Here is a 56781-nt window from a genome sequence, read left to right as displayed (position 1 = left end):
CTGCAGCGACTGCGCCGAACCCTTGCCGACACCGCCGTAACCCGCGACCACGGCGACCTTGCCCGCCATCATGACGTCGGTGGCGCGGCGAATGCCGTCGGTGAGGCTCTCGCGGCAGCCGTAAACATTGTCGAACTTCGACTTCGTCACGGAATCGTTGACGTTGAAGGCGGGAACCAGAAGTTCGCCCTTCTTGGCCATCTGGTAAAGACGTGCCACGCCGGTGGTAGTCTCCTCGCTGACGCCGTGCACGTCCTTGAGAAGCTCGGGGTACCTGTCGTGCATGATCGCGGTGAGGTCACCGCCGTCGTCCAGCAGCATGTTCGGCACCCAGCCGTCGGGGCCGTGGATCGTCTGCTCAATGCACCAGACGTACTCTTCTTCGGTCTCGCTCTTCCAGGCAAAGACCGGGATTCCGGCCGCAGCAATTGCTGCGGCCGCCTGATCCTGGGTCGAGAAGATGTTGCACGACGACCAGCGGATTTCGGCGCCGAGATGGGCCAGAGTCTCAATCAGCACGGCGGTCTGTATGGTCATATGCAGGCAGCCGGTGATGCGCGCGCCGGCCAGCGGCTTGTCCTTGCCGTAACCCTCGCGGATCGCCATCAGGCCGGGCATTTCGACCTCGGCAATCTCGATCTCTTTGCGGCCCCACTCGGCCAAGCCTATGTCGGCAACCTTGTAGTCTGTGAATTCGCTCATCTCAGCGTCCGTTTCTGCAATCTGTCGGGTAATTTCGGGTAATCAATGGCCCTGCCGGGCGGGACGCACCGCTTAACAAATACGTGCTGGGGCGTCCAGCGGATGCGGGGTTCAGGCCAACGCGTTGAAGTCGTCGAGCAGGGCCGCGACCATCCCGGAATCGGTCTGTTCCATGATCGTCTGAGCCCGTCGCATCGCCTCGTTGGTGTCGAGCGTCCTGACGCGCTGTTTGACCCGCGGCACGGCGGCCGAGGCCATCGAAAGATCGCGGATGCCCAGACCCAGCAGGATCGCGGTCATGCGCTCGTCACCCGCCATCTCGCCGCAGACGTTGATCGGAATGCGTGCGCGCAGGGCGGCTGCTGTCGTGAACTGGATCAGCCGCAGCACGGCGGGGTGCAGCGGGCTGTAGAGATGCGCCACCTGCTCGTCGCCGCGGTCGATGGCGAGCGTATACATTGTCAGATCGTTGGTCCCGATCGAGAAGAACTCGCAGTCCCGCGCCAGGCCGTCAGCGGCGAGCGCCGCGCCCGGAATCTCGATCATCGCGCCGATTGGCGGCAGGGGATCGGCGAACTTCTGCCGGCGGCGGCGCAGCCGGATCGCGACCTTCTTGAGCGCCTGGCGGACCTGTCGGACCTCGGACGGCGTCGAGATCATCGGCAGCAGGATGCGCACGGGGCCGTGGGCGCCGGCCCGCAGGATGGCCGAAAGCTGGTTCTCCAGCAGTTCCTCGACCTTGAGCGACAGACGGATTGCACGCAGGCCCATCGCCGGGTTAGCGCTCACCGTCAGGTGCTCACCCAAGGAATAGGGCAGCTTGTCGTTGCCGACATCGAGCGTGCGTACGGTGACCGGGCGGCCTTCCATGGCTTCAACGATGTTGCGCAAATGGGCGTACTGCTCGTCCTCGGTCGGCACATCATCGCGGTTCAGGAAGAGGTATTCAGTGCGGTAAAGCCCGATGCCCTCTGCGCCGTGCTCCAGGGCAGGGCCGATCTCGCTGGCAAGGTCGATGTTGGCCTGCAGGCCGATACGGATGTCGTCGCGTGTATTGGCGGGCACATTGCGCAGCCGCTCGAGCTTGCGCGCCTGACGCTTCAACTCTGTCTGGAGATCCTGATAACGCTTCAGAACGTCATCTGTCGGATTGACGATGACCGTGCCGACCTGACCATCAAGAATGACCATATCGCCGGTGCGGACGTTCTGGAGAAGATCGGACGTGCCGACGACGGCGGGCAGACCGAGCGAGCGGGCCAGGATGCCGGTGTGGTCCTGAGCGCCGCCGATCGCCGTGACGAAGCCCGCGATGCGCGCCGGGTCAAGCAGTGCCGTATCGGCCGGCGTCAGCTCGTCGGCGACCACGACGGTTCCGGCCGCCAGTTCGGTCAGGGCGCGATAGGGCTTGGCCATGAGGTTGCGAATCAGCCGCTGGCCCACGTCATGGACGTCCTTGCTGCGCTCCGCGAGATAACTGTCTTCCATCTGCGCGAAGGCCTGGGCGATTTCACCCACCTCCTGCCAGACTGCGGCCTCGGCGTTGATCGTCTGTTCGCGGATACGGGTCTCGACACCGCGCACGAGGCGGGAACCGTCGAGCATCTGGCCGTGTGCCGTGAGCAGGTACTCGAGCTCCTCAGCGGCGCTCGCCGGCAGGGACTGCGCCTTGGCGGTCAGCTTCGTGATCTGGGATTTTGACTTCTCGATTGCCTTGCCGAAGCGGACGATCTCGTCATCGACCGCATCGGCCTTGATGGCAAAGCTCGGCACATCGAGCGAGCCGTGTTCTGTCACGAACGCCGGACCGATGGCGATGCCCTGCGAAACACCGAGACCTGCCAGAGTGTTGTCGGTCATGGTGCCCGGCCTACTCGTCGAACCGATTCTCGACCAGGGTCGTGATCGCGTTGACCGCGGCCTCGGCGTCGGCGCCCCTGGCATCGACCGCGATGGTGGTTCCCGGCGCGGCCGCGAGCATCATCAGCCCCATGATAGAGCGTCCCGACACCCGCACACCGTCCTTCTCGACGTCAACCTCGGCCTCGAAGTCGGTGAGGGTCGCGACGAATCTGGCGGCCGCGCGTGCGTGCAGGCCACGCTCGTTGACAATCACGAGGCGCCGACTCACGACTTCCGCCGATCCGTCCGGGTTCGCCATGTCCGTTTTAGCCCTTGGACTTGAGCAGGCTGCTTGCCACGTTGATGTACTTGCGCCCCGATTCCTGGGCAGCGTGAACCGCATTGTCGATCGAGGCGGTCTCCCGCACGGAAGCAAGCTTGATCAGCATCGGAAGGTTGATGCCGGCGATGACCTCGATGTTGCCCGCTTCCATCACCGAGATGGCGAGATTCGACGGTGTGCCGCCGAACATGTCGGTCAGCACGATCACCCCGGCACCCGAGTCGACCTGCTTGACGGCCTCGACAATGTCGTCGCGGCGCTTCTCCATGTCGTCGTCGGGGCCGATGCAGATGGCCCGCACGGCCGTTTGCTCGCCCACGACGTGCTCGGTGGCGGCAACAAACTCCTCGGCCAGGCGGCCGTGGGTGACCAATACCAATCCGATCATGGCTCGCTGCGTCTGCTGGTGCGATCAGGCAGGCCCTTGGCGGCCTGTTATGACGTTAGTTCACGATGCTGCAATGCAACACGACGTCCGCCCTCGCTTAACAGAGGGGCGAGCCGTTCGGCAACAAAAACCGACCGATGGCGCCCGCCGGTGCAGCCGATGGCAATGGTCAGATAGCGCTTCCCCTCGGCTGTGTAGGCGGGCAGCAAATCGCTGATCAGGCCGCCGAATCGGTCGAAAAAGTCCGCGAATCGGTCGTCGGATTCGATGAAACGGGCGACCTCGGCGTCCTTGCCGGTCTTGTGCCTGAGTTCGTCGACGTAGTGCGGGTTCGACAGAAAGCGCACGTCGAAGACGAGGTCGGCGTTGCCGGGAATGCCCATGCGATAGGAAAACGACATCACAAAGACAGAAAGCCTCGGTGTCGGATCGAAACGAAGGTGTTCGCCGACATGGCGCCGCAGCGCAGCGCTGTTCATCGCGCTGGTATCGACCACCAGATCGGCGAGCGCCATGACGGGTTTCATCAGAGCCTGCTCGGTTTCGATGCCGTCGGCCACGGTGCCGTTGCCGGCCAGCGGGTGAGGGCGCCGGGTCTCGGTGAAACGGCGCTGCAGGCCGTCGCTGTCGCAGGTGAGAAACACGACGGTTACGCTGAGCCGCGGACGCGTGCGCAAACGATCGCTCATGGCGAGAAACGCATCGACATCGAAGCTGCGCTGCCGCACGTCGACCACAATCGCGAGCCGGACGTTGTCGGTCTCATCGAGCAGCATCTCCACCAGGTGCAGGGGAAGGTTGTCAATCGCGTCGTAGCCTTCGTCCTCCAACGCTTTCAACGCGGTGCTGCGCCCTGCTCCCGAGAGCCCGGTCAGAAGGACCAGATGCCGGTCGTTCGTTTCCTCAGTCATCGCCTGTCCGCCTGTGGCCGGTGAAGGGCCAGCGCCGCGCGAACCTTGGCCGTTGCAGAGGGTTCGTGAGCGCAGAGGTGAAGGGCGGGGAGTTCGACCCCGGCAAGCATCTCCCGGCGCGGTTCGGGCAGACGCTCGATCTCTTCAGGCGCACAGAGATCGGCGATCAGGGCAAGTCTTGCCGAAGCGGCGTGGTCGACCGGGACGATTCCCACGCCGCGCACTTCCATGAGGCCTGCGAGCCGCTCCAGGGCGCGTGCTATCAATCGCTGGTCATGGCTTTCGAGGTCGACCTGGTCGTCGGCCACCAACTGCGCGCCGCAGCTGTCAATCAACCGCAGGGCAAGGTCGCTCTTTCCGCTACCCGATGGACCTCGGAACAGGATGCCGACACCGTCGAGTTCGATACAGGTGCCGTGGACCAGCATGACTGCCTCAGTCCGCTTTACTGGCTTCGGTCAGAAGGGCGTAGATTGCTTCCGCCCCGTTGGCACCGCGCAGCTTCTCGCAGACGTCCTGATTGCGCAGAAGGCGCGAGACCTTGGCGAGCGCCTTGAGGTGGTCGGCACCGGCGCTTTCCGGGGCCAGCAACAGAAACATGAGGTCGACGGGCTGTTCGTCGATCGCGTCGAAATCAATCGCGGCATCGGCGCGCGCAAACAGGCCATGCAGCCTCTCAAGACCCGTCAGCTTGGCATGTGGAATGGCGATGCCGAGGCCGACTCCGGTCGAACCCAGGCGCTCCCGTTCCAGCAAGGCATCGAAAACGAGCCGTTCGTTGATGCCCGAGATCGTCTCCGCCTGGCACGCGAGTTCCTGCAAGGCCTGTTTCTTGCTGGCGGCGCGCAGCCGGGGCACGATGCTTTGGAGCGTCAACAGCTCAGAAATCTCCATATCCTCACTCCGATCCGGCACCACACGCGCGGGCCGATCGATCCGTTCAATGGTGTTCGCGCAGCTTCCTCTTGCTGCGGCGGAGCTGCTTTTCGACATGCTCCTCTGCCAGACGGAAGCTGGCATAGGCGTCGTCGCTGCTGCCCCGGCCTTCGGCATGGATGTCATGGCCGACATGAACCGAGATGTGAGCGTGGAAGTCGTTGCCTTCTCGCGAGAAGGTCACGTGCGCTTCCATGGAATCGGCGAAGTACTTGCTCACGCCGTTTTCCAGCGTTTCGGTCACAAAACTGCGCAACGCGTCGCCAACGTCAACCTGATGCCCTGTCACGGCAATCTTCATGGTCTTCCCATCGATCATCTGCATGGTTCAACGGCCGGCGCCCAAGGATCCGGCGGCAGATCGCCCGTCTCGATGGGGGCGTGGCCCTCTCAGAGGCACGCACATATATCGCCAGACTGCCGCCGAGACAAGCAGTCCTCGCGCACCATCCAAAAGCTTCGAATCAGGGTTTGGGAGCTCTGTCGAGACGCAGTTCGCGGCGGCGCTGAACCGATGACGGAATGCGCATGGCTTCGCGATACTTGGCCACCGTGCGGCGCGCGATGCTGATCCCCTCGTCGGCGAGTGCGGAGACAATACCGTCGTCGGACATCACTTTCGCTGCGGTCTCGGCCTCCACAAGCGCTTTGATGCGGTGCCGCACGGCCTCTGCCGAATGGGCGGGGCCGCCGTCGGTATTGCCGAGCGAGGCGGTGAAGAAATACTTCAGTTCGAAAATGCCCCGCGGCGTCAGCATGAACTTGTTGCTGGTCACCCGGCTGACCGTGCTTTCGTGCAGTTCCAGGGCATCGGCAATGTCCCGAAGAACCAGAGGTTTCAGATGTTCCACACCCTTGACGAGGAACATGTCCTGCTGGCGCACGATCTCCTGTGCGACACGCAGAATGGTCCGCGCCCGCTGATCGAGCGCCTTCAGCAGCCAGTTGGCCGATGTCCATTGCTCGGTGACGAAAGCCTTGTCCTCGTCGGTCCTGGCATTGCGTTGAACCTCGGCGAAGTAACACTCGTTCGCCAGGATGCGCGGAAGGCTGTCGGTGTTGAGCTGGACATGCCAGCCGCCGGCCTGGCTGGCGCGCACGATCACGTCGGGGGCGATAGCCTGGATCGGACCGGCGTCGAAACGCAGACCAGGCTTGGGATCGAGCGCCTTGAGTTCGTTGAGGACATCGAGAATGTCCTGGTTCGAGCAGTTGCCGATCTTTCTCAGGGTGTTGAAGTCGCGCTTGGCGACAAGGTCGAGATTGTCGAGCATGGCGCCGCTCACCGGATCCAGCCGGTTCCGGTCCTCGAGCTGGATGCGCAGGCATTCCCTGAGGTCGCGGGCGAAGACGCCGGGCGGATCGAGTCGCTGGAGCTTTTGCAACACCGCTTCGAACGCCTCCTGTGTGTATCCGAGTTGCGCCAGGGTCTGTTCGCGATCGGCCGTGAGATATCCGGCCTGATCGAGGGTGCCGAGGAGGTGGAGCGCGATCAGCCGTTCGGTTCCGTCGAGCTCCATATGGATCTGCTGCGCCATGTACTCCTGCAGCGAGAAATCGCGTGCGACCGTGCTCTCAACGCCGTTGAGACCACCGCCCGCGTTGCTGCCTCGTCCCACCGGGCCCCCGGTACTCCAGGGCATCGATCCCGCCGCATCGAGATTGACGTTCTCCGCATCGTCGCGCCGGTCGCTTGCCTCGCTTTCTGTCTCCAACGCCTGACGGTTGCGATCCTCGGCCTCGGGCTGGGTCGTTTCGGCGGCAGAGTCGCGCTCGAGCAGCGGATTCCGCTCGAGTTCTTCTGCGACGTAGGAGGTCAGCTCGATGTTGGAGAGCTGCAGCAGCTTGACCGCCTGTTGCAGCTGCGGCGTCATCACCATGGACTGGGTCTGCCGCAGGTCGAGACATGGAGCCAGGCTCATTGTCCTGAAACCACGCTAGAGGCGGAAGCGCTCACCGAGATAGACTCGGCGCACGCCCTCGTGCGCCACGATCTCGTCAGGCGTGCCCTCCATCAGAACCCGGCCCTCGTGCAGGATGTAGGCCCGGTCGATGATGTCGAGTGTCTCGCGCACGTTGTGATCGGTGATCAGCACGCCCAGGCCGCGGTCCTTGAGATGGGTGACGAGATCACGAATGTCGCCGACCGCGATCGGATCGATGCCTGCCAGCGGCTCGTCGAGCAACATGAAGCTCGGGCGCGAGGCCAGCGCACGGGCGATCTCGACCCTGCGGCGCTCACCGCCGGACAGTGCCAGAGCCGGCGTGCGGCGCAGATGCGAGATCGAAAACTCTGCGAGCAGCTCGTCGAGCATGGCCTCGCGCACGTCGCGGTCCTTCTCCACCACTTCCAGAACGGCGCGGATGTTCGCTTCGACCGTAAGGCCGCGGAAGATCGACGCTTCCTGCGGCAGATAACCGATGCCGATCCGGGCCCGCCGGTACATCGGCAGTTCGGTGACGTCATTGCCGTCGAGCGTGATGGTGCCGGAATCGGCGGTGATCAGGCCGGTGATGAGATAGAAGCAGGTCGTCTTGCCCGCGCCGTTGGGGCCCAGAAGCCCGACCGCTTCGCCGCGCTGCACACCGACATTGACGTCGCGCAGAACCGGGCGACGCCTGTAGGTCTTGCTCAGGTTCTGCGCTGCCAGTCCCGCATTGTCGGCGACAAGCGTGGGGCGGTCTGATGCCGTTACCGTGGTCAACTCAAGGATCTTCTTGTGAGCCTGCGTTATCGAAGATCACCTTAACCCGATCACTGCTGCCGGTCATCTGACTCTGGCCAGTTTCAAGGTTCATGGTTGCTTCATCGCCGCGCAGCACGTAGTTGTCGTTGGTCAGCACGACATTGCCCAACAGCGTGATCACCCCGGTGTCCACATCATAGGTGCCGCTGTCCCCCTGAGCGGTCTCCTGCGGCGTCGAGAAGAACACGTTGCCGATCACCTCGATCAGACTGATCTGGCTGTCGCTGCCCTCGCCCTCGCGGTAGTGCACGATCAGCGTGTCGGCATTGAGCGTCAGAGCACCCTGCTTGACGTCGACCGCGCCGGTGAATGTGGCGCGCTGGCTGTTCTGCTCGACCTCCATCGTGTCCGCCTCGATCTCCAGCGGCAGACTGCTGTCGTGACGGGATGAGTCGATGACCTGCGCGAGCGCCGGCACGGTCACGACAAGCGCCAGAAAAAGGCCAGGAATCAGACGATGCGCCGTCACGGTGTGGCTCCCGGGAAGATGGTGAGATGAACCCGGCCGTCGAAGAACAGCCGGTCCCCGTTGTCGGTGATACGAAAACCCTGCGCGTCGATCAGGCCGGCCGGTCCCTGGCCTCGGACCGGCAGGTGCCCTTCGGCTGTGCCGTTGTCGAGGTCTATCAGGGCATAGTCGCTGTGAAGCTCGTAACCTTCGTCGGTGAAGACGCTGACGTTCGATTCGACGACCAGAAACTGGCCGACCCGGTCGTAGACGCCGCGGTCTGACAAGATCGTCGCCCACATGCCGCTATCGAGCGTCATGTCGCCCTGAAGATCCTCAAGGTAGATCAACTCGTCGTAGCCCTGTTCCTGCCATGCGCTTGTGGCGGTCACGGTATAGGAGTCGCCATCTTTGTCCGTACCCAGGAAACGCGCATTGGTCATGGTCGGCTGGGCGCCGAGGATACCAACGTCGCGAGCGAGCATGTTGATGTCGATAGTCGTTCGCGTGCCGGTGACATTAAAGTAGGGCCACACGATGACCGACGTCGCCAGCAAAAGTGCGCTGACGGGAAGGAGCCAGCGCATCAGGCCGACGAAGCGGGTGTAGCGCCAGTCGATCTTGACGCGTCCGCGTCCGGCCGTCGCGCGACCTTGCGACGCTGCCGCGACCGGGTTCGCTGTCGGGGAGTGGTCTTGCAACACGCCGTATGCGTCTCCGATTGCCGACTCAGTGCTGGAAGATGTCGGGATCGTCCCAGCCTGAGAGATCAAGCACCGCCCGGTGGGGAAGGAAATCGAACAGCGCGCGCGCGAGGTCGCTGCGACCTTCCCGTTCGAGCCTGCGGTCGAGCTCTTCCCTTAAACGATGCAGGTGCAGGACGTCCGACGCGGCATACTTCAGCTGATCATTGGAGAGTTCCGGCGCGCCCCAGTCGCTGCTCTGCTGCTGCTTCGAGATGTCGACGTTGATCAGGTCCTTGCAGAGATCCTTCAGGCCGTGCCTGTCGGTAAATGTCCGCACCAGTTTCGAAGCGATCTTGGTGCAGTAGGCTGGCACCACGACGGCGTCGAGACAGCGTCGCAGCACAGCGACGTCGAACCGGGCGAAATGGAAGATCTTCAGAATGTCCGGGTTCTCGAGAAGCGCCTTCAGAACGGGCGCTTCGGTCTGCCCCTTTGCGATCTGCACAAGATGGGCGTTGCCGTCCCCCGACGACAGCTGCACCAGGCACAACCGATCACGGGCCGGATTGAGCCCCATGGTTTCCGTGTCAACGGCGACCACGGTCCCGAGATCGAGATCGTCGGGGAGATCGCCCTGATAGAGAATGTTGGCCATGCTGCCAGCCAGGCCCGCTACGAACGCTCGGCAACCTAGGCGCAGCATGCCTGCGGCGCAAGCTGCGGTGCCTTCGGCGCATCAATGCGAAACATCTTATCTGATGATGGTGCCCAAGAGAAGACTCGAACTTCCACGGGATTTCTCCCACAGGTACCTGAAACCTGCGCGTCTACCAATTCCGCCACCTGGGCTCGGCGCTTCAAGTATTGTCGCGCCGATGCGGTGTCAAGGCCGTGCACGCTTGTCCGGCCGCAGACGGTGACTAAGATGTGCCGCGCCACAGCGGAGGATTGATGATGGCGCAGCGCGATATCGTGGTGTTTGGCGGTTCGGGCTTCCTCGGGCGCTACCTCGTCCGGCGGCTGGCCGACGACGGCTGGCGCGTGATCGTGGCCGTGCGCGACACCGAGCGCGCCAAGTTTCTGCAGCCGTTGGGGGATGTCGGACAGATCGTTTCGGTGCGCGCCGATATCGCCGATCCCGAGCAGGTCTCTGCTCTGGTCGACGGCACCGATTCCGTCGTCAACCTGGTCGGCATTCTCTACGAGCGTGGCAAGAGAACGTTCCGTCGCATCCATGTCGAGGGTGCCCGCAACATCGCCGAGGCGGCGGCTCGGTCGGGATGCCGCCACATGGTGCAGGTCTCCTCCATCGGGGCGATGCTCCAGTCGCCCTCGGCCTACGCACGCTCCAAGGCCGCGGCTGAGCAGGCGGTTCTGGAGACAATGCCCCAGGCCGCGATCGTGCGGCCCAGCATCGTCTTCGGCGCGGAGGACGGTTTCTTCAATCTCTTCGGTCAGATGGCGACATGGTCACCGGTCATCCCGCTGTTCGGTGGCGGTACGACGCGATTCCAGCCCGTCTATGTCGACGATGTCGCCGCTGCGATCGTCGCCTGCCTCAACGATCGTTCGACGGCCGGCCGGACCTTCGAACTTGGCGGTCCGTCGACCTATTCGTTCCGCCAGCTCATGGAGGTCGTCCGGCGCGAAACGCAACGTGGCGTCCTGCTTGTGCCGATGCCCTTCCTGGTCGCCCAGATCCAGGCGCTGTTCCTGCAGCTGCCGCCGAAGCCGATTCTGACACCCGACCAGGTCCGACTCCTGAAGATCGACAACGTGGCCGCCCGGTCCATGCCCGGGCTGGGCGATCTCGGCATCACGCCGACCACCGTCGAGGTCGTCGTGCCGAGTTATCTCGCGCTCTATCGGCGGGGCGGATTGCGGGGCCCGGCCCGGTTCGGCTAGAGCGTCTTCCCCTCGCGGTCGCGCTGCCCTTTGCGCTCGCCGGACTCGCTGCCGGGCAACAGCGTCTGCTTGGCGTAGAGCCGCGTTTCCCCTTCATAACCGGTGCTCGCCATGGGCAGGCCGCCCATGTAGCCGCGCCGCACATCCTCGGGGCCCCAGGGGGCGATCAGCTGGTCTGGCAGCAGCGAGACGTTGCCGTCGAGCAGCTTGGCGGCATGGCGTTCGGCGGCACACTCGGCCACGGTTGACACCACGCGGGCAAGAGTTAAGGCTTGTTTTAATCGTTTGTTAAGGAATGCTCCCCATCTTCACCATCGACCGGGGATGCCTTGATTGGCACGGCGGGCATACCGGGCTTGACCCCGGAACAGGTTTGACGCAGAAAACCCTGAGGAGGGATTGGTCATGATAGGTATTGCGAACTACGCGGCGAGCAAGCTGTCCCGTTTCCGTAAGGACGAGGAAGGCGTGACTGCCATTGAATACGGCCTCATCGCCGGCGCCATCGCCGTTGCGATCATCGCCGTCCTGCTGATCCTGGGCGAAGACATCAACTCTCTCTTCGAGTCGACCTCGGAGGCCATGCAGCAGGATTCGGGCAACTAAGACAAGTTCGGAGCCGGTTTCGGCCGGCTCGCCTGTCGCGAGGGTGCGTGGCTTTCACGTGCCCTCGCTTTCGTTTGAGGACCGCGCAAGATCGCGCAAGATAAGGAGACCGCGTGACCGACTTCGAACCGGCCAGGGTCGCGACGGCGCTCCTCCTGCTCGGTTTCCCGATCCTGCTCGCGGTCGCCGCTGCCAGCGATGTCGCGCGTTACAGGATCGGCAACCGGCTGAACCTTGCCCTTGTGTGTCTCTATCTGCCTGCGGCGTTGGTGACGGGCGCCGGGCTTGAGGAGATCGCCTAGCATCTTGGCGCTGGCCTGGCCGTTCTGGCTGTCGGTCTGGTGCTCTTTGTTCTGAACCGGCTGGGCGGCGGCGACGTCAAGCTGCTTGCGGCAGCGGCGTGCTGGACCGGCTTTGCGATACTGCCCGACTTCCTGATCGTTGTCGGACTCGCCGGCGGCGTGCTGGCGCTCGGGCTTCTCGTTATCCGTCGGCTGCTGCGCGGACGGATCGCCGAAGACTCGCCCCTGGCTCGACTTCTCGGTCAGACACGTGACGTGCCCTACGGAATCGCCATCGCCGCAGGCGGCATCGTCGTCTGGCCCAAAATGGACCTTGTGACACGATTCCTGATTAACTGAACAATATTGGGTGATGTAAAGAGTTATCCGATTTGGTTAATGAAATTTTTCAATAGGAAAAGTAAGACCTTGAGAGATTACGATAAATCTCTTTACTTGCGGGATCAGGAGGTCAAACTGGAACTTAACCATGCGTGTGGTCATCATCATCCCTGATTGTGGTCGCACTGGCAACCGCCGGTGCCACTGCGTTTTTCGTCAGCCGGTTGCTGTCGAGCGTCGAAGAGGCCTCCGAAGCAACCGGTCGAGGTGCTGTTCGCCACGGCCGATCTGCCCGGAAAAACCCGGTTCTGCCCGCTCACATCATTTCATTCACGATGCCGGCGGCGAGGACGGGGATCGCGTGATCATCAATGCGATCCGCGGTTCGCGTCGCGACGATCCGCGTCAGCCCGGACACGAGCGGCGGCGGCTTCGTCCTGACGGGCGATCGTGTCGACCTGGTCGTCATCTTCGGCGTGCTCGACGTTGACGACATCTCGGGCGGAGCGACCCAGTGCGTGGTCGGCGAGACCGTGCCGCAGGGCATCCGTGTCCTGGCCGACGACCGGGAGGTCGCGACCGAGAGAAGCCGGCGTGGCGAAAAACGGTGGGTTGATGCGGGCCTATCCGGGATGTTGGCTGTTTCAACACGGTGTCGGTGCCGGATGACCAGGCGCGGCATCGGTTGTGGAAATGCGGCGCCTTCGGCATGAAGCCGTGCCGCGGGATGAAAACACCCAACGACGACTTCCCGGGAAGAGGCACGCGGTGCGATGTTCCCCGGCCTTGTCAACGGCGCTTTGGTGCCTCGTCCGCGTGGCGTTGTCGGACGATTGTGGCACGCCGGTCGGCCGCGCTCTGGTAGGCCACGGAGATCTCGGTGACGGCACGCTGCCACGACGCCGGATCGTCGTTCCCGGAAACCTCGAAGGCATCGAAGCCGCAGCGGTGCATGAACAGGAACTGGTCGCGCAGGACATTGCCCACCGCGCGCAGCTCGCCGCCATAGCCCAGCCGTTCCCGCAGCTTGCGCGCGCAAGAGTAGGCGCGTCCGTCGGTGAACCTCGGGAATTCCAGACAGATCAGGTCGAAGCGCGCGATATCGTCGGCCAGCGCGTCGGGTGCCTCGTCGCTGGCCAACACGAGACCCAGCGGCGCGTTGCGCGCCTCGAGCGCGCCGCGCTCGGCGAGCCAGCGCCTGAGCGTGATGACGACCGGCCCATCGGGCAGGGCCTGTCGGTCGTCGACGCGGACCCAGGGGTCGCTGCTGAAAGCGCCATCCTTAATGAGCGGCATAGAGCACCTCCTTGAACGGCTTCAGGCCGATCCGGCGACAGGTGTCGAGGAAACGCTCGCCCGCTTCGCGCCGGTCGAGATAGACGCCGACGATGGTTTCGACCGCATCGGTCACCGTCTCGGCCGGGAAGGCCGGGCCGACGATGTCGCCGATGGCCGCGGTCTCGGTATCGTCGCCGCCGAGCGTGATCTGGTAGTGCTCCACGCCCTTCTTGTCGACGCCGAGGATGCCGATGTGGCCGACGTGATGATGGCCGCAGGCGTTGATGCAGCCCGAGATCCTGAGCTTCAGCTCGCCGATGTCATGCTGGCGGTCGAGAGCGGCGAACCGCTTGCCGATCTCCCGGGCGACGGGGATGGAACGCGCATTGGCGAGATTGCAGTAGTCGAGGCCCGGGCAGGCGACGATATCGGTGATCAGGCCCGCGTTGGGCGTGTCGAGAGCGGCCGAGACCAGGCCCTGCCAGAGCGCAAACAGCTCCTCCTGCGCCACATCGGGCAGAACCAGGTTCTGCTCGTGGCTCACGCGGATTTCGCCGAAGCCGAACCTGTCGGCGAGATCGGCGACCGCGTCCATCCGGGCGGCGGTGGCGTCGCCGGGCACGCCGCCGATCGGCTTGAGCGCGATGGTGACGATGGCGTAGCCCGGCTGCTTGTGGGCCGAGACCGCCGTGCTGTGCCAGCGGGCGAAGGCCGGATCGGCCGCCAGCGCCTCGGTCAGCGTTGCGGGATGGTCCTCCAGCGTCCGGTAGGCCGGGGGCCGGAAGCAGGCGCGGATGCGCGCGAGTTCGCCACCGGGCAGGACCTGGGGCGTCTCCTCAGCCATCGCCTGAAACTCGTCCTCGACCAGCCGCGTGAACGCTTCGACACCGGTCTGGTGCACCAGGACCTTGATCCGCGCCTTGTAGAGATTGTCGCGCCGGCCGAGCTGGTTGTAGACCCGCAGGACGGCCTCCAGATAGGTCAGCAGCCGGGGCACCGGCAGGAAGGCGCGGACGACGTGGCCTACCATGGGCGTGCGACCCTGGCCGCCACCGACGATCACCTCGAAACCCGCCTCGCCCGCGTCGTTGCGCACCATGCGCAGGCCGATGTCGTGCACCTTCACGGCCGCCCGGTCGTTGGGCGCGCCGGTGATGGCAATCTTGAACTTGCGCGGCAGGAAGCTGAACTCCGGGTGCAGCGTGGACCACTGGCGGATGATCTCGGCGTAGATCCGGGGGTCGTCGATCTCGTCGGCCGCGACACCGGCGAACTGGTCGGCGGTGACATTGCGGATGCAGTTGCCGCTGGTCTGGATGGCGTGCATCTCGACCTCGGCCAGCTCCTCCAGGATATCCGGCACCTCTTCCAGGCGCGGCCAGTTGTACTGGATGTTCTGGCGCGTGGTGAAATGGCCGTAGCCCTTGTCGTAGACCCGCGCGATCCGCGCCAGCCGGCGCATCTGGCGCGAGGACAGCACGCCATAGGGAATGGCGACCCGCAGCATGTAGGCGTGGAGCTGCAGGTAGAGCCCGTTCATCAGGCGCAGCGGCTTGAACTCGTCCTCGGTGAGCTCGCCGGCAACGCGGCGGCGCACCTGGTCGCGGAACTGCGCGACCCGTTCGTTGACGATGGTGCGGTCGAACTCGTCGTAGCGGTACATCGGCGGGCTCCCGCGTTACCGGGCGACGGGGGAAAGCCGGGCCTGGTAGCCCAGGTCAGGCCGCACCGTAGGGCCCGCCGCACGAATGACCTCCTTGATGTGCACCGGCCGAACACCGGCGGCACCGGGCGCGACATCGATCAGATAGGGGGACACCACGAGCCGGTCGGTGACCGCACGCCCGGCCATCGCCAGCATGGCCGCACCGTCATCGGACTCGAACACGAGTGCGGCATCCAGGCACTCCGTCCAGCGCTCCTCGGGCGCCATCCACACCACCGCTCCGTCCAGCAGACGGTTCGCGGTCACGACCTTGAAAGCCATGGCACGACCCTCCAGACGACACGGCATCGCGCGAACCCATCAGGGGATCGCGGACGGTATCGTCCTTGATTGGCGGCGGTGGCGGGGATGTAGGGCTGGCGGTGGAGACGGTCAAGGAGTTTCTCGCGCAATGCCGCACGAGAACCGAAGCCTGAATGGGAACCCCGGCACGTCGAAGCCGGGATCAAGGTCATCTTTCGCATCGGGCACACTGGCGAACGCCAGCGGTAACGCCGGCGTCATGGATGTCATCGGCGGCGCCCAGCGTGCCGCGTCGAACGGCGGGCTCGATGTCTGACGGTTCATTCGGGCAGCCGATTGTGCATCATGTCCCGGTGCCAGAGCGGATCGCACCCGCCCTGCATCCAAAGACTCGGAGCCACGCCATGACCGTTCCCTTCGTCCATGAAGACAGCGTCACCTATGGTACCGCCACCGAGGTCTCGCCGCTGGTGCGGCGGGTGGTGGCGGACAACCCGTCGGGGTTCACCTATCACGGCACGGGCACCTACATCATCGGCCGGGGCGAGGTGGCGGTGGTCGATGCGGGGCCGGCGATCCCGCGCCATGTCGATGCGATCCTGGCGGCGACCGCGGGCGAGACGATCACGCACCAGCTGGTGACCCACACCCACAGCGACCATTCACCTGCCGCGGCGCTCATCAGGCAGGCGACCGGAGCCGAGACCTGGGCCTTCGGGCCGCACGGCTCGGGCCGGGCGGAAGGCGAGGTGGCGGTGGAGGAAGGCGGGGACCGCGATTTCCGGCCCGACCACAAGGTGCGCCACGGCGACGTGATCGAAGGGGCCGGCTGGACGGTGGAATGTGTCTTCACGCCGGGCCACACCTCAAACCACATGTGTTTCTGCCTTCGCGACGAGACGACCCTGTTCTCGGGCGATCATGTCATGGGCTGGTCGACCACGGTGGTCTCGCCGCCGGACGGCGATATGGCGGCTTACATGCGGAGCCTCCGGGTTCTGCTGGAGCGCGACGATACGATCTATCTGCCGACCCACGGACCCGCCATCACCGACCCCAAAACGCATGTGACGGCGCTGATCGCGCACAGGGAGGCACGCGAAGAGCAGATCGTGGCCTGTCTGGAGGACGGGATCACGACGATCCCGGAGATGGTGGAACGCATGTATGCAGCGGTCGACCGCAGTCTCCATCCCGCCGCGCGCCAGTCGGTGCTGGCGCACATCATCCACATGGTCGAGACAGAACGGCTCACGACCGAGGGTCCGCCAAGCGTGCACGGCATCTGCCGGCTCGCCCGGAGCGGAGCGCACCCAGTTGGAACCGCCCTGCATCTCAAGACCCGGAGCATCGTCACCCGTTCGGATTGATTCAATCTGAACGGGACATGCTCTGGTAACGTGTTACGTCAGCCCGAGGATCCCGAGCTGGCGGGCGATCACCTTCGTCTCGTCGTAGAGCTCAAGCGCCCGGCGGCGCCCGGCAGCACCGAAGGCGGTACGCTTGAGGGGATCGCGGATCAGGTCGTCAAGGGCGGCAGCCAGCGCCGGGATGTCGCCGACCGGGACAAGATGTCCGGTCTCGCCGGGCACCACCTCCTCACGGCTGCCGCGGATGTCGGTCGCCACGACGGGCAGACCGGTCATCATGGCCTCGATGATCGAACGCGGCATGCCCTCCCGACGGCTCGGCAGGGTGAAGAGATCGGCCGCAGCGAGGAGGTCGGGCACGTCCTCGCGTTCGCCCAGCAGATGAACCCGCCGCTTCAGCGCCGGATCGGCGTCGAGTTCGGCAAGCGCCAGGTCGATGGGATCGGCGTGATCGCTGGCAAGGCGCGCGCCCGCGACCCAAAGATGGGCATCGACCGAACCCATGGCACCGAACAGCTCGGGGTAGCCCTTTTCGGCGACCAGCCGGCCGACCATCATTACCACCGGTGCGTCCTGCGGCGTCTGGAGCGTATCGCGCACGGACGCACGCCGCTCGGCCGGGCCGGGCGTGAACCGTGCGGCATCCACGCCGTTGCCGATCGCCTCGATGACGGGGCCGGCGATCAGGCCGTGCTTGCGGGCGAAGGCGGCGTCCTCGCGCGACTGGGTCATCAGGACATCGGTCACGCGGCCCGCGATCCACTCGGCCACGACGAAGGCGTTGCGCCGGAACCGGGGCATGTGTTCGTGGAAATAGAAGCCGTGCGCGGTGTAGGCCAGCGTCGGCACAGCGGTTCGCCAGGCGGCCAGGCGGCCAACCAGGCTCGCGACCGGCGTATGGACATGGACGAGGTCGAAGCGTTCCTCGCGCAGGACCCGGGAGACGGCCTCCGAGGAGCGCAACGCCTTCAGCGGGTTCATGCTGCGGGCAATGGGGACGGGACGACAACGAACGCCTGCCTGACGCACATGCTCCAGAAGGGGCCCGTCCGAGCAGATCGCCACGACCTCATGGCCGGCGTCCTGTATCGCGGTACAGAGCGGCAGGAGCAGACGGGCCATGGTGAAATCGACGGCACAGAGCTGGCAGACCTTCACGGCAGCGCCCGCGCGCGCCGGTCGGCCCAGGCCTGAAAGGCAATCAGCGTCCAGAGCTGCCAGGATGTGTCGCGTCGTCCGGCCAGCAGATCGTCGCGCCAGCGTCCGGGCAGGTCCGGATCAATCAGGCCCTGCCGCCGCAGGCGTTCCGCATCGCAGGACGCCTTGACGAGATCGCTGAGCGGACCGGCCAGCCAGCGGTCGATGGGCAGTTCGAAGCCCTTCTTCGGACGGCGGAAGACAGCGGCGGGGACGCGTCCCGCAAACGCGCGCCGAAGGATCGCCTTGCCCGCGCCGCGCCGGATCTTGAAGGCGCCGGGCATGGCATTGGCGCAATCCACCACGCTCGCGTCGAGAAAGGGCGATCGCACCTCGAGCGAATTGGCCATCGAGGTGCGGTCGACCTTCGCCAGCATGTCGCCGGGCAGAATCGTTCGCTGGTCGCCCATCAGCATCGCGGTCAGGGGATCGGCACCGGTTTTCGGCCGCGCGGCCGCGAAGAGAACCTCGACTGTGGGCGTGTGGCCGGACGGGTGCACCAGGAGCCGGTCGAGTTCATCCTCCTCCAGCAGCCGGGCCAGACCGGCACGGCGCGCAATGGCCTGTTTGCCGGCGTGATCCAGAAACCGCCGCGCGCGGCGCGAGAGCTCAGCCAACCGGCCACCCTTGGCGTCGGGCAGATGCCGCGCGGCGGGTTCGATGGCCGACGAACGCAGCCAGCCGGGCAGGCGCCGGTAGGCCTCGGCGTAGAGCTCGGCCCGATAGAGCCGGTAGCCGCCGAACACCTCATCGCCGCCGTCGCCCGAGAGTGCCACGGTGACATGCCGCCGGGTCTCACGCGCGAGCACGAAGCTCGGCAGGGCGGAGGAATCGGCGAAGGGTTCGTCGAGCCCGTCGAACAGCGGCCCGACGGCGGCCAGCGCATCGTCGGCGCCAAGTTCGATCTCGGTGTGCTCGGTGCCCAGATGGTCGGCGACCGCACGCGCCTGGGGCCGCTCCTCGTAATAGGCCGGCACATCGGCAAAGCCGACGGTGCAGGTGCGAACCGTCGAGGCGTTGCGCACCATGGCGGCGACCACCAGCGCCGAATCGATTCCGCCCGAGAGATAGGCGCCGACCGGCACGTCGGCGACCATGCGTCTTGCCACGGCCGCATCGAAGCGTCCGACGAGATCGGCCGCGGCGGTCTCCTCATCGGTGTAGGTCTCCAGCGTTTCGGGCTCGACGAAGGAGCGCATGGCCATGCCGTCGCGATCGAACCGCGCGACATGGCCGGGTGCCAGGTGCCGGACGCCGGCGGCGATCGACCAGGGCTCCGGCAGCCAGCGCAGGGCAAAGAGCAGGCGCAGGGCGGCGGGGTCGACGTCGCGCCGGGTGCCCTCGACCGCCTCGAGCGCGACGAGGTCCGAAGCGAAGGCAAGCCGGGTGCCGGTCCGGGCGAACAGCAGCGGCTTCTTGCCGAAACGGTCACGGGCCAGGAAAAGCGCCTTCCGGGCGGTATCCCAGAGTGCGAAGGCGAACATGCCGTTGAGCCGGTTGAGCACGCCCTCACCCCAGCGTTCCCAGGCGCGGATCAGGACCTCGGTGTCGGAGTGTCCTTCGAAGACGGTGCCGGCCTCCTCCAACTCGGCGCGGAGTTCGGCGTGGTTGTAGATCTCACCGTTGTAGGCAAGCGCCAGGCTGCCACGCACCATGGGCTGGCGGCCGGCTGCCGAGAGATCGACGATGGCGAGGCGGGTATGGCCCAGAGCGGCATGACCGTCAAACCACATACCGTTGTCGTCGGGGCCGCGCGGGTGCAGCCGTCGCACGGCCCGCTCCAGGCCCGGCACCGCAGCGTCACGATCAAGGCCGTTGCGGTCGACAAGGCCCGCGAGCCCGCACATCTCAGGCCCCGGCCGCCGCACGCCGCAGGTGACTGCGCTGCAGTACGGCGCGGAACAGACGCGAGAACAGCGCGTCGGGCAGCACCCGGTGGGCGGCGTAGAATGCCAGAAGCTGCCATGTCGCATGCGCCCTGGGCCGGCCCGACCAGGCGCGCATATGGCCCAGGAGGCCGCTGAGGCTGTAACTTTCCGGGTGCTTCTGCTGGATGATGCGCCAGAGCTGGCCGTGCCTCTGATGCGACATCGCCTGCAGCATACCGCTGGCGGCAACGCGGTAGTGAAAGACCGCCTCGGGCAGGCAGAGGGCCTCGGCACCCACGAGACCGAGGCGAATGTTGAAGTCCCAGTCTTCGTAGCCCAGACGCATGGATTCGTCGTAGCCGCCCACGCGCTGCCACAGCGTCTTGGGGATCAGCATGCAATAGGGCATCTGATTGCTGACCAGCTGCTCGAACAGGTTCCAATGCTTTTCCAGCACGGCCTCATGCTGGCCGAAGGCGTCGATCCAGGGATGGACGAAGGCGTCGTCGCGCCCTGCGATCAGCGCCAGCGCCTTTTCGGCATAGCCGGGCTCGATCCAGTCGTCGCAGTCGAGCGGCAGGACGTAACGACCTCTTGCCTCCTCGAACCCGCGATTGCGCGCACCTCCGAGGCCCCGGTTCTCCTGATGAACGAGCCTGACATCGGCCGGCAGGGCCGCGAGCGCGGCCGCGGTTTCGGGCGCGGTCGAACCGTCGTCGATGACGATGATCTCCCTGGCGGCCAGCGTCTGCGCACGCGCACTGGCGACCGCCTCGTCCAGGAAGACATGGGCGTTGTAGCAGGGCAGGACGATCGAGACGTCAACCATCGGCCGGCTTGCAGGCAGCCCAGATCTCGCCCCACACGGTGCGCAGCTCGACAATCATGAGGCCCGAGGCCTCCACCTCGCTGCGAAACGCCTCGATCGTGTGTTCGATGACGTGCGTACGGTCCGAGAAGTAACCCATGCCCAGTTCCCTGCGCATGGGAATGTGCCAGTGGCGTTCGAAGGCCGGCACGCGGATCAGAACATCGGCGGGCTGCTGCGCGGCGAGAAGATCGCGCAGGAAACCGACGCGATCCTCCAGATGTTCGAGGATGTTCGACAGCACCACCGTCGTCCATGGTCCGTCGGGCAGGCTGCGGGTGGCATCGGCACAGACGAACGAGAGGTTGGCAGGATTGTCGCCCGCTTCGGCCTGGCGGATCAGACTCTCCTCGATCTCGACCCCCATCACGGTCACGCCCGGCCGTGCACGGGCGATCCCACGCGCCACCTCGCCATAGCCGCAGCCGATGTCCAGCACCCGCGCCGAATCGCCGATGCGGTCGATGAAGTAGTCGTGATAGCGGGTCAGGCGGTGCTTGGGATGGATACCCTTGCCATAGGCGGTCGCGCGCTCGGCCAGCAGCAGTTCGAGATCGTCCTGGGTCCGGTAGAGCTGGCGCAGGGCGTCGGCCGGGCTGCCGATGCGCGATTCGAGAACCAGCAGGGCAAAGACAAGGCGGGACCGGAGCCCACGCGGCACCAGGCCGGCGACAAATCCGGTGGCGCGGACCACACCCAGGGCAAGCGCTTTCATGCTCATGGGCGATCCGCCAGCAGGGCTTCGAACACGGCACGATGGCGACCGATCCAATGGCCGATGTCGTAACGCGCAACAGCACGGTCGCGGGCCGCCTCAACCTTGTCCCCAAAGGCATCCGCCGCCTCGGCCATCGCCGAGGCCAGATCGTCGATCGACGGCCAGACCATGCGTTCGAACGACTCCTCGCAGGCCAGTGGCCAACCGGCGTCCTCACCCACCAGTTCCGGCACGCCGCCGGTGGCCGAGTAGACCACCGGCAGGCCGCAGGCGAGCGCCTCCAGCACCGTGTTCGGGCAGGGATCGCTGGGCTTTGTCAAGAGGTAGACATCCGCGCTGCGGTACATGTCCGGAGCATCCTGCTGGCTGTAGGGCCCGGTCCATGTTGCGGCATCCTCCAGGGAGAGCCGGGCGACATCGCCGCGAAACGCAGACTCGGACCGGGCGTCGAGAGAGCCGGCGATACGCAGCACAATGTTCCGCCCGTCATGACGCAGGCGAGCGACGGCCTCAAGCGCATCGCCGATCCGGGGGTAGAGATGATGTTCGATCTTGCCGGCGACAAGGAACGTGACCGGCCGCTCCGGCCGCCTGGCCGCCGGTGCGAAACGCCCGGTGTCGACGGCGTTGAACAGCACCTCGCCCGCGCCATCGCGTTCGCCGAGAAAGCGCTGGGCGCAGCGCCGGCAGAAGTCGCTCTGCCAGAAGACGTGGTCGGCCAGATGATAGGCGGCGGCCATCTCCCGGTTCTTCGCCCGCCAGTCGCCGTCGAACCATGCCTCGTGGAACACGCCGTTCTGGTTCAGCACCACAGGCACCTTGCGACGCCGGAGCGTGGTCAGCGAACCTCGGTCGAGATAAGGTGCATTGCTCAGCAGATAGACCAGATTGTAGGAGCCGCGTGCCTCGGGAAAGTGCTCGCGCAATCGGGCAACCTTGACCAGCGGTCCGCCGCCCGAGCCCGAACGCGCACCGGCATACCAGACACGCGGCGCACCGCGCCGTCGGCGTGCGGTCAGGGCCGTCTCGGCGGCCAGCGCCGTGCGGTAGCCGGTGCGCAGCGCGCGCTTGAGCAGGGGGTCGCGCTTGCCCGCCATCAGAGGCCCAGCTCGTCCATCAGTGGCCGATAGACCTGCTTCCAGTGGCTGTCGGCCACCACCTTCCAGTCGCAGCCGAGAACCCGTTCGCGCGCCGCCGCCAGCACCCGCTGCGGCTCGGGACGATCGAGCGCGCCAAGCGCCACCGCGGCGATCGCTGTGGCATCGATCGGGGTGAGCCAGCCGGTTTCGCCGTCATCGATCAGGTCCGGAGCCATGCCGACCGGGGTCGAGACGACCGGCACGTGACTGGCCATGCTCTCCATCAGGGCCATCGGCCCGCCCTCCTCGCGGGATGTCATGAGATAGATATCGAGCGCATGGTAGGCGCTGGTCAGTTCGGCGTAGTCGGCGAGATAGTCATGGGTGAACGGAATGTCGCGCCGGGCGAGTCCGGCCTTCACGTAGCCGCGCGCGGGGCCGGTCAGGATGACGTGGACCTTGCACTGTTTCGCCATGGCGGCCACCGCCTCAACCAGGATGTCGGGCCCCTTGATCAGCTTGGGCTCCATACCGGCACCCCAGCCGATGCCGTCCTTCTGAAAACTGCCGATGGCGACAGCATCGGCGGGCACACCCCATCTCTGCCGGGCAGCGCGGCGCCGGTCGGGCGTCGGCGGCTGGAACAGGGCGGTGTCCGTGCCGATGGGAATCCGGACCAGCTTGTCGGCCGGCACACCCCATCCCGAAAGACGGTCCATCAGCAGGCTGTTCGAGGCCACGACGCGACTGAGACGCGGCACGCTCGCAAGGAAGCGGTCGATGTGGCGCGCAATGTCTGGCCCGTCCTCCGGCTTGCCGTGGAAGAACGACGTGACATAGCGGTTCGACGACGGCAGGAAGCGCTGCCAAGCCTCCCACATGTATTGCGAACCGTAGTGGACCACCTTGCGTTCGGCGCCCACCGCGTTGAGCACCAGGGCGACCTTGCCGGGATGATGCCGTTCGACACCGTCGCGCACGCCGGTGCCGACCCGACGGGTCGCCCAGTCCTGCTTCTCGATGACGAAGTGGACCGGTGCGGGATCCCTGCGCCGCATACCGGTGCGCGTTGCCGCGAGACCGGCACAGGCCATCCCGCCGCGCACGACGGGCCGCAAAACCTGCTTGAGACGACCCATCATGCTGGCTGCACGGACTCATGTTCGGCGGCGACACCGCCGATATTGCCGAAGCAATCGGAGCAGCAGGCGTTGCAGAAGCGGATCGAGCCGCCGACGATGCGCATGGTCTCCAGCATGTTGAGTGTCCCGAGTGCGATGCTCCGGAGCGTCCCGGCGGGTTTGTCGATGCGATGAATGACAACCGCCTCGGGCCGTCTGCGCAGGTAACGCAGGCAGGCCGCGGCAGCGAACGAGATGTTGGGACTGCGGCTGCGCGGGTCGGTCAGGACCAGAACGTCGATATCGTCGTCACGGAGGTCGTAGACGACCCGGTCGCCACGCGCTTCGAGCCCGGCAGCCAGGGACTTGGCGAAGCGGTTGCCGCCACCCCAGGCACCGTCCTGCACGTGGTAACCGATCGCGACCTTCATGCCCCGCCCATCCGTACCGGGGATTCAAGCCCGTCATCCATACGCTTCAGCGGGAAGCCTTCGAGCGTCACCTGGCGCGCGGCCTCGCCCGGGGAAGCGGCAAGCCCTGCATCGCCCTGGATGTGTGCGACCGCTGCGGCAGTCGCCTGCGGGTCCGTGGGCGGAACCGGCAGGCAGTGCTCACCGTCCTTGCAGAGGCCGGGCGACCACAGGTCCCTGATGCCGGTCAGCACGACGGGGCCGCCGCAGACCATGGCGACATCGTTCATTGTGCAAGCCTCGTGGTGGCTTCGGCCACGGTGTCATCGACGCGCCGGCCGTACTCCAGGGTCACGACGCTGTCGCAGAGAACCATCGGCGCTTCGCGATGGGAGACGATCACCATCGTGATCGCACCGCGCAGATCCCGGAGCGTCTCGACAAGAGCCGCTTCGGTTTCCGCGTCAAGCGCCGCGGTCGCCTCGTCCAGGACCAGGAGGGTCGGCTCGCGATAGAGCGCCCGGGCGATGGCGATGCGCTGGCGCTGGCCGCCCGACGCCCGCTGGCCGCGATCACCGAGCGGCGTGTCGAAGCCCTGGGGCAGCACGGCGGCGAACTCGGAAAGACCGGCATGGTCCGCAATACGCGCCATTTTCTCCGGATCGAGCGGAAGACCGAAAGCAATGTTGGTGCCGAGCGTATCGTCGGTGAAGAACGGCTGCTGGGGCACGTAGCCGACGTGATGCAGCCAGTCCTGACCGATCTCCGACACCGCGACATTCCCGACCAGAACCTTCCCGCTGTCGGGCGTGAGCAGGCCAAGCAGGACGTCGATGAACGTGCTCTTGCCCGCGCCCGAGGCGCCTTTGATGCCGATGCATGCGCCGCGCGGAATCTCGATATTGATGTCGTGGAGCGCTGCCCGCTCCGCCCCTTCGTAGGCGAAACTGACATCTTCGAAGCGCAGCATCTCCCAGACCGGAACGGGCACCAGGGTCTTCGGTGCAGTCTCGACCGCCCTGGCGGCGCGGGCATCGGCGAGAATACCGATCAGGCCCGCAACCCAGGTCTCGGTTTTGATCAGACTGGTGACCGAGGTCTGGAGCCGGATGACGGCCGGCGTGATACGTGCCGCAGCCAGAACGATCAGCGCCATCTGGGCCGCCATGGCACCGCCCTGCACACCCGACCACCACATGCCCATCATCACGAGCAGCATGCCTGCCTGCACGATGAGGATGATCAGCGGAGCCGGGATCATGCCGAGAATGGTGGCCCGGGCCGAGGCGCTGCGGGTGTGCCGGGTCGCCTCGGTGAAGAGATCGGTGAAGTGTTCCTGGGTGCAGTTGGCCTTGACGTCCTTGATGCCCGAGAGGATCTGGGTCGTCATCACCATCGACCGTTCCGAGGCCTCGCGAGCGATCCGGTTCCAGCGCACCATCGGCACCTTGATGATGCGCGTGGCGACCGCGGCCAGCGCACCGGCGACTGCCAGCATGGCGAGCCCGCCCAGCGGCGTGATGAAGACAACCATGATGGTGGTGCTGACCACTGTGGTCAGCAGCGAAAGGATGCGCAGGCCATTGCCGATCATGTCGCGGCTCCAGAAGGTCACGTCGTCGTGCGCCATGCGGGTCAGCGCCGCCGCGCTCTGGTGCAGGAACCAGGAGAACGGCGCATTGACCAGTTCGGTCACGAGGTCGTGCGACAGACGGACGTTCAGGCGCGCGACAAAACGCTCCAGCACGATGTTGACCGCGAGGGCACCGAGATGGCCGACCAGCAGGGCGACGAATGCACTGCCGGCCAGCATGAAGAGAAAGGCCTGACGCGAATCCGCACCGCTCATCTCATAGAGCCAGACCGTCCCGGTGCTCTTCTCCATCATGTCGGGCTGCACGATGATGCCGACGATGGGCAGCACGGCGATGATGGAGAAGAGCTGCACGAGATCGGCCACGGCGATCGCAATGGCGAGCAGAATCGCCTTGCGCCGTTCGCGCGGTGTCAGCATACCGATGCCGGCCAGCATGGTAGGCCAGAACCGGGTCTTGCCGAGACCGAGGCGCGCGTCCGACGTGCCGGGATCCTTGAGGGAAGCGTCAGACCTGCTCACAGGCCGAGTCCGTCGTGGCGGAAGGCATCGTGGTCGGATTTGGCGACACCGAAGCGGGTGCCGAGGCCGCCCGTGACAAGGACCGAGACGCTGTCGAGATCTGGCAACGGCGTGTCGAATGCGCGGGAAGACATGATGATGAGCCGACCGTGTGCGGGGTGGAGCCTGAAGCTTCCGGATACGGTGGCGGGCGGCGTCTGCCTCCAGGCTACCGCAGGGCCGGTGAATCGCCTTCACCAGCCGGGCGCATAATGTTCACCCCATGAACCCAAGGGTCAAGTTCATTTTCTGAACGCATGCCTGCCCTGCGCCGATTTGACATCGTAGAACCGGGCTCGACGAGCGGGTGGCGCATGACCCTCGGGTCGGCTGCCAGGGCAGGGACATGCCTGTAGGGCCACGGCTCATCTCCGGTCGGAATCGACGAACGGGAAGAGCAGCACCGGCTGCGTTCAGGCGGAGAGACCTCTCAAGGCATCGAGACCGATCGCCCGACCGTCGAACTCGGCCATGGCATCGGTCAGGCACTCCCACATGTAAACGATCGATGCGCTGTCGATCACCATGTCGAGGGCATAGGTCTCACCGCGATCGTTGCGGATCAGGATGGCGTTCATGCGCGCCACGCTGGTCTGGGCAATCCGGTGGTTGGCGAAGCGGTGGGGCCTCAGATCAATGCCGCACATCTTGGCCATCATCCCGGGTGCCTTCGCACCGGTGATGCCGATCCGGGCGTTGGTGTCCGAACGCGGAACCGGGTAACAGACCGCGCCCTCCATCGACCAGGCGGCCGCGAGCGTGTCCATCGTGCCCCCGTCTCCGGCGTCGTCGGCAAGCAGCAGCAGTTCGCCGCCTGAGAGGCGGCAGGCCAGCGTGCCGTCGGCCTGGACCCTTGCCGTGTTGGGCTCGCCCAGATCGACTCCCTGGCCGCCGACCCATGTCGCCATGTCCCAGCCCTTGTAACCGGCACGCGGCAGGGCGGTCAGGTCGGCGATGCCGAGCGTCGTCGCGGCGGCAGCCTCTCCGGCGGCCTCGCCGTAGTTCGCGGCGCAGGCGAAGCCGTTGACGTCGGCCCACCGGGCACCGAGGGCAGCCGAGACCCGGTAGAGATTGGAGCGGCGGATGCGGTCCGCGGGCTGAAGCGAATCAGGCATGGATCACAGCTCCTGACGGGCGTTTTCCGGATCGAAGAAGGGCAAGGGCACAACCTTGCAGTCGACGAACGAGTTGGGGTCGATCTTCACCGTTCGGCCGACCACCTGACCGGAGTCGACACGCACCTGGAAGATCGTGCCTTCCCCGGCCTGATCGGCCCCGACATAGGCGAGCCCGATGACCTTGTCGAGGGTGGGCGAGTAACTGCAGGACGTGACGCGCCCCTTGATCTCGCCGTCCTTGATGACGAGATGGCATTCCTTCGGGATCGTGCCGTTGGTCCCGCCCTGGAGCTCGAAGCCGACCAGCTTGCGCTCGACCATGTCGCGCTGGATGTCGATCGAGCGTTTGCCGATGAAGAACGGGCGCTTCCTGGCGAGCGCCCAGTCCATGTCGGCTTCCAGCGGGTTGGTCAGACCGTCCGTGTCCTGGCTGACGATGATGTGACCCTTCTCCAGGCGCAGCAGACGTTGGCACTCGACACCGAAGGGCTTGATGCCGTGCTCGGCGCCGGCCTCCACGATGGCGTCCCACAGCGCCTCGCCCGAATGCGCGGGGCAATGGATCTCGAAGCCGAGCTCGCCGACGAAGCCGACACGCAGCAGGCGGCAGGGGATGCCCGCGACCGTCGCCATGCGCACACCCATGTAGGGGAAGCCTTCGCCCGAGAGGTCCGCGTCGGTCAGCCTGGCAAGCACCTCGCGCGATTTCGGGCCTGCGATGTTCACGCCGCTGAAGGCGCCGGTCACGTTGGTGACGTCGACCTTGAGGCGCCACTGGGCGTTCCAGAACAGCATCTCCCTGTAGACGCCGTCGACGCCCGAGGTGGTCGCGGTGACGTAGTAGTGTTCGTCATGGAAGCGGCAAGCCACGCCGTCGTCGGTGATGACGCCGGTCATGTCGGTCATGAGCGTGTAGCGGGCCCGGCCGATCTGCTGCTTCCTGTAGGCCCAGGTGTACATCCGCTCCATCATCTCGGCCGCATCGGGACCGCGGATCTCAAGACCGCCGAGCGTCGAGACATCGATCAGACCGACATTCTCGCGCACGTTCCTCGCCTCGGCACGGATCGCCGCCTCGCGGTCGCTGCCGGGGTTGTAGACCTCAGGGCGGTACCACAGACCCGCCAGCATCAGCCTGGCGCCTGCTTCGGCGTGGCGGTGATGCATGGAGGTCAGACGCTTCGGCTCGAAACTGCGGCCGGCCAGCACGCCGATCTTCTCGGCGGTGTAGGGCGGGCGCTGGGTCGTCATGCCGGCCTCGTTGACGCTGAGCCCGTTGGCTCTGGCGTTGAGACGGATCGCATTGAGCCAGCTGTGGCGGCCCTGGCTGGGGCCCATGCCGCAGGTCGAGAAGCGCTTCATCAGCTCGACGTGGGCGTAGCCTTCCCTGACCGCGTTGTTGAGGTCGTGGATCTGCAGGTCCTCGTCGAAGTCGATGAAATCCTTGCCCTTGGCATGTTCGAACATCGGCCAGGGATGGTTCTGGCCCTGCTCGCCCTTGTCGTTGCGCACCGAGGGCATCGCACCTTTGGTGAAGCCGACGTCCTTGGCGGCCTGCCAGCCCGCAGCGCGGCCTTCCTCAATCACGGTGTCGATCAGGAAGCAGCCCGCGACGGAACCCGCGGCATACATGCCCTCAGGCAGCGCGCCGATTTCGAACATCGCGGTCGCGTCGTTGTAGGGCGTCTTGCCGCCAGCGTGCCAGATCAGATTGGCCGAGGGCTGCCAGCCGATCGACGAGATGACGGTGTCGCAGTCGAAGGTATCGTGGCGCTCGGCCACGGTGCCCTGGCCCGTGATCCTGGCGACCCGCGCGCCCTCGACACCGTTGAGGTGTGGCTTGGCGATGGCCTCGCAGACCGTGGTGCCGAGCGACACCGGAATGCCGTGGTCGGCCACGGCATCGGCCAGCTCGTGGCGCGGGCGCTCGTCGGAGAGATCGGCGATGCAGGCGACATCGACACCTGCGGCGATCAGGTCGAGGGCCGTGGCATAACCGTCCGGATTGGCCGTGGCGATGACCGCGCGGTTGCCGGGCTTCACGCCATAGCGGTTGACCAGACGCTGGGCGGCCGAACCGTACATCACGCCCGGAAGGTCGTTGTTGCGGAAGACCAGCGGCTGTTCGTAGCTGCCGGTCGCGACAACGACGGCCTTGGCGCGCAGCTTGAACATGCGGTTGCCCTGGATCACCGGCAGGAAGTGATCGGCGAACCAGCCGTTGCAGCATGCACCGGCAAGCACGCGGATGTTCTCCCTGGCCTCGACCGCCTCGATCAGGCTCTCACGCTCCCTGGCCGCGCGCTGACCCCCGGCATCGAAGCGGGCATAGGTGAGCGCGCCGCCGAGCGAGGGGTTTTCCTCGATCAGCACGACCTCGATCTCGTCGGAGGCCTCAGCCGCCTCAAGGGCTGCCGCCATACCGGCGGGGCCGCCGCCGACAACGGCGACATCGGCCCAGAGGTACTGCTTGTCGAAGTAGCCGTGGGGCGCCTCGGTGTTGACCTTGCCCAGGCCCGCCATGCGGCGGATCACCGGCTCCCAGCGCTTCCAGGCACCCTTCGGCTTGTAGAACGCCTTGTAGTAGAAGCCGACGGGGAGGAAGCGGGCCATCCTGTCGAGATACCGGGCGCGATCGTGTTCCAGGCTGCCGACGACGTTCTGCGCCTCGACGATCATGCCGTCCTCGACCAGGCGCGTGTCGGCCGAGACACTGGCCTCATCGCCGATCTGCACCAGGCCGTTGGCATCGTGACCCGCCGCCGAGATCGTGGCGCGGGGGCGGTGGTACTTGAACGAGCGCGAGATGATCTTCACGTCGTTGGCCCACAGCGCGCTGGTGATCGTGTCGCCCGCAAAGCCGGTGCGCGTCCTGCCGTCGAAGGTGAAGGTGACCGGCCGGTCGCGATCGATCAGCAGGCCGTGGGGCGCATCGAGACGGTTGGCTGCCATCGCTCTTACTCCTTCGCCTTGCTGGCGCCCCGGGGCGGTGTGAAGTCAACCCGGTCCCTGTAGACGTCGGAGGCCGGATAGGTCTTGAGGATCTCGTCGCTCCGGGTGTCGCGCTCGGCGATGAACCAGAAAGCGGTCGGCGTGTGGTACCACCACTCGCGCACGATGCCCGCCAGGTTGTTCTCAAGATAGACGTAGTCGATCCAGGTCTCGTTGTCGCAATCGGGCGCGGGCAGGTCGCTGACCTCGCCGCCATAGGCGAACTCGGAGATGTTGCGCGGTCCGTTCAGCGGACAGGGCATGATCTTCATCGGATCGTTCCTCTAGTGGCCGACGCTGGCGGCACCCTTTTCGCCGACCAGCTTGAAGTCGTGATAACGCTGCAGCGCGAAGGGCGCGATGATGTCGGGCACGCGGCCGGTCGCCAGCAACTCGGCGTTGCGCTTGCCACAGACCGGCGTCGCCTTGAAGCCCCACGTTCCCCAACCCGCGTCGATGTAATAGTCGTCGACCGGCGTCTCACCCATGATCGGCGCGAAGTCGGGCGTCATGTCGGTCATGCCGGCCCACTGGCGCAGCAGCTTGACCTCGCCGATATAGGGCAGGAGCTCCATCATGTGCATCATGAGCCCCTCCTTGAAGTCCAGCGTCGAGCGCGTCTGGTAGACGCCGTAGGGATCGGTCGCGCCGCCCATCACCAGTTCGCCGCGCGAGGACTGGCTGACATAGACGTGGAGACTGCCCGAGACGACGATGGCGTCGAGGAAGGGCTTGAGCGGCTGGCTCACGCAGGCCTGCAACGGGATGGTCTTGAGCGGCAGCTTGAAGCCCGCCATGCGCGCGACCTCGCCCGACATGCCGGCGACCGCCTGCAGCACCTTGCCCGCCGCGATCGTACCCCGGGTCGTCCTGACCCCGGTCACGCGCGGCGGCGCGCCGTTGGCGGGCGTGATCTCGAAGCCGGTGACCTCGGTCTTCTGGTGGATGTGGACACCGCGCCTGGCGGCACCCGCGGCATAACCCCAGGCCACCGCGTCGTGGCGCGCGATGGCACCGGGCGCATGATAGAGCGCACCCATGATCGGATAGCGCACGTCATCGGAGTAGTTGAGCTGCGGCACCATCTTCTGCAGGTCGTCGCGCAGAACGAGCTCGGACTCGATGCCGAAGTGTTTGTTGACCTCCGCCCGCCAGCGCATCGTGCGCACCGCACTGTCGGTATGCGCCAGAGTGTAGTGACCACGCTCCGAATACATGAGGTTCATGTCGAAGTCGTTGGAGAGGTCCCTGTAGAGGTTGATCGACTCGTCGTAGAACTGCACGCCTTCGGGCGTCAGGTAGTTGGAGCGGATGATCGTGGTGTTGCGGCCCGTGTTGCCGCTGCCGATGTAACCCTTGTCGAGCACGGCCACATCGGTGATGCCGTGGTCCCTGGCCAGATAGTAGGCCGTGGCCAGACCATGGCCGCCACCGCCCACGATGACGATATCGTAGGAGTCCTTGAGGTCGGTCTCGCCCGGCAGCGCCCGGGGAACCGGGTGCCCCCTGTTGAAACCGAATTTGAGCAATCCGAACGGCATGGAAGGACCTCCCGGCTCAGAGCACGGGTTGGTCGACAATGGGACCGTCCAACCCTGCGAGTGCCTACGGCAGACGGTAGGGTTTAGACCAGACCCGCACGGCTGTCCATGCGGAACCGAACCTTTCTGGGCCAGAATCAGACCAAAGCGACCCAATTCAGACCGATTTGGGATCGCCATACCGGCGCCATCCTCGCCTGTGATCACGCCGTGTGGCACCGTGCTTGCGCGGACGGGGCAGAGCCGTCACAACAGGACCGACATGATGCGCGCGATCCCGCTTCTTTGCCTCATTCTTCTCGCCGCGGTGCCGCCCGCGGCGGCCGATGTCGAGGACGACGTTCTCGCTGCCGCGATCGCCGCGGAGGCCGGCGACTTCGAGGGTTCGATGGTCATCCTCGACCGCATCGTCAAGGAGGGCCAACTGCCGCCGGAGCGGCATGCGGTGATCCTTCAGAACCGGGGCGTCCTTCATCAGATCCTGGGCGACTCCTATGCGGCGATCGACGATTTCAACCGCGCCATCGCGCTCTCGCCGACCTATGCCGACGCGCTTTACAACAGGGGCGTCGCCTTCATGACGCTGGGCCGGCCGGCCGATGCGGCCAACGATTTTGCCGCCGTGATCCGGGAGCAGCCCACCACAGTCGATGCCCATGGCAATCTGGCCGAGGCACAGATCGCCATGGGTCTGCTGCACAAGGCCGTGGCGAGCTACGACCGTGCCCTCGCGCTGGAGCCGGCCCAGGTCCACCTCCACATCGGCCGGGCACACGCCCGTCGCCTGATCGGCGACCTGACCGGCGCGATCATCGACTACGACACCGCGCTCAGCCTCTGGGGCACCGACCCCGTGCTCTATTTCGAGCGCGGACGCACCAGGGCCGAGGTTGGCGACGACTTCGGTGCGGAGGACGACTTCAACCGCGCCCTTCAGATCGAGCCGCTGTGGATCGGGCCGATGATCGAGCGCGGCTTTCTCCACTACCGGCGCGGGTCCTACGAACTCGCTATTGCTGACTTCAGCGATGTCATCGCGCGCAGCCCGGATGCGGGCGACGCCTACTTCGGCCGTGGCCTGTCCCATGACGCCCTGGGCCGCTACGAGCTCGCCGACGAGGACTTCATGCTCGCTTATGCCCTTGGCGTCCGGAACCCGATGCTCGACGATCACCTGCGCAATCTCGGCGTGATCGAGTAGGTCGCCGGCCCGGCGCCAGCGCGGCAGGCGACCTTCGAGCGCCATCACACTGATCACGACAAGCGCAGCGCCGCCGAGCTGTGCCCAGGTCATGCGTTCGCCGAGAACCCATGCGGCAAGGACCAGCGTGGCCGCCGGTCCGACGGTCGAAATCAGTGCCGAACGTGCGGCGCCGACGCGACGGATGCCCTCGGTGACCAGCAGAAACGGCACCACCGAGCAGAACACGGCGATCGCAAAGATCATCGAGAATACCGGCCAGCCGGTCGCCAGGGCATCGAGCGGCGTGGTCAACACGAAGTGGACGTCGATCCCGAGAGTCGCGCCCGCACGGCGGCCAGCGCCATGCGCGCACTGCCCAGCCGCGGCCCCGGCGACTGGTTCAGCATGAAGTAGATCGAGAACGCGAAGGCCGAGGCGATGGCGTAGAGACCGCCCTCCAGATTGGCGAGGAACGCGGACGGGTCCGTCACACCCATGACCATGACGATTCCGGTCTCGGCCAGGCTCAGCGCAATGATCTGGCGTCGCGGCGGCAGCCGCTTTCTGCGCAGGCTGTCGAGCAGCAGGACAAAGACGGGAAAGCTGAAGAGCAGCACGCGCTCGACCGTGACGTCGATCATCGCGAGCGCCGTGAAATCGAGCAGGCCTGCGAGGTAGTAGCCGATCAGCCCGCCCGGCATGCCGAGGCTGACGTCGCGCCATGACATCCGCAGCGCCCTGACCCCGCCCTTGAGCCACAGTGCGACCACTACCGGCATCGGCAGTGTCAGGCTGTAGCGGATCGCGAGCAGGGTCGGCACATCGACCCCTTGGGCGAAGATGAACTTCGCGAGAACACCCTTGAGCGACAATGCCAGGGCAGACACGACAACGCAGGCGACGCCGATCAGTTCGGCGCGCCGGGCTGACCCTGCATCGCCGGTCCCGACGCTCACGGTCAGCCGGCGATCAGCGGCCCCAGATTCCTGCCCGCCAGAATGTGAACGTGGAAGTGCGGCACGAGCTGGCCGCTGTCGGCCCCCCGGTTGGCGATCAGGCGATGGCCGCCCCCGGCGACATCGAGGTCGCCGCAGATCGTCGCCACCGCGCGCCAGAAGGCGACGATCTCGGCATCACTCGCCTCGCGATGAAAGTCGTCATGGGCGATGTAGCGACCCTTGGGGATCACCAGGACATGGACCGGAGCCTGCGGTGCGATGTCGTGGAAGGCGAGCACGTGATCGTCCTCGTGAACGGTCGTGTTCGGCAACTCACCACGCAGAATCCTGGCGAAGATGTTGTCGTCGTCATAGGTCGTGAAGTCGATCGTCATGGCGTTGTCCGGGGGGTTGCGATGGGTGGCCGCATCATCCACGGCCACCGGTCGCGACGCAATGCGGCGACCGGGCGGGATCAGAGGATCGCCGGCCTCTGCTTGCTCTGGGGCGGTGGGAAGGCCTGGTCGATCATTTCGAGAGCCTCATCGTCGAGGGCGATCTCGATGGCATCGCGGTTGACTTCGATACGGTCGGGGTTCGATGCCCTGGGAATGGCAATCACCCCGCGTCGAGCGCGTAACCTGCCGAGCGCACTGTGCGGATCAGATCGCCGCCGTCGCGGATGTTGAGCGCCTTGCGCAGGCGGCCGATGTGAACATCGACGGTACGGGGCTCAATGAAGATGTCGTTGCCCCAAACGCGGTCCAGAAGCTGCTCGCGGCTGAACACGCGGCCCGGATTCTCCATCAGGAAGCGGAGAATCCGGAACTCGCGCGGCCCGAGCTGGATCGGCTGTCCGTCGCGCGAGACCTTGTGGTCGGCGAGGTCCATGTGGAGACCGGCGTACGACAGCGCCTCCCGGGCGAGCGCCGGACGGATGCGCCGCATGACCGCCCGGATCCGGGCCAGCAGCTCGGCCGGCGAGAACGGCTTGGGCATGTAGTCGTCGGCGCCGACCTCGAGCCCGCGCACACGGTCCTGCTCCTCGCCACGGGCGGTCAGCATGATGATCGGCGTGTTGGCGAGTTCGCCGTCGCGGCGAATCTGGCGGCAGATCTCGATGCCGCTGAGCGACGGCAGCATCCAGTCGAGGATCATGATGTCGGGATGCTCCTCGCGCGCCACCGTCAGGGCTTCCTGCCCGTCGGTCGCCTCGAGAACCCGGTAACCTGCCTTTTCGAGATTGTATCGAACCAGCGCCAGCATCGGCGCCTCATCATCGACAACCAGAACGGTCGCGTCACTGCTGCTCACGGCTCACCCGACTCCTCGTTTTCCTGGTCCACACCGACCACAGAGTTGGACTTCGGACGCTCACGGTCCGGCAGGGAGCCCAGGATCATGTAGGTCACCATCTCTGCGATGTTGGTGGCATGGTCGCCGACGCGCTCGATGTTCTTGGCGACAAAGTGAATGTGGGTGCCCGGCGCGATCAGCCTGGGATCGGCAATCATGTCGGCCAGAATCGCGAGGAAGATGCTGTTGTACATCTCGTCGGTCGACTCGTCCTGACGCCAGACGCGCTGGGCCAGATCGGCATCGCCATCGCGGAAGGCATCCATGACATCGGTCGTCATGGCGTGAACGGCGTTTCCGAGACGCTTCAAAGCCTCGCGCTGGGGCACGTGCTCCGCGTCCTTGATGACCAGACCGCGCTTGGCGATGTTGGCCGCGAGATCGCCCATGCGCTCCAGATTCGATCCGACCTTGAGTGCCGTCTTGATCCGGCGGAGGTCCTCGGCCATCGGCTGGCGCAACGCGATCATGCGCGTCACCAGTTCATCGACATCCCGCTCGTGCTGATCGATCTTCGGATCGATGTCGATGATGCGGCGCGCCAGGTCGCGATCGCCCTCGACGAGCGAGCGAATGGCATTGCGGAGCTGGTCTTCGACCAGACCGCCCATTGCCAGAATGTGGCGATCGAGCTCCTCGAGCTCGGAGTCGTATGAGCGGACCGTGTGCTGCGTGGTGGACATGGGGGAGAGCCTCCGGGTGCGGATCAGCCGAAGCGGCCGGTGATGTAATCCTCGGTCATGGAATGCCGAGGGCTCTGGAAGACCTCGGCGGTATCGTTGACCTCGATCAGGCGGCCCAGATGGAAGAACGCCGTGTACTGGGAGACACGGGCGGCCTGCTGCAGGTTATGGGTGACGATGACGATCGTGTAGTTCCGGCGGAGCTCGTCGATGAGTTCCTCCACGCGCGCCGTCGAGATCGGATCGAGCGCCGAGCAGGGTTCGTCCATCAGAATGACCTCGGGGCTGACGGCGATGGTGCGTGCGATACAGAGACGCTGCTGCTGACCGCCGGACATGCCGGTCGCCACCTCGTCGAGACGGTTCGAGACCTCGTCCCACAGACCGGCGCGGCGCAGGCTCTGTTCGACGATGGCATCGAGATCGGCCTTGTTGTTCGTGAGGCCGTGGATGCGGGGGCCGTAGGCAACGTTGTCGTAGATCGACTTCGGGAACGGGTTCGGCTTCTGGAAGACCATGCCGACGCGGGCACGCAGCTGCACGACATCGACCGACTTGTCGTAGATGTCGGCACCTTCGAGACCGACACTGCCCTCGATCCGCACGATATCGATCGTGTCGTTCATGCGGTTCAGGCACTTCAGGAGGGTTGTCTTGCCGCAACCCGACGGGCCGACGAACGCCGTCACCTGATTGACCGGAACATCGAGATTGATGCCGGTCAGCGCCTGCTTCTCGCCGTACCACAGCTTGAGATTGCGGGCCTGCATCTTGATCTTGTGGTCCATCTTCGGGAGGTCTTCCACCGCGATCGTGACCGCATCCTCGTGCGCGGCAGCCCGTTCGATGTCGTTCGGGTTCGCTTGCGTTGTCGCTACCATCGGATTTCAAACCTCTGCCTGAGATAGACCGCGATGCCGTTCATCACGACCAGGAATGCCAGCAGCACCATGATGGCGGCCGACGTCTTTTCGACAAATCCGCGCTCCGGGCTGTCGGCCCAGAGGTAGATCTGCACGGGGAGTACGGTGGCCGCATCCAGCGGACCTGAGGGCAGATCCACGATGAATGCGATCATGCCGATCATCAGAAGCGGTGCCGACTCGCCCAGCGCCTGGGCCATGCCGATGATTGCGCCGGTCAGAAGGCGCGGCAGGGCCAGCGGCAGGACATGATGGGACACCACCTGGACCGGCGAAGCACCGATACCGAGGGCCGCCTCGCGGATCGAGGGCGGCACACCCTTCAGCGCGGCGCGCGTGGTGATGATGATGGTCGGCAGCGTCATGAGTGCCAGCGTCAGGCCACCGACAACGGGTGCCGAACGCGGCAGATGCATGACGTTGAGGAAGACGGCGAGGCCCAGAAGACCGAACACGATCGACGGCACCGCTGCCAGGTTGTTGATGTTCACCTCGATGATGTCGATCCACTTCTTCCCGGGCGCAAACTCTTCAAGGAACACCGCCGCGGCAACGCCGGTGGGAAACGACACCAGGAAGGTCACCAGCAGCATCCAGAACGAGCCCAGCACCGCACCGCCGATGCCGGCGAGCTCGGGCTCGCGCGAGTCACCTGTGGTGAAGAAATCCCGGTTGAAGACGGTCCGCATGTCGCCGGCTTCCCGGAGCAGGTCGACATATCCGATCGTCCGGTCGTCCACGCGGCGCTGATCCTCGGGCAGGTCGCGATCGACATACCCCTTGTTCAGCATGTCGATATCCGATCCGACAGGGACCCAGACCTCCACGGTCTGGCCGATCAGCGAGGGATCGTCCCTCACCATGTTCCGGATTTCGATGAAGGCGCCGTTCGACATGAGGCCAAGCAGAGCGCGCATGTCGCTTCGCTCGGTCGCATTCGGGATCACTCTCTGGAGCGCCTCGATGACGATCAGGCGAACGTTGCCGCTGCCCGGGTCCTCGACGCTCACGTGCTCTTCGGAGAAGTGCACGTCGAGCCTGACCTCGTTGGTGATGAAGCCCGACCAGCCCCTGGAGACGATGCTTCCCAGCAGGCCGACCAGAAACAGCGCCGTGAGCACGAGTGCACCGATCGCGATGACCTTGAAGCGGAACTCACGGGCGTAGCGCCTGCGCAGACGGGCGTCGGCCGCCGCACCCATATGGAGCGATCGGGTCGGGGATTCGGCCATGTCAGTCATACTTCTCCCGATACTTCCGCACGACCCGCAGTGCGATGACGTTGAGGCCGAGGGTGATGACGAAGAGCACAAGGCCGAGCGCGAAGGCCGCCAGCGTCTTGGCGCTGTCGAACTCCTGGTCGCCGACCAGAAGTGTGACGATCTGAACGGTCACGGTGGTGACTGCTTCCAGCGGATTCGCAGTCAGGTTCGCCGCAAGGCCGGCGGCCATCACCACGATCATCGTCTCGCCGATGGCGCGGCTCACAGCCAGAAGCAGACCCGCAACGATGCCCGGCAGGGCGGCGGGAAGAACGATCCTGGTCACCGTCTCCTGCCTCGTCGCGCCGAGGCCGAGCGAGGCGTCGCGCAGCGATTTCGGCACCGCGGCGAGGGCATCGTCGGTCAGCGACGAGACGAAGGGGATAATCATGATGCCCATGACCACACCGGCCGCGAGCGCGCTTTCGGACGCCACCGGGAGACCGATGCCGGCACCGGCCTCACGCAGAAGCGGCGCCACGGTCAGGGCGGCGAAGAAGCCGTAGACCACGGTGGGGATACCCGCGAGAACCTCCAGCATCGGCTTGGCCGCGGCACGGAACCCGGGGTGCGCATAGTCAGCCAGATAGATCGCCGAGAGCAGCCCGATGGGACCTGCGACAAACATGGCGATGACGCTGACCATCAAGGTACCGGCAAAGAGCGGGACCGCACCGAAGGCGCCCGACGAGCCGACCTGGTCGGCGCGCAGCGCGATCTGCGGGCTCCATCGGAGGCCGAACAGGAACTCGAACAGCGGCACCTTGCCGAAGAAGCGGATCGACTCGAACAGCACCGAGAAGACGATGCCGACGGTGGTCAGGATGGAGATCGCCGCGGCGATCAGCAGAACGATCAGAAGCGTGCGCTCGACCGGCTGGCGGGCATGATGATCGGGCGTGATTTTCCTGTAGGCGAGGCCCAGACCGAAGAGGCCGAGCGCGAAGGCGCCACCGAAGCCGACCCGTTGCTCGATGGAGCGCAAGTGGCCGTATTGCGCGGCAGCGGCCTCAAGTTCGGGCGTGATGTCGATCACCGGCGTGCCGCCCCTGGCGAGCGTCCGGGCATCGGCCAGGAAGCGGGTCAGAACCGGGCTGGACTCGTCCTGCAGACTCTGGGGCAGCGATGCGACGACCGATGAGGCGATGAGCTGGTCGCCGACAGCGAGGGCCACGATCCACAGCGCGATGGCCGGAAGACCGCAGGCGAGCGCAACGTACCAACCATGATAGACCGGGCGGGAATGGAGCGCTGGCGGCTGATGGCCGGCCAGAGCCGCAGCGCGGTTTCGTCCCATGAAGAAACCGGTTACCGCCAGGCCGAGCAGGATAACGGTGAAGACGGTCAGGCTCACGGGGACACCGGGATGTTGTTGGCCGGGGCGGGACGGCGACGCCGGCCCGCAAAGCTGTCGGGGCCCGGCCGCTTTCGGCCGGGCCCCGACGGGGTAACGATCACAGGCCTGCGAGAGGCATGGCGCTCCGGGCCGATTCGGCCATCGCGGCACGATCCGCATCAGGCAGCGGGATCAGGCCCTTGTCGGCGAGGTAGCCGAACGGACCCCAGGCGTCCTCGCTGGTGAACGCGGTCACGTACTCCCGGATGCCCGGAACGGCACCGATGTGAGCGTTCTTGACATAGAAGTAGAGCGAGCGCGAAACCGGATAGTCACCGGCAGCGATGTTGTCGAAGGTCGGCGCAACACCGGCTATCATCGAACCCTGGATCCTGTCCCTGTTCTGGTCGAGGAACGAGAAGCCGAAGATGCCGAAGGCATCCGGGTCGGCTTCGAGCTTCTGAACGATCAGGTTGTCGTTCTCACCGGCCTCGACGAAGGCACCGTCTTCACGGATCGAAGCACAGATCGCCTCGTAGCGGTCCTCATCGGACTCCTCGATGGCGGTCACGGCATCGAAGTGCTTGCAGCCCTCCTCCATGACCAGCTCGACGAAGGCGTCGCGCGTACCGGAGGTCGGCGGCGGGCCCATGACGCGGATCGCGGCGGCGGGCAGCTGCGGATCGATCTCGTTCCACATGATGTAGGGGTTCCCGACGATGTTGCCGTTCTCATCGGGAACCCCGGCGGCGAGCGCCAGCCACAGGCTCGGAATGTCGATGTTCATCCGGTCCGACCGGCGCGAGTTGCCCAGCACGATGCCGTCGAAGCCGACCTTCACCTCGGTGATCCCGGTGACGCCGTTCCCGGCGCAGCGGTCGATCTCGCTCTGCTTGATGCGGCGCGAGGCGTTCGTCATGTCGGGATGCTCGACGCCGACGCCGGCGCAGAACAGCTTCAGGCCACCGCCCGAACCGGTCGACTCAACGACAGGCGTCGGGAAGTCGCTGGTCTGGCCGAACTGCTCGGCCACGGCGGTCGAAAACGGAAACACGGTCGACGAGCCGACGATGCGGATCGTGTCGCGCGTGTCCTGGGCGGCGGCGGTGCCGGTCAGAGCGACCGCGGCGACACCGGCAAGCGCCAGGCTCCTGAGTTCAAACTTCATGTCCCCTCCAGGCAAGATTGGGATCCGAATGCGCGCCGGACTGTCCGACACGATTGCGCACGCAACCTGCGAACGCCATTTCAACGCATTACTGCGCGAATGTGACAGTTGGATGACTGCCTTGTGGATGACTGGCCTTGAAACCGCTGGGGATGATCAAAAGGCGGGGAAATCTGCGGAGTCCGGATGTCCAGACGAATCCGGGCGCTCTCGATCAGTCCGCCCGGCCCGGCAGCCAGACGGTAAAGGTCGATCCCTCGCTGACCCGGCTTTCGATATGGAGCGCGCCGCGGTGGCGATTGAGCACATGCTTGACGATCGCAAGACCGAGACCCGTGCCGCCCATCTCGCGGCTGCGTGCCGTATCGATACGATAGAACCGTTCGGTCAGGCGCGGGATGTGGTGGGTCTCGATGCCATCGCCGCGATCGCGCACGGCGACCCGCACCAGGGGGCCGCGCGCGATGCGCAGGTCATCGGGCAGACGCGTCGGCCGGCCGGCCGTGACCTCGACATCGGTTCCCCGGCGCCCGTATTTGATCGCGTTCGAGACCAGATTGTAGATCACCTGCTCGAGTTCCCCCTCGTCGCCCCGGATGTCGGGCAGACCGGTCTCGACGTTCAGAATCACTGCCATGTCCTTCTCGTCGGCATCGAACTGGAGCGAGGTCTGCAGGCGTTCGAGCAGGCCGGCGAGATCGACATGACCGGTCGGCCGGGTGTGCTCCTTGAGCTCGATGCGCGACAGCGTGAGCAGGTCGCCGACCAGCCGCGCCATGCGCCGGCCCTGGTCGTCCATCATCTCGAGAAACCGCTCGGTCGCCTCCGCGTCCTCGCGGGCCGGCCCGCGCAGGGTCTCGATGCAGCCGATCAGCGTGGCGAGCGGCGAACGGATCTCGTGGCTGGCATTGGCCACGAAGTCGACGCGCATCTGCTCGGTGCGTCGGATCGCGGTGATGTCGTGGAACATGGCCATGACCGCCGGGCCGCCGTTGGCGCCGACGGGAAGCGGCGCGACATCGACGGCGAAGAGACGCTCGACCCGGCCGGCCTGCAACGTGACCTCGATGCTCGACCCGGCATCGCCCCCGAGCACCCGATCGACCGCGCCATCGAGCGCCGGATCGCGCAACACCCGGGAGAGATCCCGTCCGATCGCACGTTCGCCGAACAGGCTCCGCGCCGCGCGGTTGAGACGCACGATCCGCCGGTCGCGCGCCATCAGCAGCAGCGGATCGGGCAAGGTATCGAGCATCCGGCCGGTCTCGGCCGTCAGATGATCGATCCGCTCGTCGCGAACCCGCATGATGTCGTGGGTGCCCGACGCCAGGACACCGAGCGCGTGGCTCGCCGGACCGGGCATGAAGGACGGCGGTTCCGGCGTGTTGCTGGCCTCGTGATCCATCAGCCAGCGCCCGAGATCCTGCAGGTTCCGGGCGAGGGGATAGAGGAGCACCGATGTCGAGGCCGCCATCACTGCGATCCCGCCCAGCGCGACCGCAGGCGCGATCCAGCCGAGCGCAGTCATGATGACAAAGACGCCGGCCTCCGCGCCGACCAGAGGAAGCGCAAGCCGCAGGCCGATCCGATTGACCGCCCTGCGCGCGGTAACGCCCCCGCCGAGACCGTCGGCCTGCGCCACGGTCAGTCCGGAAGGTCGATGGCGGCGAGCGCAGCCATGTTGAGGAGATCGTTCACGGTGGCACCGAGCCGGACGATCTGGACCGGCTTCTCAAGCCCCAGCAGGATCGGCCCGATGACGTGCGCGCCCTCCATCGCCTCGACCAGCTTGTAGGAGATGTTGGCGGCATGGAGGTTGGGCATGATCAGGACATTCGCCGTGCCGCTCAGTCGGGTGAACGGATAGTATTGCAGGAACTCGGGGTCGAGCGCCGTGTCAGGTGCCATCTCGCCGTCGACCTCGAAGTCGACACCGCGTGTCCAAAGGATGTCGAGCGCGCCGCGAAGATGCGCCGTCTGCCGGGCGCCGCGGCCGCCGAAGTTCGAGAACGACATCAGGGCGACGCGCGGTTCCAGTCCGAAGGAGCGCACCTTGTGGGCGGCCTGCACGGCGATGTCGGCAATCTCCCCGGCGTCCGGTGCCTCGTTGATCGTCGAATCGGCCACGAACAGCGTGTGGCTCCCGGTCACCAGCATCGTCATGCCGAAGACGATGTGGCCGTCACGAGGGTTCAGCACGCGCCGGACGTTCGACAGCGCACCGGCATAGGAGCGCGTGACGCCTGTGACCATGGCATCGGCATCGCCGGCTGCCAGCATGGCGGCAGCGAAGATGTTGCGGTCCAGGCTGATCCAGCGCTGGCAATCGCGCACCAGCGCGCCGCGACGCTGCATCTTGGCGTAGACAAGCTCGACATAGCGGTTGCGGTCGTCGACCTCGGCGGCGTTGGCAATCCCGATTCCGTCCCGGCTCACGCCGAGCGCCTCCATGCGCTCGAGGATCGGCGCTTCGCGGCCGACCAGAACGGGATGACCGAGACCCTGGTCGCGCCACAGGGCCGCGGCGCGGATGGTCTTCTCTTCCTCGCCCTCGGCGAAGACGATACGGGCCTGCCTGGCGCGGGCGCTCTCGAACACGTCGTACATGCGGCCGGCGACCGGCGACAGCCGGCCTGAGAGCTGGGCGCGGTAGTCCTCCATGTCGCCGATCGGCCGGCGGGCGACGCCCGTGTCCATGGCAGCCCTGGCAACTGCCGGGGGCACCCGGCTGATCAGCCGGGGATCGAACGGCTTGGGGATGATGTAGTCGGGACCGAAGCGCAGAAAACCGGCTGTGTAGGCCGAGGCGACCTCGTCGGGCACGTCCTCGCGGGCGAGCGCGGCGATGGCTTCGGCCGCGGCAATTTTCATGGCGTCGTTGATCGTCGTCGCCCGGACGTCGAGCGCGCCACGGAAGATGTAGGGGAAGCCCAGGACGTTGTTGACCTGGTTCGGATAGTCGGACCGGCCGGTGGCGACAATCGCATCGTCGCGCACCGCTATCGCATCCTCGGGCGTGATCTCCGGGTCCGGGTTCGCCATGGCGAAGATGATCGGATTATCGGCCATCGAGGCGACCATCTCCCGGGTCACCGCATCCTTGACCGAGACGCCGAGAAAGATGTCGCAATCGACCATGGCATCTTCCAGCGTCCGGGCGTCGGTCTCGATCGCATGGGCCGACTTCCACTGGTTCATGCCGGTCTCGCGGCCCTGATAGACGACGCCCCTGGAGTCGCAGAGCACCGCGTTGTCGTGCGGCAGACCGCGCGCCTTGATGAGCTCCAGGCAGGCGATGCCCGCAGCGCCGGCACCGTTGCAGACCACCTTGCAGTCGCGGAGATCCTTGCCGGCGATCCCGAGTGCGTTGATCACGCCGGCAAGGCAGATGATGGCCGTGCCGTGCTGATCGTCATGGAAGATCGGGATGTCGACCAGCTCGCGCAGGCGCTGCTCGATGATGAAACACTCCGGTGCCTTGATGTCCTCGAGGTTCACGCCGCCGAATGTCGGGCTGATCAGGCGAACGGTCTGGACGATCTCGTCGACGTCCTCGCTGTCGATCTCGATGTCGATGCCGTCGATGTCGGCGAAGCGCTTGAAGAGCACCGCCTTGCCTTCCATGACCGGCTTGGCGCCGAGCGCACCCAGGTTGCCCAGGCCCAGCACCGCCGTGCCATTGGAGACGATGGCAACGATGTTGCCGCGCGAGGTGTAGTTGAAGACAAGGCCGGGATCGCGATGGATCTCCAGGCATGGAGCCGCAACGCCCGGCGAATAGGCGAGCGAAAGATCGCGTGCCGTGTCGAGCGGCTTGGTGGGCGCGATGGCGAGCTTGCCGGGCCGCCCCTCCGCATGGAAACGCAAGGCTTCGGCGTCGCTCACCCTGACCTGATCGGACATTCTCTTGTTCTCGCGGTGTGTCTGACGCGCAGGGTAGACCCGCCGTGCGCGCCGTCAAAGGCAAACGCACGCCCTTGCGATCACGCCGCGCCCCGCAGCGAGACCGGCGCCCTGACTAGAGCGGATCGTACTTGGTTGGAACTGCCTGCGGTTCCAACCAAGTGCGTGAATCCGCTCTGCATCTAAAGACTCAAAGCATCTTCACCCGTTGAGATTGATTCAATCTGAACCGGTGAAGATGCTCTGGAAGGGCGTGGAGAGGCAGAGCAGCAGGCGCGAAATCCCCATCCCGGTGATCGGCGGCGAGCGATGGACCACGCCGACGTCCCCGGCCGCCGATCCTCGAAACAGGGCGACGGTTCCATGCTCCACGACGTGCAGCGGGCCATCGTAGTCGGCCTGCCGGTTCAGAGCGTCCGCCGCATGGTCCTGTGGCACCAGTTCTGTGCCGGGCCCACGATAGGTCGCGATCAGCCGAAGGGGCATGCGGTCGCGATGGAAACGCTTGCAGGCGTCATGATGAATGGCTGCGAGCCGCAGATCGACCTCTGCGAGGCCGGCCACGCGGCAGAACCGACCCGCCAGACCGGCGATATCCTGCGCCAGCATTCGGACCGGATCGTCACCATCATGGCCGGCCTCCCGGCAGGCGGCTCGGACGCGTGCGGCGACCTCGTTCGGTGCCACCACCTCATGGGTTACCGGAAGCTGTCCGGCCGGCAGAGCCCGGATCCACGCGTCGAGTTCGGGCGGCACTGGACGGTGCCAGAGCGCGAGGTCGATCGTGTCGTCGACGATGTCGTTGAGTACGTCGGGCGAGTCCGCGGGAACGAACGCCCCAGCGTCATCCGTCGTGGTGCTCGACAGCTCGATTCTGTTATGCAGCAACATTGGCGCTCCTGAATGGGATCAACGGACACGTCGTCATGTTATAATGTTCCAGATCACGTCAAGGAGCCCAGTCCCATGTCCCTGGTTCCCGTCACTGTCCTCACAGGCTTCCTCGGAGCCGGCAAGTCGACACTGCTCCAGCACATCCTCAAGCAGCCCGGCTTCGTCCGTACGGCGGTGATCGTCAACGAGTTCGGCGAGATCGGGATCGACGGCGCACTTCTCATGAAGGAGGAGGAGCAGCTCGTCGCCATGACCTCGGGTTGCCTGTGCTGCACCATCCGCGGCGACATCCGCGCCACCCTCGCCGACCTGCTGCGGCGACGCGCCAACGGTGACGTACCACCCTTCGAACGGATCGTCGTGGAGACCACCGGGCTGGCCGATCCGGCGCCGGTCATTCACACGTTGATGTCCGACCCGATGCTGGCCGGCGACTGCGCACTGGGTGGCGTGGTGACCGTTGTCGATACCGTCCACGGTGCCGATACGCTGAACCGCCATACAGAAAGCGTGAAGCAGGTTGCTGTGGCCGACCGGCTCGTGCTGAGCAAGACGGAACTGGCCAGGAACCCCGCTTCCCGCCGTCAGCTGGACGCGCTGCGGACGACCCTGCGCCGGCTCAACCCGGCAGCGCCCATCCTGGAGCGTCATGCAGCGGACTTCTCATGCGAGCGCCTGTTCGACACGGCGCTCTACGACCCGCTGACGAAGTCGACCGACGTGCGCCGCTGGCTCCAGGCCGAAGCCTACGAACAGGATGACCACGATCACGGCCATCGCCACCACGACATCAACAGGCATGGTGCGGACATCGAAGCGTTCTGCCTGACGCTCGATGAGCCGATGGACCCGGTCCACTTCACGACTGCGTTCGAGCTGCTCGCCGGACACCAGGGTGACGACCTGTTGCGCGTGAAGGGCATCGTCCACCTGTCCGACACGCCCGGGCAGCCCATGGTCTTTCACGGCGTGCAGCACATCTTCAACACGCCCGTGCGCCTGCCCGCATGGCCCGACGACGACCGCCGTTCCCGTCTGGTCTTCATCACCCGCGGCATCAGGCGCCAGACGATCGCGGACTATCTGGCGGCCTGGGGCGGACGCATCGCTGAGGCCTGAAGCGGCGGAGGACCGCAACGCCGGCAATCGATCCACCGTTCCGGGTGTCGCAGCAGTCGCCACGTCTTGCGGCGGGGCCAAAACCTCGGCACCGTGAGCCGGTTTCGATGGTTCCGGAGATACCCATGGACACGGCCCCCGCCACCGATCCCGATGCCCTTTCGATCCGCACCCGGATGGCTTCGCCGCCCGGGACGGAGTCGGTCGCCGGCTTCGTGCCCGGCCCCGGCATCGAGCGGCTCGACCTGCGTTTCCACATTGCCGCGCTGAGGACCGCGCTGGAGGAGGCGCTGGCCATCGAAACCTGGCACGGCGAGAGCTTTCGCGCGCTACCCCTGACACGCCGACCTGGCGACGACAGCGTCAGCGCCAACGATCTTTCGGGTCGCTACTGGATGCGCGCCGACGACCGCTATGTCGAGGAGCCGTTCGAGGACATCGTGGACGAAGCCGGGTTCAGCGAGTTCGTGCCGGCCTTCCGCGGCACCTACTTCGAGCATGTGCACGCCGAGCTCGCCAAACGCTTCACGATCGGGCGCATGCGTGTGCTGGCCAAAGATATCCACACCTGCAATTCCTGGCACCGGGACCCCGAACCCAGGCTCCACATACCCATCGTCACCAATCCCGGATCGCTGTTCATCGTGAACCACCACGTCACCCATCTGCCGGCCGACGGGTCGGTCTATTTCACCGACACGCGCGGCTACCATACAGCGCTGAACGGCGGTGGCGACGTGAGGGTTCACATCGTGGCCGCCCTGGTCGGCTGACCGAGACTGCCATGACAGACGCCTATCCCGCCCCCGGCACCGAACCGGTCCGCAACACAGCCGGCACGATCGACCTGCGCAGCGACACGGTCACCAGGCCCGACGCCGCAATGCGCCAGGCGATGGCCGAGGCCGAGGTCGGCGACGACGTCTACGGCGACGATCCCGGCGTCAATGCGCTGGAAGCGCACGTCGCCGGCATGATGGGCAAGGAGGCCGCGGTCTTCTGCACCTCGGGCACCCAGAGCAACCTCGCGGCCATGCTGTCGCACTGTCGGCGCGGCGACGAACTGATCGCCGGGACGGGCTATCACGTGCTCGCGGCCGAGGCCGGCGGCAGCGCGGCGCTGGGTGGCATCGTGCACTGCGCCCTGCCGCCGGGTGCGGACGGCGGGCTTGAACCCGACGACATCGAGGCCGCGATCAAACCCGACGACATGCACTATCCCATCTCGCGCCTGCTCTGCCTTGAGAACACCATGGGCGGCAAGGTGCAGGCCGGGCATCGGCTGGCGGACGCCGCAGCGGTCGCGCGCCGCCATGGCCTTGCGGTCCATCTCGACGGCGCCCGCATGATGAACGCGGTCACGGTGCTCGGCGGCACCCCGTCCGATCTGGCGCAGTACGCCGACACGGTCTCGCTCTGCCTCTCGAAGGGTCTTGGCGCACCCTGCGGCACCGTTCTTTCTGGGCCGGCCGACGTGATCGCACGGGCGCGCCGCCAGCGGAAACTGCTCGGCGGCGCGATGCGCCAGGCCGGCGTGCTGGCCGCTGCCGGCCTGCATGCGCTCAACAACAACGTGGCGCGGCTGGCCGACGACCACGCCAACGCACGGCGCCTTGCCGAGGGGCTGGCGACGCTGCCCGGCTTCACGGTCGATCCCGATGCCTGCCAGACGAACATGGTCTTCGTCACGCTGCCCGAAGAGAGCTGGGGGAGCATTCTGGCGCGGGTTGCCGACGCCGGTGTCACGACGGCCCGGCACAGCCGGCACCTGCGTCTGGTGTGCCACAAGGACGTCGACGCCGGCGACATCGACCGCACGCTGGAGGCTTTTCAACAGGCCGCGCAGTCGTAAGCCGAACCATGCGGACAGATATGGTAGGTTCCGACTCAGGAACGTGACCCCGGCAGGAACCGCAAACGTGTCAGACGACACCGGCACAGCCATGCGCGACAGTCCACCGCAGGATGACGCGGCGCAGAAGGGCGCACGCGCGGAGTCCGGTCAGGTGACGCCGATGATGGCGCAGTACTGGCAGATCAAGCGGGAGAACCCGCAGACGCTGCTGTTTTTCCGCATGGGCGATTTCTACGAGCTCTTCTTCGACGACGCCATGCACGCCGCGGGCGCGCTCGACATCGCGCTGACCGAGCGCGGCAAACATCTGGGCGAGAACGTGCCGATGTGCGGCGTTCCCGTGCACGCCGCCGAGACCTATCTGGAGCGCCTGATCCGGGCCGGCTTCAAGGTCGCCATCTGCGAGCAGATGGAGGACCCGGCCGAGGCCAGGAAGCGCGGTGCCAGGTCGGTCGTGAAACGGGACGTCACCCGCATCGTGACGCCCGGCACGATCACCGAGGACACGCTGCTCGATGCCCGCCGGTCGAACCATCTGGCGGCCCTGGCCCGGGCGCAGGACGAGATGGCGCTCAGCTGGATCGAGATGTCGACCGGCGCCTTCGCCGTCGAGCCCGTGACGGCGGCCGGTCTTCCGACCCTGCTGGAACGGGTCGCGCCGGCCGAACTGGTGCTCTCGGAGACCCTGTTCGACGACCCCGATCTTCACGAGACGCTGACGCCCTGGCGCGAACGGCTCTCACCCGAAGCCGCGGCACGCTTCGACAGCCGGGCCGGCGAACGCCGCCTGAAGGCGCTCTTCGGCGTTGCCTCGCTCGATGCCTTCGGATCGTTCGGGCGCGTCGAACTGGCCGCCATGGGCGGGCTGGTTGCCTATGTCGAGCTGACCCAGAAGGGCAAGGTGCCGCGCCTGGCACCGCCCCACCGCCAGGCCGCGGGCGAGACCATGGCGATCGACGCCGCGACCCGGCGCAACCTGGAGCTGACGCAGGCGCTCGACGGCAGCCGCAAGGCCAGCCTCCTGGGCGTCATGGACCGCACGGTGACCGGAGCGGGAGCACGCCTGCTGGGCCATCGGCTGGCCGCGCCGCTGACCGATCCCGAGGCGATCGGTCGCAGGCTCGATGCAGTCGCCGCGCTGGCCGACGACCGCACCCTGCGCGAGAACCTGCGTGCGGCGCTGGCCACAGTGCCCGATCTGGAGCGTGCGCTCGGCCGGCTTGCCCTGGGCCGCGGCGGTCCGCGCGACCTCGTTGCGATCCGCGAGGGCCTGAAGGCCGGCGACGCCCTGGCTGCCCGGCTGCGCGACGTCGAGGGCCTGCCGGACGAACTTGCCCGCGCTGTCACGGGCCTTGGCACCACGCCGGGGCCGGTCGATCACCTCGACCGCGCGCTGATCGACGAGCCGCCGCCGATCGCCCGCGATGGCGGTTTCGTGCGCGCGGGCTATCGTGACGAACTCGATGAAGCCAGAACGCTGCGCGACGACAGCCGTCGCCATATCGCCGCACTGCAGTCGCGTTATCAGGAATCCACGGGCGTCAGCGCACTCAAGGTGCGGCACAACAACATGCTCGGCTACTACGTCGAGACCGCCCAGGCGCATGCCGGGAAGCTCGATCGCGAGACCTTCATCCATCGCCAGACCATGGCAAACGCCATGCGCTTCACCACCGTGGAGCTGGGCGAGCTGGAGTCCGGGATCGCACGCGCCGCCGACCATGCCACGGCGCAGGAACTCGCGATCTTCGAGACGCTGCTCGCCGAGGTCCTCGCGGCCGACCGGGAGATTGCAGCGGCTGCCGCCGCGCTGGCCGTGATCGATGTTGCGGCGGGCCTTGCCGAACTGGCGGTCGAGAGGGATTACGCCCGCCCCCAGGTGACCTGCGATCGCGGCGTCACCATCACCCAGGGTCGCCACCCGGTGGTCGAGGCCCTCGCCGACCCGGCCAGGGGCCAGGCTTTCGTCGCCAACGACTGCCGTCTGGAGGACGAGGCCCGGCTGTGGCTGCTGACCGGCCCCAACATGGCGGGCAAGTCGACCTTCCTGCGCCAGAACGCCCTGATCGCGGTGATGGCGCAGACGGGCAGCTTCGTGCCCGCGCAGGCCGCCCGGATCGGCGTGGTCGACCGGCTGTTCAGCCGGGTCGGTGCGGCCGACGATCTGGCGCGCGGACGCTCGACCTTCATGGTCGAGATGGTCGAGACCGCCGCGATCCTGAACCAGGCAACCGATCGTTCGCTTGTCATCCTCGACGAGATCGGCCGCGGCACCGCGACCTTCGACGGTCTCTCGCTCGCCTGGGCGACGCTGGAGCACCTGCACGAGACCAACCGCTGCCGCGCGCTCTTCGCGACGCATTATCACGAGCTCACCGCACTGGCCGCACGGCTCGACGCGCTCAGGCCCTACACCATGCGTGTGAAGGAATGGCAGGACGACATCGTCTTTCTCTATGAGGTCGGACAGGGTGCTGCAGACCGCAGCTACGGCATCCACGTCGCCCGGCTCGCCGGCCTGCCCCAGGCCGTCATTCATCGCGCCGAAGAGGTGCTGCAGACCATCGAGTCCGGTGAGCAGGGCAGCACCCTCGTCCGCCTGGCCGACGACCTGCCCCTCTTCCAGGCCGCCCGGACGGTGCCCGCGCCGACGGCCGGTCCGCCATCGGGCCCGTCGCCCCTGGAACTTGCCCTCGACGATGTCAGACCCGACGAGCTGACACCGCGCCAGGCGCTGGAGCTGATCTACCGTTTGAAGGATCTCCATGACGGCTGAGGCACCGAACCGTACCCGCCGCCCTGTGGTGCCCCAGCCCTCATGGCACAGTCCTTGCCAGGTCCCGCGCGTCAGTGGGGCCGAAAGGATGCCAAACGGTGCCAGAGCGGGTTCACCCGTTCAGATTGATTAAATCTGAACGGGATATGCTCTGGAAGACGGGGTGCGGGCCCGGTTTGTCTCATGTCTGGGTTCGCGAACGGCGACGTCGATCCCGGAACCGATGCGACGCCGGATGACCGGCAAGAAGGCAAGCGCCCGATCCATGGCTGATCCATGACCAGACGCCCCCTCATTCCCAAAGCCGGCACCATCGTCAGCCGCCGTGCGCTCGACGAGGCGCTTGCCGCACGCGATCGCAACGACGGGCCGGGTGCGCTTGCCGTGCTGCGCGAGACGCTCGGGAGCGGGCGCGAGGAAATCCACCGCAGGCTCGATGCCAACGCGCCCGGGATGGAGTTGACCGCGGGCATGAGCCTCCTGATGGACGAGATCATCAAGGCGCTGATGCGGCATGTGAGCGAACGCATGGCACCGAACGCCAACCGGCTCAAGGGCGAGCGCATCGCGGTGATCGCCGTGGGCGGCTACGGCCGGGCGGAACTGGCACCGTTCTCCGACATCGATCTCCTGATCCTGCTGCCCTACAAGGCGACGCCGTGGCTCGAGCAGGTCATCGAGCGGGCGCTCTATCTGCTGTGGGATCTGGGCCTCAAGGTCGGCCATGCGGTGCGCGGCATCGACGACACGATTCGCCGTGCCCGGGACGACATGACGATCCGCACGGCCATCCTGGAGGCGCGCTTCCTGTGGGGCGACCGCAGCCTCTACCGCACGCTGGAGCGGCGTCTCGGACGCGACATCGTTGCGGGCTCGGGCCCGGAGTTCGTGCGCGCCAAGCTTGAGGACCGCGACAACCGCCACCTCAGGCTCGGCGACTCCCGCTATGTGCTCGAACCCGACGTGAAGGAGGGCAAGGGCGGCCTGCGCGATCTCCACACGCTCTACTGGATCGCGAAGTATCTCTACCGGGTGAAACGGGTCTCGGAACTGACCGGGATCGGCGTGCTGACGAAGGCGGAGCTGGCACGCTTCCGCCGCGCATCCGATTTCCTGACCCGGGTGCGCTGCCACCTCCATGTCATCGGCGGGCGGGCCGAGGAACGGCTGACCTTCGACCTTCAGACCGAGATCGCCCAGCGCATGGGGTTCTCGGGAAGCCGCAGCCAGCGCGCGGTCGAACGGTTCATGAGACGTTACTTCCTGGTCGCCAAGGACGTCGGCGACCTCACGCGCATCTTCGGCGCGGCGATCGAGGACAGCCAGGTCGGTCCCGGACGGCGGCCACGCTATGGCATCCGGCGTGACGAGATCGAGGGCTTTCCCGTCGACGGCGGCCGCATCACCGTGCCCAGCCGCCAGCACTTCACCGAGAACCCGCGCGATCTGATCCGCATGTTCCACGTCGCCCAGACCGAGGGCGTCGATCTGCATCCCCGTGCGCTCTGGCTGATGACCCAGAACGTGCGGCTGGTCGATGCCGGCCTGCGCGCCGATCCGGAAGCCAATCGCCTGTTCATGGAGATCCTGACCGCGCGCGAGCGACCCGATGCCGCGCTGCGCGCGATGAACGAGGCCGGCGTGATGGGCCGCTTCCTGCCCGACTTCGGGCGCGTTGTCGGGCAGATGCAGCACGACATGTATCACGTCTATACGGTCGACGAGCATTCGATCCGGGCGATCGGCGTGCTCTCGGCCATCGAATATGGCGAGATCGCCGACGAGCTGCCGCTGGCGACCGGGATCTTCCCGAAAATCCTGCAGCGCCGCGTGCTCTACCTCGCCGTCCTGCTGCACGACATTGCCAAGGGACGCGAGGGCGATCATTCGATCCTGGGCGCGGCGGTGGCTGATCGTCTCGGCCCGCGCCTGGGCTTCAGCGACGAGGAGACCGAGACCGTCTCCTGGCTGGTGCGCTACCACCTGCTGATGTCGAACACCGCCTTCCGGCGCGATCTGGCCGACCCGCAGACCATCGAGGACTTCGCCGCGACCGTGCAGTCGGTCGAACGCCTGCGTCTGCTTCTGGTGCTGACGGTGGCGGATATCCGGGCCGTCGGCCCGAAGGTGTGGAACGGCTGGAAGGGCCAGCTGCTGCGCGAGCTCTACTGCCGCGGCGAAGAGGCGCTGTCGGGCGGGCATGGCGATGTCATCGACAAGAAGCTGCGCGTCGCCGCCCTGACCGACGCCGTGCGCCAGGGCCTCGACACCTGGGACCCGCGGGCCGTCGACGTCCACATCGGCCGGCTGGTCGCGCCCTACTGGCTCGCCTTCGACACCCGGTCCCATCTGCGCCACGCCGCCATGATTCGCCAGGCCGAAAGCGACGGGGACGAGGTGTCGTGCGCCGTCGAGACACGGATCGACACCTTCCAGGCCGTGACCGAGGTCACGGTGTTCACGCCCGACCGGCGTGGCCTCTTCGCCCGGCTCGCCGGTGCCATCGCGGTGGCCGGTGCCAGCATTGTCGATGCACGCATCTTCACCACTCTGGACGGCATGGCGCTCGATACCTTCCGGGTCCAGGACGGGCAGAGCCGAGCCTTCGACGAGGACCGCCGCCTCGATCGGCTGCGCGACACGATCCGGCGCACGGTGCGCGGCGAGATCGATCTCGAGGCCGAGGCGGCCGGGCGACGCGCGCGCTGGCAGCGCGGGCCACGGCTCGAGGTCCGGCAGCGCGTGCTGATCGACAACAACGCCTCGACCAAACACACCCTGGTCGAGGTCACCGCGCGCGACCGCCCGGGCCTGCTGTTCGATCTCGCCAACGCGATCACCGAGGCCGGGCTGTCGATCGTGACGGCGCGTGTGGCGACCTATGGCGAACGCGCGGTCGACGCGTTCTATCTGCGCAACAACTTCGGTCTCAGGATCACCAGCACGGCCCAGCTCGACGGTCTGCGCGAGGCCCTGCTTGCCGTGGTCGCGAACGACCCGCTCGACCTCTCCGGTGCCGCGGAGTGAACGCTGCGGCGGCGAGACCGCGCGGAAGGCCGCGATCGTGCGCGCGCCGACGCTCCGGGTGCGCTATCCCGCCCCCGCCCCCAATGCGTGAACCCGCGTGAATCCGCTCTTCCCGTTGAGATTGATTCAATCTGAACGGGATATGCTCTAGTTTGTCGCTTCCGTTTCGTCCCAAGCCTCTGGTGACCTTCATGACAGACCAAGGTGCCCTGCCGCTCGTCGGCATTCCCTGCGATCTGCGCCAGATCGGCATCCACCCCATGCATGTCGTGGGTGAGAAGTACATCAATGCCGTGGCCCATGGCGCACGCGTGATGCCCATGCTGATGCCATGCTTCGGCGCGGGTGCCGATCTGGAGCCGCTGGAGGATCTCTATCCGGTCGACGACCTGCTCGACCGGGTCGACGGTGTCTTCCTGCCCGGCAGCCCGAGCAATGTGGGCCCGCACCACTACGGCGGCCACGAACCCCGGCCCGACACCCTGCAGGACCCCCAGCGCGATGCGCTGACCCTGCCGATGATCCGGCGCATCGTCGCGCGCGGCATCCCGATGCTGGCGGTCTGTCGCGGCCTCCAGGAGCTCAACGCGGCGCTGGGCGGCACGCTGTTCCAGCATGTCGAGGAGCAACCCGGCCGTTTCGATCACCGGGAGAACAAGGAGGACCCGCGCGAGAGGCAGTACGCGCCGGTCCACGATATCGCCGTCACCGAGGGCGGCGTGCTGCACCGGATCACGGGGCTCATCTCCTACAGGATCAACTCGATCCACGGGCAGGGGATCGACCGGCCTGCCGATGCGGTCGATGTGGAAGCCATCGCCCCCGACGGCCAGATCGAGGCGGTCAGCGTACGCGGTGCGCCGACGCTGCAACTCGGCGTGCAGTGGCATCCCGAATGGCGCTTCCGCGAACGGGCGCCCGATGCCGCGCTGTTCGAGGCTTTCGGCGAGGCCTGCCGGGCCCATCGTTCCGGCACCGCGGCAAAGGTCGCCTGAACCATGTCGATCGATCCCGAAGCCTGGCTGCGCGAACACCGCATCGACGAAATCGAATGCATGGTGTCGGACCTCACCGGCATGCCGCGCGGCAAGATCCTGCCGCGCGACCGTTTCCTGCGTTCGCTCACCGACAAGTCGCTCAGGATGCCGGGCGACGTCTTCTACCAGACCGTCACCGGCGGTTACCCGGATCCGTTCCCGGGCGACGAGACATCGCCCGACATGATCCTGCATCCCGATGTCGAGACCCTGCGCAAGGTGCCGTGGTACGACGATCCGACCGCCCAGGTGATGTGCCACGCGACCTGGCGCGACGGCTCCGATGTCGAGACCTCGCCGCGCGGCGTGCTGCAGCGCGTGCTCGATCTCTACACTGCGAAAGGTCTGGCACCGGTTGTCGCGCCCGAGCTTGAGTTTTATCTCGTCGCCAGGAATGTCGATCCCGACTACCCGCTCGAGGCCCCGGTCGGCCGCTCGGGCCGCCCCGAGGCGGGCCGCCAGGCCTACGGTATCGATGCTGCCAACGAGTTCGACCACGTGGTCGACGACATCTACGACTTCTGCGAGGCGGCACGCGTCGACCTCGACACGCTGATCCACGAGGCGGGCCCCGCCCAGCTTGAGGTCAACTTCAACCACGGCGATCCCATGGCGCTGGCCGACATGGCGCTGGTCTTCAAGCGGGTCTGCCGCGAGGCCGCGCTGCGCCACGATGTCTACTGCACCTTCATGGCGAAGCCCATCGAGGGCGAGGCCGGCAGCGCCATGCACATCCACCAGTCGGTGGTGAAGACAGGATCGGGCGAGAACATCTTTGCCGACAGGACGGGCGAGGACACCGATGTTTTCCGCCACTACATCGGCGGCCTGCAGAAGTTCCTGCCGTCGGCCATGCCGCTTTTCGCGCCCAATGTGAACAGCTACCGCCGCCTGCGCGCTGACAGCGACGCGCCGATCAACACCCACTGGGGCTTCGAAAACCGCACCGCGGGTCTGCGCGTGCCCGAAAGTGACCGGCGCGGGCGGCGGATCGAGAACAGGGTGCCCGGTGTCGACGTCAATCCCTATCTCGCCATGGCCGGTACGCTCGCCTGCGGCTACCTCGGCATGGAGATGAGGATCGACCCCAACAGGCAGATGGAGAGCAACGCCTATCTGCTGAAGAGCCACGGACTGCCGCGCCACCTGCCCGACGCACTCCAGCGTCTGCATCGCTGCAAGGAGCTGCGCGGCATCATGGGCGATGCCTTCGTCGACCTCGTGGTCGCAGTGAAACAGGCCGAGCACGACGAATACCAGGACGTCATCAGCCCCTGGGAACGGGAGCACCTGCTGCTCAACGTGTGAGGCCTCCATGACCGGGGCGATGCCGTTGACCAGCGCCGTTGACCGGCGGCAGCCGATCCACCGCGCAGCCGGGCGCACCCTGCCCGATGCCCAGGGTGCGCAAGAAACCGCGGCGTTCCTGCGATGACGATCCGCTCCAGCCCTATCGCACCGACATGGAGCTTCCGGATTGCCCCCGACGCATCATCAACCT

General features: G+C 66.2%; 57 protein-coding genes, 1 tRNA gene and 1 pseudogene (1 of these 59 only partly in view). 14 read left to right on the top strand and 45 right to left on the bottom strand.

From position 1 onward, the window contains the following. From GDA49_10360 to GDA49_10295, 14 genes are all read right to left on the bottom strand, one after another. Positions 1–702, bottom strand: the 5' portion of a protein-coding gene (locus GDA49_10360; protein MBC6440788.1) for an adenosylhomocysteinase. It extends 603 nt beyond the left edge of the window; the window shows 702 of its 1305 coding nt (coding positions 1–702); the start codon lies at positions 700–702; the stop codon falls past the left edge of the window. 111 nt (positions 703–813) lie between these two features. Next, a complete protein-coding gene (gene ptsP / locus GDA49_10355) occupies positions 814–2562 on the bottom strand; it encodes a phosphoenolpyruvate--protein phosphotransferase (GenBank protein MBC6440787.1) in 1749 nt (582 codons plus the stop codon). Positions 2563–2572: 10 nt separating this feature from the next. After that, positions 2573–2863 carry an HPr family phosphocarrier protein gene (locus GDA49_10350; protein ID MBC6440786.1) on the bottom strand — a complete coding sequence of 97 codons (291 nt, stop codon included), beginning with the start codon at positions 2861–2863 and terminating at the stop codon, positions 2573–2575. A 7-nt stretch (positions 2864–2870) separates the two neighbouring features. Beyond that, positions 2871–3275 carry a PTS sugar transporter subunit IIA gene (locus GDA49_10345; protein MBC6440785.1) on the bottom strand — a complete coding sequence of 135 codons (405 nt, stop codon included), beginning with the start codon at positions 3273–3275 and terminating at the stop codon, positions 2871–2873. Between the two features lie 47 nt (positions 3276–3322). Further along, a complete protein-coding gene (gene rapZ / locus GDA49_10340) occupies positions 3323–4186 on the bottom strand; it encodes an RNase adapter RapZ (GenBank protein ID MBC6440784.1) in 864 nt (287 codons plus the stop codon). After that, positions 4183–4614, bottom strand: a complete 432-nt coding sequence (locus tag GDA49_10335; GenBank protein MBC6440783.1) for an HPr kinase/phosphatase C-terminal domain-containing protein — start codon at positions 4612–4614, stop codon at positions 4183–4185. Before GDA49_10335 ends, rapZ begins: the two co-directional genes overlap by 4 nt. Before the next feature lie 7 nt (positions 4615–4621). Then, a complete protein-coding gene (gene ptsN, locus GDA49_10330; protein MBC6440782.1) occupies positions 4622–5080 on the bottom strand; it encodes a PTS IIA-like nitrogen regulatory protein PtsN in 459 nt (152 codons plus the stop codon). Between the two features lie 46 nt (positions 5081–5126). After that, positions 5127–5441 (bottom strand): ribosome-associated translation inhibitor RaiA, encoded by a 315-nt coding sequence (raiA, locus tag GDA49_10325; GenBank protein ID MBC6440781.1) that lies wholly within the window; start codon positions 5439–5441, stop codon positions 5127–5129. Positions 5442–5586: 145 nt separating this feature from the next. Further along, complete coding sequence (gene rpoN, locus GDA49_10320; GenBank protein ID MBC6440780.1) at positions 5587–7044, bottom strand: RNA polymerase factor sigma-54; 1458 nt, start codon at positions 7042–7044, stop codon at positions 5587–5589. A gap of 15 nt (positions 7045–7059) precedes the next feature. Continuing rightward, positions 7060–7836: an LPS export ABC transporter ATP-binding protein gene (lptB, locus tag GDA49_10315; GenBank protein ID MBC6440779.1), complete on the bottom strand. Its 777-nt coding sequence runs from the start codon at positions 7834–7836 to the stop codon at positions 7060–7062. Further along, positions 7829–8293, bottom strand: a complete 465-nt coding sequence (lptA, locus tag GDA49_10310; GenBank protein MBC6440778.1) for a lipopolysaccharide transport periplasmic protein LptA — start codon at positions 8291–8293, stop codon at positions 7829–7831. The genes lptB and lptA overlap by 8 nt, the downstream gene beginning before the upstream one ends. Positions 8294–8334: 41 nt before the next feature. Continuing rightward, positions 8335–9021: an LPS export ABC transporter periplasmic protein LptC gene (gene lptC / locus GDA49_10305; protein MBC6440777.1), complete on the bottom strand. Its 687-nt coding sequence runs from the start codon at positions 9019–9021 to the stop codon at positions 8335–8337. 25 nt (positions 9022–9046) lie between these two features. Further along, positions 9047–9658, bottom strand: a complete 612-nt coding sequence (locus GDA49_10300) for a ribonuclease D (GenBank protein MBC6440776.1) — start codon at positions 9656–9658, stop codon at positions 9047–9049. Between the two features lie 107 nt (positions 9659–9765). Beyond that, positions 9766–9852: transfer RNA gene (locus GDA49_10295), tRNA-Leu, on the bottom strand. Positions 9853–9957: 105 nt separating this feature from the next. Between GDA49_10295 and GDA49_10290 the strand changes: the two genes are divergently transcribed. Then, positions 9958–10908, top strand: coding sequence for a complex I NDUFA9 subunit family protein (locus GDA49_10290; GenBank protein ID MBC6440775.1), 951 nt, complete (start codon positions 9958–9960; stop codon positions 10906–10908). Here GDA49_10290 and GDA49_10285 read toward each other — a convergent pair. Beyond that, positions 10905–11162, bottom strand: coding sequence for a hypothetical protein (locus GDA49_10285; protein MBC6440774.1), 258 nt, complete (start codon positions 11160–11162; stop codon positions 10905–10907). The genes GDA49_10290 and GDA49_10285 overlap by 4 nt on opposite strands. 151 nt (positions 11163–11313) lie before the next feature. Here GDA49_10285 and GDA49_10280 point away from each other — a divergent pair, with 151 nt between their 5' ends. The 4 genes from GDA49_10280 to GDA49_10265 all read left to right on the top strand — a co-directional run bounded on the left by GDA49_10280 (position 11314) and on the right by GDA49_10265 (position 12850). After that, entirely contained in the window at positions 11314–11514 is a 201-nt protein-coding gene (locus tag GDA49_10280; protein MBC6440773.1) for a Flp family type IVb pilin, read from the top strand. 113 nt (positions 11515–11627) lie between these two features. Continuing rightward, positions 11628–11816: a hypothetical protein gene (locus GDA49_10275; protein ID MBC6440772.1), complete on the top strand. Its 189-nt coding sequence runs from the start codon at positions 11628–11630 to the stop codon at positions 11814–11816. Between the two features lie 39 nt (positions 11817–11855). Continuing rightward, positions 11856–12155 carry a prepilin peptidase gene (locus GDA49_10270; GenBank protein ID MBC6440771.1) on the top strand — a complete coding sequence of 100 codons (300 nt, stop codon included), beginning with the start codon at positions 11856–11858 and terminating at the stop codon, positions 12153–12155. 353 nt (positions 12156–12508) lie between these two features. Then, positions 12509–12850 (top strand): hypothetical protein, encoded by a 342-nt coding sequence (locus GDA49_10265; GenBank protein ID MBC6440770.1) that lies wholly within the window; start codon positions 12509–12511, stop codon positions 12848–12850. Between the two features lie 76 nt (positions 12851–12926). Here the strand turns inward: GDA49_10265 and GDA49_10260 are convergent, their stop codons facing one another. The 3 genes from GDA49_10260 to GDA49_10250 are packed head-to-tail and all read right to left on the bottom strand — an operon-like array spanning position 12927 to position 15429. Beyond that, positions 12927–13433, bottom strand: a complete 507-nt coding sequence (locus GDA49_10260; GenBank protein MBC6440769.1) for a DUF934 domain-containing protein — start codon at positions 13431–13433, stop codon at positions 12927–12929. Then, a complete protein-coding gene (locus tag GDA49_10255; protein MBC6440768.1) occupies positions 13420–15078 on the bottom strand; it encodes a nitrite/sulfite reductase in 1659 nt (552 codons plus the stop codon). The genes GDA49_10260 and GDA49_10255 overlap by 14 nt, the downstream gene beginning before the upstream one ends. Positions 15079–15093: 15 nt before the next feature. Then, positions 15094–15429, bottom strand: coding sequence for a DUF2849 domain-containing protein (locus tag GDA49_10250; protein MBC6440767.1), 336 nt, complete (start codon positions 15427–15429; stop codon positions 15094–15096). Between the two features lie 359 nt (positions 15430–15788). Between GDA49_10250 and GDA49_10245 the strand changes: the two genes are divergently transcribed. Next, positions 15789–16754, top strand: a complete 966-nt coding sequence (locus tag GDA49_10245) for an MBL fold metallo-hydrolase (GenBank protein MBC6440766.1) — start codon at positions 15789–15791, stop codon at positions 16752–16754. A 33-nt stretch (positions 16755–16787) separates the two neighbouring features. Here GDA49_10245 and GDA49_10240 read toward each other — a convergent pair whose 3' ends face one another. The 14 genes from GDA49_10240 to GDA49_10175 all read right to left on the bottom strand — a co-directional run bounded on the left by GDA49_10240 (position 16788) and on the right by GDA49_10175 (position 31820). Next, positions 16788–17876, bottom strand: coding sequence for a glycosyltransferase family 4 protein (locus GDA49_10240; protein MBC6440765.1), 1089 nt, complete (start codon positions 17874–17876; stop codon positions 16788–16790). A 32-nt stretch (positions 17877–17908) separates the two neighbouring features. Next, positions 17909–19798 (bottom strand): asparagine synthase (glutamine-hydrolyzing), encoded by a 1890-nt coding sequence (gene asnB, locus GDA49_10235; protein ID MBC6440764.1) that lies wholly within the window; start codon positions 19796–19798, stop codon positions 17909–17911. 1 nt (position 19799) lies between these two features. Then, positions 19800–20648: a glycosyltransferase family 2 protein gene (locus GDA49_10230; protein MBC6440763.1), complete on the bottom strand. Its 849-nt coding sequence runs from the start codon at positions 20646–20648 to the stop codon at positions 19800–19802. After that, positions 20641–21408: a class I SAM-dependent methyltransferase gene (locus tag GDA49_10225; GenBank protein ID MBC6440762.1), complete on the bottom strand. Its 768-nt coding sequence runs from the start codon at positions 21406–21408 to the stop codon at positions 20641–20643. Before GDA49_10225 ends, GDA49_10230 begins: the two co-directional genes overlap by 8 nt. Beyond that, the gene (locus GDA49_10220) at positions 21405–22502 is read right to left on the bottom strand and encodes a glycosyltransferase family 4 protein (GenBank protein MBC6440761.1); all 1098 of its coding nucleotides are present in this window, start codon (positions 22500–22502) and stop codon (positions 21405–21407) included. Before GDA49_10220 ends, GDA49_10225 begins: the two co-directional genes overlap by 4 nt. Further along, on the bottom strand, positions 22502–23626 hold the full coding sequence (locus GDA49_10215; GenBank protein ID MBC6440760.1) for a glycosyltransferase: 1125 nt from the start codon (positions 23624–23626) through the stop codon (positions 22502–22504). Before GDA49_10215 ends, GDA49_10220 begins: the two co-directional genes overlap by 1 nt. Next, the gene (locus tag GDA49_10210) at positions 23623–24036 is read right to left on the bottom strand and encodes a GDP-mannose 4,6-dehydratase (GenBank protein ID MBC6440759.1); all 414 of its coding nucleotides are present in this window, start codon (positions 24034–24036) and stop codon (positions 23623–23625) included. Before GDA49_10210 ends, GDA49_10215 begins: the two co-directional genes overlap by 4 nt. Further along, positions 24033–24305, bottom strand: a complete 273-nt coding sequence (locus tag GDA49_10205) for a hypothetical protein (GenBank protein ID MBC6440758.1) — start codon at positions 24303–24305, stop codon at positions 24033–24035. Before GDA49_10205 ends, GDA49_10210 begins: the two co-directional genes overlap by 4 nt. Next, positions 24302–26131 carry an ABC transporter ATP-binding protein gene (locus GDA49_10200; protein ID MBC6440757.1) on the bottom strand — a complete coding sequence of 610 codons (1830 nt, stop codon included), beginning with the start codon at positions 26129–26131 and terminating at the stop codon, positions 24302–24304. Before GDA49_10200 ends, GDA49_10205 begins: the two co-directional genes overlap by 4 nt. Then, on the bottom strand, positions 26128–26265 hold the full coding sequence (locus GDA49_10195) for a hypothetical protein (protein MBC6440756.1): 138 nt from the start codon (positions 26263–26265) through the stop codon (positions 26128–26130). The genes GDA49_10200 and GDA49_10195 overlap by 4 nt, the downstream gene beginning before the upstream one ends. Positions 26266–26583: 318 nt before the next feature. Next, positions 26584–27285 (bottom strand): sarcosine oxidase, encoded by a 702-nt coding sequence (locus GDA49_10190; protein ID MBC6440755.1) that lies wholly within the window; start codon positions 27283–27285, stop codon positions 26584–26586. 3 nt (positions 27286–27288) lie between these two features. After that, positions 27289–30240: a (2Fe-2S)-binding protein gene (locus GDA49_10185; GenBank protein MBC6440754.1), complete on the bottom strand. Its 2952-nt coding sequence runs from the start codon at positions 30238–30240 to the stop codon at positions 27289–27291. A gap of 5 nt (positions 30241–30245) precedes the next feature. Further along, positions 30246–30551 (bottom strand): sarcosine oxidase subunit delta, encoded by a 306-nt coding sequence (locus GDA49_10180; GenBank protein ID MBC6440753.1) that lies wholly within the window; start codon positions 30549–30551, stop codon positions 30246–30248. A gap of 12 nt (positions 30552–30563) precedes the next feature. After that, complete coding sequence (locus GDA49_10175) at positions 30564–31820, bottom strand: FAD-dependent oxidoreductase (protein ID MBC6440752.1); 1257 nt, start codon at positions 31818–31820, stop codon at positions 30564–30566. Positions 31821–32082: 262 nt separating this feature from the next. Here GDA49_10175 and GDA49_10170 point away from each other — a divergent pair, with 262 nt between their 5' ends. Further along, the gene (locus GDA49_10170) at positions 32083–33021 is read left to right on the top strand and encodes a tetratricopeptide repeat protein (GenBank protein MBC6440751.1); all 939 of its coding nucleotides are present in this window, start codon (positions 32083–32085) and stop codon (positions 33019–33021) included. A gap of 42 nt (positions 33022–33063) precedes the next feature. Here the strand turns inward: GDA49_10170 and GDA49_10165 are convergent. From GDA49_10165 to GDA49_10105, 13 genes and pseudogenes are all read right to left on the bottom strand, one after another. Beyond that, a pseudogene (locus GDA49_10165) lies at positions 33064–33267 on the bottom strand (EamA family transporter). A 44-nt stretch (positions 33268–33311) separates the two neighbouring features. Beyond that, a complete protein-coding gene (locus tag GDA49_10160; protein ID MBC6440750.1) occupies positions 33312–33959 on the bottom strand; it encodes a DMT family transporter in 648 nt (215 codons plus the stop codon). A gap of 2 nt (positions 33960–33961) precedes the next feature. Continuing rightward, positions 33962–34336, bottom strand: coding sequence for an HIT domain-containing protein (locus GDA49_10155; protein ID MBC6440749.1), 375 nt, complete (start codon positions 34334–34336; stop codon positions 33962–33964). 80 nt (positions 34337–34416) lie between these two features. Then, positions 34417–34563 (bottom strand): hypothetical protein, encoded by a 147-nt coding sequence (locus tag GDA49_10150; GenBank protein MBC6440748.1) that lies wholly within the window; start codon positions 34561–34563, stop codon positions 34417–34419. Continuing rightward, on the bottom strand, positions 34560–35207 hold the full coding sequence (gene phoB / locus GDA49_10145; GenBank protein ID MBC6440747.1) for a phosphate regulon transcriptional regulator PhoB: 648 nt from the start codon (positions 35205–35207) through the stop codon (positions 34560–34562). The genes GDA49_10150 and phoB overlap by 4 nt, the downstream gene beginning before the upstream one ends. Before the next feature lie 44 nt (positions 35208–35251). Further along, positions 35252–35980: a phosphate signaling complex protein PhoU gene (phoU, locus tag GDA49_10140; GenBank protein MBC6440746.1), complete on the bottom strand. Its 729-nt coding sequence runs from the start codon at positions 35978–35980 to the stop codon at positions 35252–35254. Between the two features lie 23 nt (positions 35981–36003). Then, complete coding sequence (locus GDA49_10135; protein MBC6440745.1) at positions 36004–36861, bottom strand: phosphate ABC transporter ATP-binding protein; 858 nt, start codon at positions 36859–36861, stop codon at positions 36004–36006. After that, a complete protein-coding gene (gene pstA, locus GDA49_10130) occupies positions 36855–38135 on the bottom strand; it encodes a phosphate ABC transporter permease PstA (protein ID MBC6440744.1) in 1281 nt (426 codons plus the stop codon). Before pstA ends, GDA49_10135 begins: the two co-directional genes overlap by 7 nt. Position 38136: 1 nt before the next feature. Further along, positions 38137–39681, bottom strand: a complete 1545-nt coding sequence (gene pstC, locus GDA49_10125; protein ID MBC6440743.1) for a phosphate ABC transporter permease subunit PstC — start codon at positions 39679–39681, stop codon at positions 38137–38139. After that, the gene (locus GDA49_10120) at positions 39620–40669 is read right to left on the bottom strand and encodes a substrate-binding domain-containing protein (GenBank protein ID MBC6440742.1); all 1050 of its coding nucleotides are present in this window, start codon (positions 40667–40669) and stop codon (positions 39620–39622) included. Before GDA49_10120 ends, pstC begins: the two co-directional genes overlap by 62 nt. A gap of 214 nt (positions 40670–40883) precedes the next feature. Further along, positions 40884–42197, bottom strand: a complete 1314-nt coding sequence (locus tag GDA49_10115; protein MBC6440741.1) for a PAS domain-containing protein — start codon at positions 42195–42197, stop codon at positions 40884–40886. Positions 42198–42313: 116 nt separating this feature from the next. Continuing rightward, on the bottom strand, positions 42314–44572 hold the full coding sequence (locus tag GDA49_10110) for an NADP-dependent malic enzyme (GenBank protein ID MBC6440740.1): 2259 nt from the start codon (positions 44570–44572) through the stop codon (positions 42314–42316). Between the two features lie 219 nt (positions 44573–44791). Then, positions 44792–45463 carry a DUF1826 domain-containing protein gene (locus GDA49_10105; protein MBC6440739.1) on the bottom strand — a complete coding sequence of 224 codons (672 nt, stop codon included), beginning with the start codon at positions 45461–45463 and terminating at the stop codon, positions 44792–44794. A 75-nt stretch (positions 45464–45538) separates the two neighbouring features. On the opposite strand from GDA49_10105, the gene GDA49_10100 reads away from it, so the two are divergent. The 7 genes from GDA49_10100 to GDA49_10070 all read left to right on the top strand — a co-directional run bounded on the left by GDA49_10100 (position 45539) and on the right by GDA49_10070 (position 56588). After that, positions 45539–46585, top strand: coding sequence for a GTP-binding protein (locus GDA49_10100; protein MBC6440738.1), 1047 nt, complete (start codon positions 45539–45541; stop codon positions 46583–46585). 125 nt (positions 46586–46710) lie between these two features. Continuing rightward, the gene (locus tag GDA49_10095; protein ID MBC6440737.1) at positions 46711–47358 is read left to right on the top strand and encodes a hypothetical protein; all 648 of its coding nucleotides are present in this window, start codon (positions 46711–46713) and stop codon (positions 47356–47358) included. 11 nt (positions 47359–47369) lie between these two features. Then, a complete protein-coding gene (gene ltaE, locus GDA49_10090; GenBank protein MBC6440736.1) occupies positions 47370–48437 on the top strand; it encodes a low-specificity L-threonine aldolase in 1068 nt (355 codons plus the stop codon). 163 nt (positions 48438–48600) lie between these two features. Beyond that, a complete protein-coding gene (gene mutS / locus GDA49_10085; GenBank protein ID MBC6440735.1) occupies positions 48601–51216 on the top strand; it encodes a DNA mismatch repair protein MutS in 2616 nt (871 codons plus the stop codon). Positions 51217–51492: 276 nt separating this feature from the next. Then, positions 51493–54243 (top strand): [protein-PII] uridylyltransferase, encoded by a 2751-nt coding sequence (locus GDA49_10080; GenBank protein ID MBC6440734.1) that lies wholly within the window; start codon positions 51493–51495, stop codon positions 54241–54243. 191 nt (positions 54244–54434) lie between these two features. Next, positions 54435–55238 carry a gamma-glutamyl-gamma-aminobutyrate hydrolase family protein gene (locus GDA49_10075; GenBank protein MBC6440733.1) on the top strand — a complete coding sequence of 268 codons (804 nt, stop codon included), beginning with the start codon at positions 54435–54437 and terminating at the stop codon, positions 55236–55238. Between the two features lie 3 nt (positions 55239–55241). Further along, positions 55242–56588 (top strand): glutamine synthetase, encoded by a 1347-nt coding sequence (locus GDA49_10070; protein MBC6440732.1) that lies wholly within the window; start codon positions 55242–55244, stop codon positions 56586–56588. Positions 56589–56781: the final 193 nt, after the last annotated feature.

The organism is Rhodospirillales bacterium (assembly GCA_014323865.1).
Taxonomy (GTDB): domain Bacteria; phylum Pseudomonadota; class Alphaproteobacteria; order SP197; family SP197; genus SP197.
Note: the sequence above shows the minus strand (reverse complement) of the source record. Positions and strands in the feature narration are given on the sequence as shown.

Coding starts and splice junctions, on each gene's coding strand:
- ptsP (MBC6440787.1), bottom strand. CDS start 2,562: ATGACCGACAACACTCTGGCAGGTCTCGGTGTTTCGCAGGGCATCGCC.
- GDA49_10350 (MBC6440786.1), bottom strand. CDS start 2,863: ATGGCGAACCCGGACGGATCGGCGGAAGTCGTGAGTCGGCGCCTCGTG.
- GDA49_10345 (MBC6440785.1), bottom strand. CDS start 3,275: ATGATCGGATTGGTATTGGTCACCCACGGCCGCCTGGCCGAGGAGTTT.
- rapZ (MBC6440784.1), bottom strand. CDS start 4,186: ATGACTGAGGAAACGAACGACCGGCATCTGGTCCTTCTGACCGGGCTC.
- GDA49_10335 (MBC6440783.1), bottom strand. CDS start 4,614: ATGCTGGTCCACGGCACCTGTATCGAACTCGACGGTGTCGGCATCCTG.
- ptsN (MBC6440782.1), bottom strand. CDS start 5,080: ATGGAGATTTCTGAGCTGTTGACGCTCCAAAGCATCGTGCCCCGGCTG.
- raiA (MBC6440781.1), bottom strand. CDS start 5,441: ATGATCGATGGGAAGACCATGAAGATTGCCGTGACAGGGCATCAGGTT.
- rpoN (MBC6440780.1), bottom strand. CDS start 7,044: ATGAGCCTGGCTCCATGTCTCGACCTGCGGCAGACCCAGTCCATGGTG.
- GDA49_10300 (MBC6440776.1), bottom strand. CDS start 9,658: ATGGCCAACATTCTCTATCAGGGCGATCTCCCCGACGATCTCGATCTC.
- GDA49_10290 (MBC6440775.1), top strand. CDS start 9,958: ATGGCGCAGCGCGATATCGTGGTGTTTGGCGGTTCGGGCTTCCTCGGG.
- GDA49_10280 (MBC6440773.1), top strand. CDS start 11,314: ATGATAGGTATTGCGAACTACGCGGCGAGCAAGCTGTCCCGTTTCCGT.
- GDA49_10265 (MBC6440770.1), top strand. CDS start 12,509: ATGCGATCCGCGGTTCGCGTCGCGACGATCCGCGTCAGCCCGGACACG.
- GDA49_10260 (MBC6440769.1), bottom strand. CDS start 13,433: ATGCCGCTCATTAAGGATGGCGCTTTCAGCAGCGACCCCTGGGTCCGC.
- GDA49_10255 (MBC6440768.1), bottom strand. CDS start 15,078: ATGTACCGCTACGACGAGTTCGACCGCACCATCGTCAACGAACGGGTC.
- GDA49_10250 (MBC6440767.1), bottom strand. CDS start 15,429: ATGCCGTGTCGTCTGGAGGGTCGTGCCATGGCTTTCAAGGTCGTGACC.
- GDA49_10245 (MBC6440766.1), top strand. CDS start 15,789: ATGACCGTTCCCTTCGTCCATGAAGACAGCGTCACCTATGGTACCGCC.
- GDA49_10240 (MBC6440765.1), bottom strand. CDS start 17,876: ATGGCCCGTCTGCTCCTGCCGCTCTGTACCGCGATACAGGACGCCGGC.
- asnB (MBC6440764.1), bottom strand. CDS start 19,798: ATGTGCGGGCTCGCGGGCCTTGTCGACCGCAACGGCCTTGATCGTGAC.
- GDA49_10230 (MBC6440763.1), bottom strand. CDS start 20,648: ATGGTTGACGTCTCGATCGTCCTGCCCTGCTACAACGCCCATGTCTTC.
- GDA49_10225 (MBC6440762.1), bottom strand. CDS start 21,408: ATGAGCATGAAAGCGCTTGCCCTGGGTGTGGTCCGCGCCACCGGATTT.
- GDA49_10220 (MBC6440761.1), bottom strand. CDS start 22,502: ATGGCGGGCAAGCGCGACCCCCTGCTCAAGCGCGCGCTGCGCACCGGC.
- GDA49_10215 (MBC6440760.1), bottom strand. CDS start 23,626: ATGATGGGTCGTCTCAAGCAGGTTTTGCGGCCCGTCGTGCGCGGCGGG.
- GDA49_10210 (MBC6440759.1), bottom strand. CDS start 24,036: ATGAAGGTCGCGATCGGTTACCACGTGCAGGACGGTGCCTGGGGTGGC.
- GDA49_10205 (MBC6440758.1), bottom strand. CDS start 24,305: ATGAACGATGTCGCCATGGTCTGCGGCGGCCCCGTCGTGCTGACCGGC.
- GDA49_10195 (MBC6440756.1), bottom strand. CDS start 26,265: ATGTCTTCCCGCGCATTCGACACGCCGTTGCCAGATCTCGACAGCGTC.
- GDA49_10190 (MBC6440755.1), bottom strand. CDS start 27,285: ATGCCTGATTCGCTTCAGCCCGCGGACCGCATCCGCCGCTCCAATCTC.
- GDA49_10185 (MBC6440754.1), bottom strand. CDS start 30,240: ATGGCAGCCAACCGTCTCGATGCGCCCCACGGCCTGCTGATCGATCGC.
- GDA49_10180 (MBC6440753.1), bottom strand. CDS start 30,551: ATGAAGATCATGCCCTGTCCGCTGAACGGACCGCGCAACATCTCCGAG.
- GDA49_10175 (MBC6440752.1), bottom strand. CDS start 31,820: ATGCCGTTCGGATTGCTCAAATTCGGTTTCAACAGGGGGCACCCGGTT.
- GDA49_10170 (MBC6440751.1), top strand. CDS start 32,083: ATGATGCGCGCGATCCCGCTTCTTTGCCTCATTCTTCTCGCCGCGGTG.
- GDA49_10155 (MBC6440749.1), bottom strand. CDS start 34,336: ATGACGATCGACTTCACGACCTATGACGACGACAACATCTTCGCCAGG.
- phoB (MBC6440747.1), bottom strand. CDS start 35,207: ATGCTGGCGCTGGTTCGATACAATCTCGAAAAGGCAGGTTACCGGGTT.
- phoU (MBC6440746.1), bottom strand. CDS start 35,980: ATGTCCACCACGCAGCACACGGTCCGCTCATACGACTCCGAGCTCGAG.
- GDA49_10135 (MBC6440745.1), bottom strand. CDS start 36,861: ATGGTAGCGACAACGCAAGCGAACCCGAACGACATCGAACGGGCTGCC.
- pstA (MBC6440744.1), bottom strand. CDS start 38,135: ATGGCCGAATCCCCGACCCGATCGCTCCATATGGGTGCGGCGGCCGAC.
- pstC (MBC6440743.1), bottom strand. CDS start 39,681: ATGCGGATCGTGCCGCGATGGCCGAATCGGCCCGGAGCGCCATGCCTC.
- GDA49_10120 (MBC6440742.1), bottom strand. CDS start 40,669: ATGAAGTTTGAACTCAGGAGCCTGGCGCTTGCCGGTGTCGCCGCGGTC.
- GDA49_10115 (MBC6440741.1), bottom strand. CDS start 42,197: ATGACTGCGCTCGGCTGGATCGCGCCTGCGGTCGCGCTGGGCGGGATC.
- GDA49_10110 (MBC6440740.1), bottom strand. CDS start 44,572: ATGTCCGATCAGGTCAGGGTGAGCGACGCCGAAGCCTTGCGTTTCCAT.
- GDA49_10105 (MBC6440739.1), bottom strand. CDS start 45,463: ATGTTGCTGCATAACAGAATCGAGCTGTCGAGCACCACGACGGATGAC.
- GDA49_10100 (MBC6440738.1), top strand. CDS start 45,539: ATGTCCCTGGTTCCCGTCACTGTCCTCACAGGCTTCCTCGGAGCCGGC.
- GDA49_10095 (MBC6440737.1), top strand. CDS start 46,711: ATGGACACGGCCCCCGCCACCGATCCCGATGCCCTTTCGATCCGCACC.
- ltaE (MBC6440736.1), top strand. CDS start 47,370: ATGACAGACGCCTATCCCGCCCCCGGCACCGAACCGGTCCGCAACACA.
- mutS (MBC6440735.1), top strand. CDS start 48,601: ATGATGGCGCAGTACTGGCAGATCAAGCGGGAGAACCCGCAGACGCTG.
- GDA49_10080 (MBC6440734.1), top strand. CDS start 51,493: ATGACCAGACGCCCCCTCATTCCCAAAGCCGGCACCATCGTCAGCCGC.
- GDA49_10075 (MBC6440733.1), top strand. CDS start 54,435: ATGACAGACCAAGGTGCCCTGCCGCTCGTCGGCATTCCCTGCGATCTG.
- GDA49_10070 (MBC6440732.1), top strand. CDS start 55,242: ATGTCGATCGATCCCGAAGCCTGGCTGCGCGAACACCGCATCGACGAA.